This window comes from Thalassotalea sp. PS06 (genome assembly GCF_007197775.1).
Lineage (GTDB): Bacteria > Pseudomonadota > Gammaproteobacteria > Enterobacterales > Alteromonadaceae > Thalassotalea_A.
The window spans coordinates 1,557,129-1,614,799 of record NZ_CP041638.1 but is presented as its reverse complement, the minus strand read 5'-3'; the positions used below and the strand labels follow the sequence as shown (position 1 = coordinate 1,614,799).

At 43.9% G+C, this 57,671-nt stretch carries 52 protein-coding genes and 6 tRNA genes (2 of these 58 cut by a window edge); 21 read left to right on the top strand and 37 right to left on the bottom strand.

Features of this window, described 5'->3' with window-relative positions; all coding sequences use genetic code 11:
* A protein-coding gene (locus FNC98_RS07130) for a Maf family protein (RefSeq protein WP_143580589.1) crosses the window boundary here: on the top strand, positions 1 to 19 show its end. Its footprint begins 572 nt before the window's first position; the window shows 19 of its 591 coding nt (coding positions 573-591); its start codon lies off the left edge, out of view; the stop codon is at positions 17 to 19.
* Positions 20 to 78: 59 nt separating this feature from the next.
* Here FNC98_RS07130 and rluC read toward each other — a convergent pair whose 3' ends face one another.
* Positions 79 to 1,071: a 23S rRNA pseudouridine(955/2504/2580) synthase RluC gene (gene rluC, locus FNC98_RS07125; RefSeq protein WP_143580588.1), complete on the bottom strand. Its 993-nt coding sequence runs from the start codon at positions 1,069 to 1,071 to the stop codon at positions 79 to 81.
* A gap of 717 nt (positions 1,072 to 1,788) precedes the next feature.
* Here rluC and rne point away from each other — a divergent pair.
* Positions 1,789 to 4,848, top strand: a complete 3,060-nt coding sequence (gene rne / locus FNC98_RS07120) for a ribonuclease E (RefSeq protein WP_143580587.1) — start codon at positions 1,789 to 1,791, stop codon at positions 4,846 to 4,848.
* 332 nt (positions 4,849 to 5,180) lie between these two features.
* Here the strand turns inward: rne and FNC98_RS07115 are convergent, their stop codons facing one another.
* From FNC98_RS07115 to gyrA, 10 genes are all read right to left on the bottom strand, one after another.
* Complete coding sequence (locus tag FNC98_RS07115; protein WP_143580586.1) at positions 5,181 to 5,474, bottom strand: ComEA family DNA-binding protein; 294 nt, start codon at positions 5,472 to 5,474, stop codon at positions 5,181 to 5,183.
* A 452-nt stretch (positions 5,475 to 5,926) separates the two neighbouring features.
* Complete coding sequence (pyrF, locus tag FNC98_RS07110; protein ID WP_143580585.1) at positions 5,927 to 6,628, bottom strand: orotidine-5'-phosphate decarboxylase; 702 nt, start codon at positions 6,626 to 6,628, stop codon at positions 5,927 to 5,929.
* A 4-nt stretch (positions 6,629 to 6,632) separates the two neighbouring features.
* A complete protein-coding gene (gene lapB / locus FNC98_RS07105) occupies positions 6,633 to 7,802 on the bottom strand; it encodes a lipopolysaccharide assembly protein LapB (protein WP_143580584.1) in 1,170 nt (389 codons plus the stop codon).
* A 21-nt stretch (positions 7,803 to 7,823) separates the two neighbouring features.
* Positions 7,824 to 8,051, bottom strand: a complete 228-nt coding sequence (locus FNC98_RS07100) for a lipopolysaccharide assembly protein LapA domain-containing protein (protein WP_143580583.1) — start codon at positions 8,049 to 8,051, stop codon at positions 7,824 to 7,826.
* 120 nt (positions 8,052 to 8,171) lie between these two features.
* Entirely contained in the window at positions 8,172 to 8,459 is a 288-nt protein-coding gene (ihfB, locus tag FNC98_RS07095) for an integration host factor subunit beta (protein WP_143580582.1), read from the bottom strand.
* An 84-nt stretch (positions 8,460 to 8,543) separates the two neighbouring features.
* On the bottom strand, positions 8,544 to 10,205 hold the full coding sequence (rpsA, locus tag FNC98_RS07090) for a 30S ribosomal protein S1 (RefSeq protein ID WP_143580581.1): 1,662 nt from the start codon (positions 10,203 to 10,205) through the stop codon (positions 8,544 to 8,546).
* 99 nt (positions 10,206 to 10,304) lie between these two features.
* Positions 10,305 to 10,994: a (d)CMP kinase gene (gene cmk, locus FNC98_RS07085; RefSeq protein WP_143580580.1), complete on the bottom strand. Its 690-nt coding sequence runs from the start codon at positions 10,992 to 10,994 to the stop codon at positions 10,305 to 10,307.
* Complete coding sequence (aroA, locus tag FNC98_RS07080; RefSeq protein WP_143580579.1) at positions 10,987 to 12,321, bottom strand: 3-phosphoshikimate 1-carboxyvinyltransferase; 1,335 nt, start codon at positions 12,319 to 12,321, stop codon at positions 10,987 to 10,989. Before aroA ends, cmk begins: the two co-directional genes overlap by 8 nt.
* 43 nt (positions 12,322 to 12,364) lie before the next feature.
* Positions 12,365 to 13,453, bottom strand: coding sequence for a 3-phosphoserine/phosphohydroxythreonine transaminase (gene serC, locus FNC98_RS07075; RefSeq protein ID WP_143580578.1), 1,089 nt, complete (start codon positions 13,451 to 13,453; stop codon positions 12,365 to 12,367).
* A gap of 125 nt (positions 13,454 to 13,578) precedes the next feature.
* Positions 13,579 to 16,209 carry a DNA topoisomerase (ATP-hydrolyzing) subunit A gene (gene gyrA / locus FNC98_RS07070; protein WP_143580577.1) on the bottom strand — a complete coding sequence of 877 codons (2,631 nt, stop codon included), beginning with the start codon at positions 16,207 to 16,209 and terminating at the stop codon, positions 13,579 to 13,581.
* A 342-nt stretch (positions 16,210 to 16,551) separates the two neighbouring features.
* Between gyrA and FNC98_RS07065 the strand changes: the two genes are divergently transcribed.
* The 10 genes from FNC98_RS07065 (at position 16,552) to FNC98_RS07020 (ending at position 25,679) form a co-directional block, all read left to right on the top strand.
* Positions 16,552 to 16,764, top strand: a complete 213-nt coding sequence (locus FNC98_RS07065; protein WP_143580576.1) for a TIGR02922 family protein — start codon at positions 16,552 to 16,554, stop codon at positions 16,762 to 16,764.
* 89 nt (positions 16,765 to 16,853) lie between these two features.
* Positions 16,854 to 17,567 (top strand): bifunctional 2-polyprenyl-6-hydroxyphenol methylase/3-demethylubiquinol 3-O-methyltransferase UbiG, encoded by a 714-nt coding sequence (gene ubiG, locus FNC98_RS07060; RefSeq protein ID WP_143580575.1) that lies wholly within the window; start codon positions 16,854 to 16,856, stop codon positions 17,565 to 17,567.
* An 87-nt stretch (positions 17,568 to 17,654) separates the two neighbouring features.
* Complete coding sequence (locus FNC98_RS07055) at positions 17,655 to 18,320, top strand: HAD family hydrolase (protein WP_143580574.1); 666 nt, start codon at positions 17,655 to 17,657, stop codon at positions 18,318 to 18,320.
* Between the two features lie 424 nt (positions 18,321 to 18,744).
* A complete protein-coding gene (gene nrdA / locus FNC98_RS07050) occupies positions 18,745 to 21,018 on the top strand; it encodes a class 1a ribonucleoside-diphosphate reductase subunit alpha (RefSeq protein ID WP_143580573.1) in 2,274 nt (757 codons plus the stop codon).
* Between the two features lie 134 nt (positions 21,019 to 21,152).
* Positions 21,153 to 22,283, top strand: coding sequence for a class Ia ribonucleoside-diphosphate reductase subunit beta (nrdB, locus tag FNC98_RS07045; RefSeq protein ID WP_143580572.1), 1,131 nt, complete (start codon positions 21,153 to 21,155; stop codon positions 22,281 to 22,283).
* 27 nt (positions 22,284 to 22,310) lie between these two features.
* Positions 22,311 to 22,559, top strand: a complete 249-nt coding sequence (gene yfaE, locus FNC98_RS07040; RefSeq protein WP_313904123.1) for a class I ribonucleotide reductase maintenance protein YfaE — start codon at positions 22,311 to 22,313, stop codon at positions 22,557 to 22,559.
* A gap of 189 nt (positions 22,560 to 22,748) precedes the next feature.
* Positions 22,749 to 23,975 (top strand): M24 family metallopeptidase, encoded by a 1,227-nt coding sequence (locus FNC98_RS07035; RefSeq protein WP_143580570.1) that lies wholly within the window; start codon positions 22,749 to 22,751, stop codon positions 23,973 to 23,975.
* A gap of 25 nt (positions 23,976 to 24,000) precedes the next feature.
* Positions 24,001 to 24,654: a sulfotransferase gene (locus FNC98_RS07030; protein WP_143580569.1), complete on the top strand. Its 654-nt coding sequence runs from the start codon at positions 24,001 to 24,003 to the stop codon at positions 24,652 to 24,654.
* Positions 24,655 to 24,777: 123 nt separating this feature from the next.
* Complete coding sequence (locus FNC98_RS07025; protein ID WP_143580568.1) at positions 24,778 to 25,380, top strand: septation protein A; 603 nt, start codon at positions 24,778 to 24,780, stop codon at positions 25,378 to 25,380.
* A 2-nt stretch (positions 25,381 to 25,382) separates the two neighbouring features.
* On the top strand, positions 25,383 to 25,679 hold the full coding sequence (locus tag FNC98_RS07020) for a YciI family protein (RefSeq protein ID WP_143580567.1): 297 nt from the start codon (positions 25,383 to 25,385) through the stop codon (positions 25,677 to 25,679).
* A 24-nt stretch (positions 25,680 to 25,703) separates the two neighbouring features.
* On the opposite strand, the gene FNC98_RS07015 is transcribed toward FNC98_RS07020, so the two are convergent.
* Positions 25,704 to 26,597: a polysaccharide deacetylase family protein gene (locus FNC98_RS07015; RefSeq protein WP_143580566.1), complete on the bottom strand. Its 894-nt coding sequence runs from the start codon at positions 26,595 to 26,597 to the stop codon at positions 25,704 to 25,706.
* Positions 26,597 to 27,694 carry an AI-2E family transporter gene (locus tag FNC98_RS07010; protein ID WP_143580565.1) on the bottom strand — a complete coding sequence of 366 codons (1,098 nt, stop codon included), beginning with the start codon at positions 27,692 to 27,694 and terminating at the stop codon, positions 26,597 to 26,599. Before FNC98_RS07010 ends, FNC98_RS07015 begins: the two co-directional genes overlap by 1 nt.
* A 172-nt stretch (positions 27,695 to 27,866) precedes the next feature.
* Between FNC98_RS07010 and FNC98_RS07005 the strand changes: the two genes are divergently transcribed.
* Positions 27,867 to 28,769, top strand: a complete 903-nt coding sequence (locus FNC98_RS07005) for a TIGR01777 family oxidoreductase (protein ID WP_313904122.1) — start codon at positions 27,867 to 27,869, stop codon at positions 28,767 to 28,769.
* Between the two features lie 97 nt (positions 28,770 to 28,866).
* On the opposite strand, the gene FNC98_RS07000 is transcribed toward FNC98_RS07005, so the two are convergent.
* Positions 28,867 to 31,374, bottom strand: a complete 2,508-nt coding sequence (locus FNC98_RS07000; RefSeq protein ID WP_143580564.1) for an ABC transporter permease — start codon at positions 31,372 to 31,374, stop codon at positions 28,867 to 28,869.
* Between the two features lie 2 nt (positions 31,375 to 31,376).
* Complete coding sequence (locus tag FNC98_RS06995; RefSeq protein WP_143580563.1) at positions 31,377 to 32,084, bottom strand: ABC transporter ATP-binding protein; 708 nt, start codon at positions 32,082 to 32,084, stop codon at positions 31,377 to 31,379.
* On the opposite strand from FNC98_RS06995, the gene FNC98_RS06990 reads away from it, so the two are divergent.
* Positions 32,083 to 32,709, top strand: a complete 627-nt coding sequence (locus tag FNC98_RS06990; protein WP_143580562.1) for an arylesterase — start codon at positions 32,083 to 32,085, stop codon at positions 32,707 to 32,709. The genes FNC98_RS06995 and FNC98_RS06990 overlap by 2 nt on opposite strands.
* A 50-nt stretch (positions 32,710 to 32,759) precedes the next feature.
* Here the strand turns inward: FNC98_RS06990 and FNC98_RS06985 are convergent, their stop codons facing one another.
* From FNC98_RS06985 to FNC98_RS06955, 7 genes are all read right to left on the bottom strand, one after another.
* Positions 32,760 to 33,005, bottom strand: coding sequence for a DUF6868 family protein (locus FNC98_RS06985; RefSeq protein ID WP_143580561.1), 246 nt, complete (start codon positions 33,003 to 33,005; stop codon positions 32,760 to 32,762).
* A 432-nt stretch (positions 33,006 to 33,437) separates the two neighbouring features.
* A tRNA-Glu gene (locus FNC98_RS06980) sits at positions 33,438 to 33,513 on the bottom strand.
* A gap of 77 nt (positions 33,514 to 33,590) precedes the next feature.
* Positions 33,591 to 33,666, bottom strand: a tRNA-Glu gene (locus tag FNC98_RS06975).
* A gap of 113 nt (positions 33,667 to 33,779) precedes the next feature.
* A tRNA-Glu gene (locus FNC98_RS06970) sits at positions 33,780 to 33,855 on the bottom strand.
* A gap of 105 nt (positions 33,856 to 33,960) precedes the next feature.
* Positions 33,961 to 34,036: transfer RNA gene (locus tag FNC98_RS06965), tRNA-Glu, on the bottom strand.
* 112 nt (positions 34,037 to 34,148) lie between these two features.
* Positions 34,149 to 34,224 (bottom strand) — tRNA-Glu (locus FNC98_RS06960).
* 158 nt (positions 34,225 to 34,382) lie between these two features.
* A tRNA-Ala gene (locus tag FNC98_RS06955) sits at positions 34,383 to 34,458 on the bottom strand.
* Positions 34,459 to 34,956: 498 nt separating this feature from the next.
* Here FNC98_RS06955 and yvcK point away from each other — a divergent pair.
* Complete coding sequence (gene yvcK / locus FNC98_RS06950) at positions 34,957 to 35,868, top strand: uridine diphosphate-N-acetylglucosamine-binding protein YvcK (RefSeq protein WP_143580560.1); 912 nt, start codon at positions 34,957 to 34,959, stop codon at positions 35,866 to 35,868.
* Positions 35,869 to 35,974: 106 nt separating this feature from the next.
* Here the strand turns inward: yvcK and dcd are convergent, their stop codons facing one another.
* Complete coding sequence (gene dcd, locus FNC98_RS06945) at positions 35,975 to 36,562, bottom strand: dCTP deaminase (protein WP_143580559.1); 588 nt, start codon at positions 36,560 to 36,562, stop codon at positions 35,975 to 35,977.
* A 3-nt stretch (positions 36,563 to 36,565) separates the two neighbouring features.
* Positions 36,566 to 37,621, bottom strand: coding sequence for an iron-sulfur cluster carrier protein ApbC (gene apbC / locus FNC98_RS06940; protein WP_143580558.1), 1,056 nt, complete (start codon positions 37,619 to 37,621; stop codon positions 36,566 to 36,568).
* Positions 37,622 to 37,834: 213 nt separating this feature from the next.
* On the opposite strand from apbC, the gene metG reads away from it, so the two are divergent.
* Complete coding sequence (gene metG, locus FNC98_RS06935) at positions 37,835 to 39,865, top strand: methionine--tRNA ligase (RefSeq protein WP_143580557.1); 2,031 nt, start codon at positions 37,835 to 37,837, stop codon at positions 39,863 to 39,865.
* A gap of 355 nt (positions 39,866 to 40,220) precedes the next feature.
* Here the strand turns inward: metG and FNC98_RS06930 are convergent, their stop codons facing one another.
* From FNC98_RS06930 to seqA, 12 genes are all read right to left on the bottom strand, one after another.
* The gene (locus tag FNC98_RS06930) at positions 40,221 to 41,195 is read right to left on the bottom strand and encodes a transposase (protein ID WP_143580556.1); all 975 of its coding nucleotides are present in this window, start codon (positions 41,193 to 41,195) and stop codon (positions 40,221 to 40,223) included.
* A 221-nt stretch (positions 41,196 to 41,416) separates the two neighbouring features.
* Positions 41,417 to 43,018 (bottom strand): dihydrolipoyllysine-residue acetyltransferase, encoded by a 1,602-nt coding sequence (locus FNC98_RS06925; RefSeq protein ID WP_143580555.1) that lies wholly within the window; start codon positions 43,016 to 43,018, stop codon positions 41,417 to 41,419.
* Between the two features lie 9 nt (positions 43,019 to 43,027).
* On the bottom strand, positions 43,028 to 44,005 hold the full coding sequence (locus tag FNC98_RS06920) for an alpha-ketoacid dehydrogenase subunit beta (protein WP_143580554.1): 978 nt from the start codon (positions 44,003 to 44,005) through the stop codon (positions 43,028 to 43,030).
* 3 nt (positions 44,006 to 44,008) lie between these two features.
* Positions 44,009 to 45,190: a thiamine pyrophosphate-dependent dehydrogenase E1 component subunit alpha gene (locus FNC98_RS06915; RefSeq protein ID WP_143580553.1), complete on the bottom strand. Its 1,182-nt coding sequence runs from the start codon at positions 45,188 to 45,190 to the stop codon at positions 44,009 to 44,011.
* 395 nt (positions 45,191 to 45,585) lie between these two features.
* The gene (gene astE / locus FNC98_RS06910) at positions 45,586 to 46,641 is read right to left on the bottom strand and encodes a succinylglutamate desuccinylase (RefSeq protein ID WP_260680541.1); all 1,056 of its coding nucleotides are present in this window, start codon (positions 46,639 to 46,641) and stop codon (positions 45,586 to 45,588) included.
* Positions 46,642 to 46,759: 118 nt separating this feature from the next.
* Entirely contained in the window at positions 46,760 to 48,904 is a 2,145-nt protein-coding gene (locus FNC98_RS06905; protein ID WP_143580552.1) for a peptidase domain-containing ABC transporter, read from the bottom strand.
* Positions 48,905 to 49,008: 104 nt separating this feature from the next.
* Positions 49,009 to 49,329: a hypothetical protein gene (locus FNC98_RS06900; RefSeq protein ID WP_143580551.1), complete on the bottom strand. Its 321-nt coding sequence runs from the start codon at positions 49,327 to 49,329 to the stop codon at positions 49,009 to 49,011.
* A gap of 72 nt (positions 49,330 to 49,401) precedes the next feature.
* On the bottom strand, positions 49,402 to 49,578 hold the full coding sequence (locus FNC98_RS16785; RefSeq protein ID WP_185968087.1) for a hypothetical protein: 177 nt from the start codon (positions 49,576 to 49,578) through the stop codon (positions 49,402 to 49,404).
* A gap of 154 nt (positions 49,579 to 49,732) precedes the next feature.
* Entirely contained in the window at positions 49,733 to 51,001 is a 1,269-nt protein-coding gene (locus FNC98_RS06895) for an HlyD family secretion protein (RefSeq protein WP_143580550.1), read from the bottom strand.
* A 236-nt stretch (positions 51,002 to 51,237) separates the two neighbouring features.
* Entirely contained in the window at positions 51,238 to 52,035 is a 798-nt protein-coding gene (gene murI, locus FNC98_RS06890; RefSeq protein ID WP_143580549.1) for a glutamate racemase, read from the bottom strand.
* Positions 52,036 to 52,124: 89 nt separating this feature from the next.
* The gene (gene pgm, locus FNC98_RS06885) at positions 52,125 to 53,771 is read right to left on the bottom strand and encodes a phosphoglucomutase (alpha-D-glucose-1,6-bisphosphate-dependent) (protein ID WP_143580548.1); all 1,647 of its coding nucleotides are present in this window, start codon (positions 53,769 to 53,771) and stop codon (positions 52,125 to 52,127) included.
* A 58-nt stretch (positions 53,772 to 53,829) separates the two neighbouring features.
* Positions 53,830 to 54,432: a replication initiation negative regulator SeqA gene (gene seqA, locus FNC98_RS06880; RefSeq protein ID WP_143580547.1), complete on the bottom strand. Its 603-nt coding sequence runs from the start codon at positions 54,430 to 54,432 to the stop codon at positions 53,830 to 53,832.
* 216 nt (positions 54,433 to 54,648) lie between these two features.
* On the opposite strand from seqA, the gene FNC98_RS06875 reads away from it, so the two are divergent.
* The 5 genes from FNC98_RS06875 to fur all read left to right on the top strand — a co-directional run bounded on the left by FNC98_RS06875 (position 54,649) and on the right by fur (position 57,198).
* Entirely contained in the window at positions 54,649 to 55,425 is a 777-nt protein-coding gene (locus FNC98_RS06875) for an alpha/beta fold hydrolase (RefSeq protein WP_143580546.1), read from the top strand.
* 85 nt (positions 55,426 to 55,510) lie between these two features.
* Entirely contained in the window at positions 55,511 to 55,732 is a 222-nt protein-coding gene (locus tag FNC98_RS06870) for a DUF2788 domain-containing protein (protein ID WP_143580545.1), read from the top strand.
* Positions 55,733 to 55,738: 6 nt separating this feature from the next.
* Positions 55,739 to 56,017: a LexA regulated protein gene (gene ybfE, locus FNC98_RS06865; protein ID WP_143580544.1), complete on the top strand. Its 279-nt coding sequence runs from the start codon at positions 55,739 to 55,741 to the stop codon at positions 56,015 to 56,017.
* 37 nt (positions 56,018 to 56,054) lie between these two features.
* Positions 56,055 to 56,582, top strand: a complete 528-nt coding sequence (gene fldA, locus FNC98_RS06860; protein ID WP_143580543.1) for a flavodoxin FldA — start codon at positions 56,055 to 56,057, stop codon at positions 56,580 to 56,582.
* Positions 56,583 to 56,754: 172 nt separating this feature from the next.
* A complete protein-coding gene (fur, locus tag FNC98_RS06855; protein ID WP_143580542.1) occupies positions 56,755 to 57,198 on the top strand; it encodes a ferric iron uptake transcriptional regulator in 444 nt (147 codons plus the stop codon).
* Between the two features lie 461 nt (positions 57,199 to 57,659).
* On the opposite strand, the gene FNC98_RS06845 is transcribed toward fur, so the two are convergent.
* On the bottom strand, positions 57,660 to 57,671 hold the final stretch of the coding sequence (locus tag FNC98_RS06845) for a GNAT family N-acetyltransferase (RefSeq protein ID WP_260680540.1). 138 nt of this gene lie beyond the right edge of the window; only the last 12 of its 150 coding nucleotides appear in the window; the start codon falls outside the window, past its right edge — the gene reads right to left on this strand; the stop codon is at positions 57,660 to 57,662.

Below are 57,671 nucleotides of genomic sequence, written 5' to 3'. Positions count from 1 at the left end.
CCTGGCATCTCAGCCTTAATCAAGCTCGCGGGTGCCCGTTATCAACGGGCATCTAATTTCTGTAAATAGGAATCGTTATTAAAACGTCTTCACTTCCATTTTTTTCAGCACATTTGCCAATTGTGGATCATATGGCGCTTCAAACTTAACCCGTTTGTCGTCTTTCGGATGATTAAACTCAATGCTGGCAGCGTGCAAAAATAATCGCTTTAATCCTTTCCCTTGCATATCGGCAGTAAAATCTTCAGCGCCGTATTTGTTATCACAGGCAATTGGATGACCTTTACACTGGCAGTGAACTCGGATCTGATGAGTTCTGCCAGTCACCGGAAATGCCCGTACTAATGTCGCGCCGATATAATGGGTCAATACTTTATAACGAGTTTCTGACTCTTTGCCTTGCAGGTTATCAACCACTACCACACGTTCGCCGGATTTAAGTTCATTCTTTTTCAGGCCTTCGGTAACGCGCGTCAACTTTGCTGACCAGTGCCCCTTCACCAGCGCATGGTAAAACTTCTGCACTTTTTTATGGCGCAGTTGCTCATGCAGATTCCTCAACGCCGACCGCTTCTTAGCGACCACCAGACAACCTGAAGTATCCCGGTCAAGTCGATGCACCAGCTCGAGCATTTTCGCTTTTGGTCTTAAGGCACGAAGTGCTTCTATCAGGCCGAAGCTCAATCCACTGCCACCATGAACCGCCATCCCCGATGGTTTGTTAATCACAATCAGACAATCGTCCTCAAAGAGGATTTGCTTTTCCAGGGACGCAACTTTGTTTAACTGCGGTGATACTTTTTCAGGATTGTCAGGCATGCGAATCGGTGCGATGCGAACCACATCTTCGAGCTGTAATCGATACTCAGGCTTGATACGTTTCTTATTGACGCGAATCTCCCCCTTGCGCAGCAAGCGGTAGATCATGCTCTTTGGCACCCCTTTCAAGGTTTTTAACAGGAAATTATCAATGCGTTGACCATCACTGGCTTCATCGATTTCGTGGTACTGAACTTTAGGTTTTGATGCGCTTGACGATTGCTCGTTTGTCGCCGAAGAATGGTTACTCACTAACTTTTCACACAGATTTAATGACAATGCTTATCTGAGCTCGATTCTAACACAGGAACTTAGATTATGCTCCGCAATCTCAGTAGTTTATACCATTCATTAATATAGAATGACTATATCAATAAAATCTATGTTGTAAATGAACCTCTGCCCTAACTCGCAGTTGTGCACTAACTTAGTGTGATTGGTATTATTTCCAATTAGGAATAATTAAAGTCAATTTATCGAGCCTTTATTGTTGCCTTAATCTACACTTTAGTGGGATAATGAATCGGTTATTGATGATTTTTCCAATAACCTGAAGAAAACGAAGCTCTTTATGAATTGTAAGAGGTTCGATGCGGCAACGTCCTTGTACAACTTATTGCAGGCCCTAATTTCGGCTTGCCCGATACATGGATAGCATTGCCCCTTGCTGACTCTGATGTGTGTAACTTATCAAAGGTCGTAGCATAAACATTGAATCCAGCATTAATGAGCAAAACTGAAGATAAGCACAACACTGCTTTGAGTGTGAATAGTTAAAAAACCTTGTTGCCAAATTGCTGTATTTGTTTGCAACAAAGTAAGAAAAAAACAATCAGATAGATAACAGACCCAGAATAACTGGCGTTGACATCCGTGAGGCTGACAACCCTCTGTTTGCACAACTATAATTGTGCAACGATTGCCTGCACTCTCGCATGTGTTGTGACAAAAAATAGAGTCACACAATCAATGAAACGCATGTTAATTAATGCTACTCAGTCAGAAGAACTGCGAGTAGCACTCGTTGACGGCCAAAGCCTTTATGATCTTGATATCGAAAGTCCTGGCCACGAACAAAAAAAAGCCAACATTTATAAGGGTAAAATTACCCGAGTAGAACCCTCCCTAGAAGCCGCATTTGTCGATTATGGTGCCGAGCGCCACGGTTTCCTTCCCATGAAAGAGATTGCCAAAAGCTATTTTCCACAAGGATATAGTTTCCAGGGCCGTCCAAATATCAAAGATGTTTTAAGTGAAGGACAAGAAGTAATTGTACAAATCGATAAAGAAGAACGAGGCCAGAAAGGCGCTGCGTTAACTACCTTTATCAGTCTTGCCGGAAGCTACCTGGTGTTGATGCCAAACAACCCTCGTGCAGGCGGTATTTCCCGTCGTATCGAAGGTGATGAGCGCACCGAATTAAAAGAATCATTAAGCAAACTAGACCTGCCCAAAGGCATGGGTTTAATTGTTCGCACCGCAGGTGTTGGCAAAGATTATGAAGAGCTTGCTCACGATTTAAATGTCTTGTTGCACTACTGGCGCTCTATCGAAAACGTGGCAAGTTCAAAACCTGCGCCGTTTTTAATTCACCAGGAAAGTAATGTCATTTTACGCGCTATCCGCGATTACCTGCGCCGCGACATTGGTGAGATCGTTATCGATCGTCCGAAAACTTATGACAACATCAAAGAACATATTCAATTGGTTCGTCCGGATTTTATCAACAAGGTAAAACTCTACAAAGGCGACGTACCACTGTTTACTCATTATCAAATTGAGTCGCAAATCGAATCTGCTTTCCAACGTGAAGTCCGCTTACCTTCTGGTGGTTCAATCGTTATCGACCCAACGGAAGCATTGACGTCAATCGATATCAACTCTGCCCGTGCAACTAAGGGTAGCGATATCGAAGAGACGGCATTTAACACCAACCTGGAAGCAGCTGAAGAAATTGCCCGCCAGCTTCGCCTGCGAGACCTTGGTGGTCTTGTGGTTATTGACTTTATCGACATGACGCCAGTTCGCCACCAGCGCGAAGTAGAAAACCGCATGCGTGAAGCTGTTCGTTCCGACCGTGCGCGCATCCAGTTAAGCCGTATCTCCCGCTTTGGTCTTCTGGAGATGTCACGTCAGCGTCTTCGTCCGTCCATTGGTGAAACCAGCCAGGGCACCTGCCCTCGTTGTAACGGTACCGGCCATGTTCGTGGCGTTGAGTCACTGGCATTGTCGGTATTGCGTTTGATGGAAGAGGAAGCAATCAAGGATAAAACCAGTCAGGTTCATGCCCAGGTACCAGTACCTGTTGGTACCTACCTGCTAAACGAAAAGCGTAATGCCGTAGGCCATATTGAAAAGCGTCATAACGTAAAAGTGTTGATTCTTCCGAATCAAAACATGGATACCCCACAGTATGAGGTTATTCGTGTTCGTGATGATGAAACTACTTTTGAGGCCAGTTATGAAATGAAAGTCGCTGAGCCTGTTGCTGAAGAAGCAGTAATGCCGAAGTTCCAGAAAGATGCGGTAAAACGTGACGAACCTGTTCTCCAAGGCATGACGGCACCGAAAGCTGCGCCCACGCAGAAAAAAGTGGTTGAAGACAAGAAGCCACAACGATCTACTGGCATTTTCGCAGCGATTGCAGCATTCTTCGCTTCCTTGTTTGGTAGCGAAGAAAAGCCGAAGCCAAAAGGTAAGCAACAGCATCGTAAAGGTTCTGGTCAGGATCAGCGTGATCGCCGACAACGCAAGCCACGTCAGCAACAGCGCCGTAACCGTAATCAGGACAAGCGCGATACAAATCGTGATACAAGCAAAGACAATAAGGTTGCGGATAAAGAGCAAAATAAATCGCCAAACCGTAACGCCAAGAAACCAGCCAAACGTCCTGCTGAAAAACAGGAAAAGGTAGTTAAGGAAGAGAAAATTGCTGAGCGTCGTCAACGTCGTAATACTCGTAAGAAAGTGCGAATCAACGACAACAAGATCGAGCAGTCACAAGTAGCTCAGGAAGAGCAAAAGCAAGAGTCAAAACCGGCTAAAGAAAAAACAGTTCGTGGTAATCGCAAGCCTCGCTCTAAGAAGCCGACGACCGATGAAGCGGCATTAACAAATACTACCGAAGAGAATGTTGTTACCGAAGCGGAGCCAATCGAAACTGAAGGTAAGCGTGATAAAGAAGGTAAAAACCGTACACGTCGTTCACCGAGACATTTACGCTCTCACGGTCAACGTCGTCGCAAGGATAAAGAGCAAACAGCTGAAACTGAGAATTCCGTTGAAGCAGACGCTGAAGCGAAATCTAAAGTGACAGAAAACGTTGTTGATGATGCAGTTGTCGCCCGTTATCCGTCCGTAGCGGAGGGCGAAGATGCCGTGCAAACATCTCTGGATTTATCCGATGATAATGAAGCACCGGTTAAACAACCAGATACAGCAGCCGTTGTTGAGACTGCAGAAGATACCCCAGTGAAAGTTGAGAATAACTCGCAGCTAGAGTTAGAAGTTACTGCAGAAGAGCCGACAAAGGCAGTAAACGAACCTGAAGTCGAGACTGTTGAAGGTAAAGCTAATACCCTGGTATCAGAAGATAGCGCCGAAGAGGAATCTAAAGCCGTTGCAAAGGCTGAGATTGTAAACGAAGAGCCTGTGGTTGAAGAAACTGTTGTTGAAGAGACCATCTCCCCTGTTCCGGCAGCTGATTCCGCTGAGGAACAGACAGAAGAAGCCATCGTTGCTGATGAGACATCGACAGAAGAACCAGAAACTGAGGTTGAAGTCGCTGCTGGCGAAGGACAATCTGAAACTGTTATTGAGAAGCCGGCTATTGCAGCCAAGCTTCGTCAATTGAGCGGTAAGGCCAACGCGCCTATGACTAAGCCTGAAGCCATTGCTGTTGACACTAACATTGAGTTACCGACATCTGCTTTACAAACAAATGAAAGAGCAGACTTTATACGCTCTGAAAAGGTTGCCGCTCAGGCCTCCGCAACAAACCATAGTTCGGCAGGACCTACTAAACCGTAAACGTCTGCATTGAGCTAATAAAAAAACGCCAGTTAACAAACTGGCGTTTTTTTTGGCCCCCGATGATACCAATCCTCATTAAAGAGTGATCATTCCGCGAATATTCATAAACCGTAAATGCCACGAATATATCAAGCAAGAATGTCAATATAAAATAGAGTGAATCTATTAAACATTTTTCATATTCGCCCGTACGGGAATGCCCGAGAGGAATTTCTACTGCGTTATTGCCATTTGAAATGGAATGCCATTCCTAAATAGCAATGCCTTGTATAACTTCCTCCTGCTGACCTTCTGAAAAGATCACAGTTCAACGAGAACTGGTATTAGCATTAAATACTTAAAAGTTTGGCGTTCTTCGCTAAAAACTTCTCGCCAATACCTTTAACATTCAATAGCTGTTTTACATCCGTAAACGGGCCATTAGCTTTGCGATAATCAATAATCGCCTGCGCTTTAGTCGCTCCTAAGCCACGAATTTTGCGCAACTCATCTATCCCAGCTTTGTTTAGGTTAACCGACTCGACAATCGTCGTTTTTTCAACTTTGGTTGCCGCATTAACTGGTGCTGTGTAAGCAGTAAAAAGAGAACTACCTAATACTAAAACAAGTAATAATTTGTACATGTGTTATTTCCTTAACGTTGAATAATCAGGCTGAAAATTGGATTAATTCAATCGGCCCGATAAAACCACCCCATGTGGTCTTTATACCAATCACACTAAGTTTGTGCACAACTCAGAGTTAGGGCCGAGGTTCAGTTACAACATAGATTTTATTGATATAGTCATTCTATATTAATGAAATATAGGGCAGTAAATGAGCCTCTCACTAACTCACTACGGGTGAGTTTTAAAGGCGTTTGGACTACGTTACTGATTTTGGCTCATTTTAAGAGCGGAATAACCATTCTCTGCAATCAAAGCCTTGCCTAAAAGCCTTTAAATTCTCACTGAGTGAGCAATAATTTAATGTGATTGGTATTATCTATCTTAGAAAAATTTGAGGAATTTTGATTCGGGATCAAAAAAGCCACCGGTTAACGGTGGCTTTTTTATTTATCTAGGCTTTTAACGATTTAAGCTTGCAGCGATTGGTTTATGCTTTTTAATACTGCGGCAGGGTTCTCTGCTTTGGTTATCGGGCGACCGATCACCAAATAGTCAACGCCAACAGAAATCGCTTCAGGCGGCGTCATTACACGCTTCTGGTCATCGACACTAGCACCAACCGGACGAATACCTGGGGTAACCAATCTAAACGATTCACCCAGGGTTTGTTTTAATGTCTCAGCTTCCTGAGCCGAACAAACGACCCCGTCCAGACCAGAATCTTTTGCTAATTTTGCCAAGGCTAATACCTGTTGCTCCGGAGTCAACTGAATACCTAGTTCGGCTAAATCGTCACTGCCCATGCTGGTCAGTACGGTTACGGCAATTAATAATGGCGCTTTGTCACCATAGTGCTCCAGTTCCTGCTTAGCACGTTTCATCATCGCGCTGCCGCCACTAGCGTGGACATTTACCATCCAGACACCAAGATCGGCTGCGGCTGCAACGGCCTTTGCTACGGTATTGGGAATATCATGAAACTTTAAATCAAGAAACACGTCAAAACCGCGTGAGGTAAGGTCTTTAACAAACTCAGGGCCAAAATGGGTAAACATTTCCTTACCAACTTTTAACCGACAATCCGATGGTTCAATTTTATCGACAAAGGATAATGCTTCGGCTTTGTTTGCGAAATCCAGGGCGACAACAACCTTTGGATCGAATGACATAAAATTATTCTCCTTCCAAACCTCTGACCGGTTTGATTTGTTCCCAATCATGGCATGACGGGCAGGACCAGTAATGGACCGTACTATTAAAACCACAATTACGACAACTGTATCTGGGCCGTAACTTCAAATATGCGGTGACCAACTCTTTTATCACATCCAGAGATTCTTGCTGTGTCTGCGGGTTGTCCTCGTTGATTTGCATTTTTACAAAATGCTTAAAGCCGCGGATAGTTGGCCGACGATGCAAAGCCGATAATAAGTACTCGACAGCTTTCTCTGGTGAATGCTGTTGCTGCAGATATTCCAGGTAGGTTATCAATGCCGTACTGCTACCGGTTTTCTCAAAAACCTCTTTAATGAACGGGTAAAACTCGTCCTGATGATCACTGTTCATATAACAGGCGCGCATTTTATCAATTACATCAGGAAAAAACTCCTGATCCTGTAAAAATATTTCCTGATAACAGCGACACGCCTCATTGTATTGCTCTGAGTTTTCATAAACCTTTGCCATTGTTACCTTGGCCCGGCTGGAATTTGGATTCAATACTAAAGCGTGTTCAAGCAATTCTAACTCTTTAATATATTCATCGTCCTGCATCGCCAATTCCGCAAGTTCACAATAAAAGTTCGCTAAAGAATGATTGAGTTTTTTATCTTTGGATTTACGAATCACTTTCTCGAGCTTTATGCCCTTTTTCCAATCTTTGGTCGACAGATAAATTTGCAATAAATAAGACAAAGATTTATTGCCATAGGTAGGGGTTTTGGTGAGCTTTAAAAACATCTTCTCAGCCCGGTCGAATAATCCGGCACTATGAAAATCCCGTCCCAATTCAAATGCTGCCTGCTGTTTTTCTTGATCGGAAAGCATGGGTTGTCGTACCAGGTATTCATGTACTTTAAGGGCTCTGTCGAGCTCACCACGGCGTCGAAACAGATTTGCCATGGCGAAGTGTGCCTCAACGGTATCGTCTTCGTGCTTTAACGCTTCAAGTAGGTAATCGATGGCTTTATCCTGCTGATTGGAAAGCAGGTAGTTCAAACCGGTTGAATATTTTATAGAGAGGGATTCTTTGGCGTTATGATCTTTTTGTTTGATGCTATTTCTTCCCATAAACCAGCCGTATCCTACGGCGACAGGGAGTAATAAAAATAACAGTTCAAACATGGCAATAATTTCTTAACGGTTTTAATCAGATTTTCTGCGTTTAAAGCGACGCGTTAACGAAAATAAGCTCGACATAACAAAACCAATCAAAAAACCGATAAAAGTAAACAGGCTCACCGCTTGTGATACGCTAATTTCCGTTTTAGCGACTATGTAATTTAGTTCTATCAATTGTTCGTTTTGACTACCGAAGACAAACGCGACGGCGAGCAGTATAAAAAGAAATACAACCGAAATAAATAATTTCAAGGGAAACTCCTCGGTTTAATACCAAATCTCATAATAATTTAACCCATCCTGATTAATGAGACTTGGTAGAATTAAAAAAGGCATGCTTTATAGCATGCCTTTTTCTTTAAATTTCTGCAATTAAGCTAATGAAAGATTTACTCTTTCTCTTAACTCTTTACCCGGTTTAAAATGCGGAACATATTTCCCTGTTAGGTCAACAGATTCCCCAGTTTTGGGATTGCGTCCAACCCGAGGTGCGCGATAATGTAGTGAAAAACTACCAAATCCGCGAATTTCAATACGGTCACCACCTTCCAGGGTTTCCGCCATCATTTCCAGAATTTCCTTGGTGGCTGCTTCTACATCCTTAGCTGACAAGTGATCCATCTTATCAATTAACTTTTCAATGAGTTCTGACTTGGTCATTTGACCTCCAGTTCATTTTGGCGCTAGCCGATGGATTAGAGATAGAGGAGATAAAATGCTATCTCCTCTCCTTAAAGCTAAAAATTAGCCTTTAGCGTTTTTGAATGCTTCTGCCATCGCGCTCAAACCAGTGTCTTCTGCTTGGTTCAAGTTTTCCATCGCTGAACGTTCTTCAGCTTGGTCTTTCGCTTTGATAGATAGGCTGATTACGCGGTTCTTACGGTCAACACCAACGAACTTAGCTTCAACACTGTCACCCACTGATAATTCAGTCGATGCATCTTCAACGCGGTCACGAGAGATGTCAGATACACGGATGTAACCTTCAACGCCTTCAGTAAGAGATACCTTTGCACCCTTAGCGTCAACTTCAGCTACAGTACCAGTAACAATAGCACCTTTTTTGTTGTCTGTCAGATACATATTGAACGGATCGTCTTCTGTTTGCTTAACGCCTAGAGAGATACGCTCACGCTCTGGATCAACTTGTAGGACAACAGCTGAGATCTCATCGCCTTTCTTGTATTCACGAACAACTTCTTCACCGCCATTCCAAGAAATATCAGATAGGTGAACAAGACCGTCGATACCACCGTCAAGACCGATGAAGATACCAAAGTCAGTGATTGACTTGATCTTACCACTTACTTTGTCACCCTTGTTGAAGTTCTTAGCGAACTCTTCCCATGGGTTCGGGATACATTGCTTAAGACCAAGAGAAATACGACGACGCTCTTCGTCAATTTCAAGAACCATAACTTCAACTTCGTCACCTAGGTTAACAACCTTAGATGGGTGGATGTTTTTGTTAGTCCAATCCATTTCAGAAACGTGAACAAGACCTTCAACGCCTTCCTGGATTTCAACAAAACAACCGTAGTCAGTTAGGTTCGTTACGCGACCAGAAAGTTTAGAACCTTCTGGGAAGCGGTTAGCAATAGCTGCCCATGGATCTTCACCCAACTGCTTCATACCTAGTGATACACGGGTACGCTCGCGGTCGAACTTAAGAACTTTAACTGGGATTTCATCACCAACGTTAACGATTTCACTTGGGTGCTTAACACGCTTCCAAGCCATATCAGTGATGTGTAATAGACCATCGATGCCGCCAAGATCAACGAACGCACCGTAGTCAGTAAGGTTCTTAACGATACCTTTAACTTCTTGGCCTTCCTGTAGAGACTCAAGTAGTTGATCACGTTCAACGCTGCTTTCTGATTCGATAACAGCACGACGAGAAACAACAACGTTATTACGCTTCTGATCAAGCTTAATAACTTTGAATTCTAGATCTTTACCTTCAAGGTGCGCAGTGTCGCGTACTGGACGTACGTCAACTAGTGAACCTGGTAAGAACGCACGAATGTTGCTAACTTCAACAGTGAAGCCGCCTTTAACTTTACCGTTGATAACACCGATAACAGTTTCTTTTTCTTCGTAAGCTTTTTCAAGGAACTGCCAAGCTTCGAAGCGCTTCGCTTTTTCACGAGAAAGGATAGTTTCACCGAAACCGTCATCTGTAGCGTCTAGAGCTACGTCAACTGCATCGCCAACGTTGATTTCAACTTCGCCTGAGCTGTTCTTGAACTGATCGATAGAGATAACACTCTCAGATTTCAGGCCAGCGTCAACTAGAACGTTGTCTTTGTTGATTGCAACTACGGTACCTTTGATGATGGAACCAGGACGAGTTTCGATTTCTTTTAAGCTTTCTTCAAAAAGCTGTGCAAAATTTTCAGTCATAACTTGTAAGTTAACTCAGTTATTAATCCACTCAACATACATGTTTTGTGGGGTTGTTAAAAAAGTTCGTTTTCTTCCATGCAACGAACTACCTTGGAATTAATAAAATTCCGACAATTTTTCATTAGCAAAAGCCAGTATCTTTTCTACCACCTGAGGGATACTCAGTTCGGTAGAATCAACCAGCAAAGCACCTTCGGCAGGCAACAACGGCGCTACGGAACGGTTTTGATCTCGCTCATCTCGCTGCTTGATGTCCGCCAAAAGGCGCCCGATGTTAACATCAATACCCTTCTCTTGCAACTGCAGCATGCGGCGCTTGGCACGTTCTTCGGCACTTGCCGTTAAAAACACCTTCACCGGTGCGTCTGGGAAAACTACGGTTCCCATGTCGCGACCATCGGCCAAAAGCCCTGGCATTTGTTTAAACGCTCGTTGGCGTCGCAATAATGCTTCACGAACACGAGGAAACGCCGCTACTTTCGAAGCGATTGCACCTATCTCTTCGGTGCGAATCGAATTGGTGACATCTTCACCTTCAAGAAGTACTCGCGATTCGCCTCTTTCCTGAATTTCAAATTCCACATCTAAGTGGGATGCCAAAGGGATCAGCGCTTCTTCACTTTCAATATCGATATCATGGTGATTAGTCGCTACTGCAAGCACACGGTAAATAGCACCACTATCTAATAAGTTCCATCCCAATTGTTCCGCTACAATCCTGGCAACGGTACCCTTTCCAGCTCCGCTGGGTCCATCAATGGTGATTAAAGGGATTTGTTCATTCATTTACTATTTCCTGAGTAATATTTAATCCCACTTCATTGGCGAGTTTTACAAACACCGGGAATGAAGTGGCGACGTTATCGCAATCCAATATGTGAATTGTACCACTAGAGCGTAAAGAACTGATAGCAAAAGCCATAGCGATTCTGTGATCGTGCTGGCTATCAACCGTACCTGTTGTTAGTTGACCACCGGTGATATCAATACCGTCGTCGAATACGGTACAATCGATACCCAGGATCTCAAGGCCATCGGCCATCGCCTGAATACGGTCACTTTCTTTGACTCTGAGTTCTTCGGCATTTCGGAGACGGGTTACGCCTTTGGCACAGGCGGCGGCAATAAATATAGCGGGGAATTCATCAATAGCAAGAGGAACATCCGCATCATCAATATCGCAGCCCTTAAGCTGTGTGGCATGAACGACTAAGTCTGCTACTGGTTCATCGCCAGCTTTACGCTCATTGATGATTTCAATGTTAGCACCCATTTTACGAACAATGTTTAAAACCCCAATACGAGTCGGGTTCATACCAACATTGCGTAGAGTTAGAGAACCTTGTTCGGCAATCAATCCAGCAATGATAAAAAACGTTGCCGACGATATATCGCCTGGTACAGTGATATCGCAAGCCGTTAATTTACCACCGCCTTGTAGTGTCACTTTATTACCATCCACTGCAACCGGATAACCAAAAGCTTTTAACATACGCTCGGTATGATCGCGGGTAATGCCCGGTTCGGTTACAACGGTTGTACCTTCGGCGTACATACCAGCAAGTAGTACACAGGATTTCACCTGAGCCGAAGCCATAGGTAATGGATAGTTGATCGCTTTTAATTGACTCGCCGCGTCGATTGTAAGTGGAGGTGTGCCACCATCGGCGGCGCTGATATTAGCGCCCATTTGTTGCAATGGTGTGACCACCCGCATCATTGGGCGTTTATTCAATGATTCATCACCAATCATTTCGCTGGCAAATGACTGTCCAGCTAAAATACCGGATAGCAGTCGAATCGAAGTCCCTGAGTTACCCACATCCAGCGCTTGTGTCGGTGCCGTTAATCCATGCATACCCACACCATTGACCACAACATTATTGTTTTCATCCGGTCCCTGAATTTCAACACCCATGGCCTTAAACGCATTCATAGTAGCTAAGCAATCCTGGCCGGGTAAAAAGCCACGGATATGACTGGTACCTTCCGCCAACGAGGCAAACATAATGGAGCGATGGGAAATCGATTTATCACCTGGAATGGTAATATCTCCGTTTACCGGGCCTGCAGGCTTAGCGTGAAACGTTAACGATGAGGATTGCTGGGTCATGGGTACTTCCTTTTTACTTGGTGTTTATAACTGAAATGATAAATTATTGATTGTGGGTTTCGGCGAATTGCTGCATAAACGCGACCAACGCTTCTACGCCTTCTAATGGCATCGCATTATAGATACTCGCACGCATGCCGCCGACAGAGCGATGGCCTTTAAGTGCCAGTAAACCAGCATCTTTAGCCTGAGCTAAAAATTCACTGTTTAAACTTTCATCTTTTAAATAAAATGGCACGTTCATCATGCTGCGGTTTTGCTCACTAACGCGGCTTTCATAAAACCCGCTTTGCTCAATGTACTGATAAAGAAAATCCGCTTTGGTGCGATTTTTCTTAGCCATTTGCTCCAAGCCACCAAGTTCCTTCAACCAGGAAAACACCATACTTGCCAGATACCAGGCATAAGTTGGCGGCGTGTTGTACATCGAATCATTATCGGCCAAGGTCTGGTAGTTAAAAATGCCAGGGACAGATTTCATCGCCCGACCTAAAAGATCATCACGAACAATCACAATCGTTAAACCTGAAGGTCCAATATTTTTCTGGGCACCAGCATAGATAAGACCAAACTTGCTAACGTCTATTGGACGGGAAAGAATTGTCGATGACATATCCGCCACTAAAGGCACGTTACCGGTTTCCGGTATTTCAAAAATCTCGATACCATCGACGGTTTCATTTGGACAGTAATGCACATAATCGGCACCTTCAGAGATGCCCCACTCACTTGCTGGCAATACCTGCTTCTTTCCAATAACGTCCACAACCGGCTCAATGACCCGAATCTCACCGTAGTTTTTCGCTTCTGCCACTGCGCTTTTCGACCAGGAGCCGGTAACCACGTAATCGGCCTTACCAGTTTTGGTCAACAGGTTTTGCGGAACGGCTGAGAATTGACCACGACCGCCGCCATGGCAAAACAGTACTTTGTAGTTATCAGGAATATTAAGAATATCGCGAAGGTCTTGTTCTGCTTTTGCTGCAAGCGCCATAAATTCCGGACCGCGATGGCTCAATTCCATCACCGAACAACCGGTATCATTCCAATTTAAAAACTCTTGCTGGGCTTGTTCCATAACCGGCTTAGGTAACATTGCCGGACCAGCACAAAAATTAAAAATCTGCTTCATGATTCACTACTTTATCGGATTTTACTAAAACATTACTGAAGCCAATTCCCCGGCTCCAAAAACTAATTGACCAGAAAAAAAATGAGCGGTAAAAACCGCCCATTTAAGATTTAACACTGCTCGCGTTATTCGCTATCACCTTCCGGTGCTTGCTCTTGCTCAGCCGCGCCCTGCTCTTCGCCTGGCTCAACTTCTGAGGTTTCACCCTCTAACAATGTTTCATCTTCTTCGATTTCATCGATGCGTTGCAGACCAACCACGTGTTCATCATCAGCGGTTCTTATCAAACGCACACCCTGGGTGTTACGACCAATAACGCTAACTTCATTAACCCGGGTACGAACCAAGGTTCCGTTGTCGGTGATCAACATGATTTCATCGGCATCTTCTACCTGAACCGCACCTACAACTGCGCCGTTTCGCTCGCTCACTTTGATTGAAACAACACCTTTGGTTGCACGACTCTTCGCTGGGTATTCCTCTAAGTCAGTACGCTTACCATAACCATTTTCGGTCACGGTCAAAATCGGACCTTCGTTTTTCGGAACAATCAAAGAAACCACTTTTTGCGTTTCGTCAAGTTTCATACCACGAACACCGGTTGCAGTACGACCAACGGTACGAACACCCTGCTCATGGAAACGAACCACTTTACCTTCATCAGAGAACAACATGATTTCACTGTCACCGTTGGTGATATCAACACCAATTAGGGTGTCATCATCACGAAGGTTCAGGGCAATAATACCGTTCGCACGAGGGCGAGAGTATGCGGTCAGAGGTGTTTTCTTAACCGTACCAGAAGCGGTTGCCATAAAGATAAACTTATCTTCTTCGTATTCACGAACCGGAAGGATAGCAGTAATACGCTCATCACTTTCCAGTGGTAATAAGTTAACGATTGGACGACCACGTGCGGTACGAGTTGCCAATGGCAACTGATAAACCTTCAGCCAGTACATACGACCGCGGTTTGAGAAACACAAAATCGTATCATGGGTATTGGCAACCAACAGACGTTCAATGAAGTCTTCTTCCTTCATCTTAGTTGCAGCTTTACCTTTACCACCGCGACGCTGAGATTCGTACTCAGATAGCGGTTGATACTTAACGTAACCTTCATGGGATAAGGTTACAACGACATCTTCTTCATTGATCAAGTCTTCTAGAGACAGGTCATGGGATGCCGCAGAAATTTCGGTGCGACGCTCATCGCCAAACTCTTCACGGATAGCTTCAAGCTCTTCACGAATCACTTCCATCAAACGCTCTGGGCTTGCAAGAATATGCAATAGTTCAGCAATGATGTCTAATAACTCTTTGTACTCGTTTAGAATTTTTTCATGTTCTAAACCAGTAAGCTTGTGTAGGCGAAGGTCCAGAATTGCCTGTGCCTGTTGTACCGTCAGATAATACTGACCATCGCGAATACCGAACTCTGGCTCTAACCATTCTGGACGCGCGGCATCGTTACCAGCACGCTCAAGCATTTCCGAAACATTACCCAGATTCCAGCCAGTGCTGACAAGCGCTTCTTTAGCTTGTGCAGGTGTTGGAGAGTTTTTAATTAACTCGATGATAGGGTCGATATTGCTAAGTGCTACCGCTAAACCTTCAAGGATATGAGCTCGCTCACGTGCTTTGCGAAGTTCGAAGATAGTACGACGAGTTACCACTTCACGACGGTGAAGGATAAAGGCTTCCAGCATTTCTTTGAGGTTGAACAATTTTGGCTGACCGTCAGTCAGGGCAACCATATTGATACCAAAAGAAACCTGCATCTGGGTTAGTTTGTAAAGATTGTTTAGTACAACTTCACCGACTTCACCGCGCTTGATTTCGATAACCATGCGCATACCATCTTTATCAGACTCATCGCGCAGGGCTGAAATACCTTCAATGCGTTTATCTTTAACCAGCTCGGCCATTTTTTCAATTAGACGAGCTTTGTTCACCTGGTACGGAAGTTCGTGAACAACAATGGTTTCTTTACCAGTTTTGTCATCAACTTCAATTTCAGCACGGGCGCGGATATTTAATTTACCACGACCGGTACGATAGGCTTCTTCGATTCCCGCTTTGCCACTGATAATACCGGCGGTCGGAAAGTCAGGGCCGGGGATATATTCGATCAGTTCTTCCATGGTGATATCGCTATTGTCGATCATAGCGATACAGCCATTTACCACTTCCGTTAAATTATGTGGTGGAATATTGGTTGCCATACCAACGGCAATACCTGAGGAACCATTGATTAGGAGATTCGGTACCCGGGTTGGTAAAACCGCTGGCATTTTTTCCTGACCATCGTAGTTAGGAACAAAATCTACGGTTTCTTTTTCTAAATCCGCAAGCAAAGCATGGGAAATTTTTTGCATACGTATTTCGGTATAACGCATGGCGGCTGCAGAGTCGCCATCAACGGAACCGAAGTTACCCTGGCCGTCGACCAGCATATAACGTAAGGAGAATGGCTGAGCCATACGAACGATAGTGTCATAAACCGCAGTATCACCATGCGGGTGATATTTACCGATTACGTCACCAACGACACGGGCCGACTTCTTGTAGCCCTTATTCCAATCGTTGCCCAAATCGTGCATTGCGTACAAGACACGGCGATGAACCGGTTTCAGGCCATCGCGAACATCGGGTAAGGCACGACCTACGATTACACTCATCGCGTAATCAAGGTAAGACGTTTTTAATTCGTCTTCGATGTTTACTGGAATGATTTCTTTTGCCAGATCGGTCATAAAATGATGCTTTCCCTAAATCAGCAAGTTGCTTTATATAGTTTTTTTATTGGTGCGGAATAATAGCATAGAATGCGAATCTTCTGCACGGCTTTATTAAGCTTCTGACGTTAACAAACTTCCTACAAAATTAGTAGCATTAATTACCCTTACTGAAAAATATTACAGAAATAAGTTTCTGCTCAACAAAGCAACAATCTCGCATCTGTTGGTTTACATCCCTACCGGGGTTAGATATATAATGGCGACAGCACAATAACAATAAAGTGCAGCTTGTTTGGATTTCCTTTGTTGGCATATTCTAAGGCTGAACTTTCACAAGATTAGGATTACTGTTTAGCTATGAGCAGCAATGAGACCCAGCTGACCACCGTGACCGTGCTCTACTATGATATCCACACGTTGGAGTTCAATTATCAGGTTGGTCAATTTCCCCAGGCTGAAAAAGGCCGCGTCATTATTGACGATGAATTCAAGCGTGATAAGTCAATCATTGCTGTTTGCCGCGGCGAAGTGAAAATCCTCAATAAAATTGGCGACCGAATCAACGAATAACAGCAACGCATTTTTCCGCGATTAACCAATTAACTACAATATAAGGAAATGGTACGCCATTTCATCGAAACAAATCGGATCTACGAATTATGAGTCAAGGCGTCAATGTCAACCCTGAAGAAATCGAAAAGTTTGAAAAGGTAGCTAGTCAGTGGTGGGACACTGAGGGGGATTTTAAACCTCTTCACCAGATAAACCCATTGCGCCTGAGCTTCGTGCAGTCTCATTGTGGTTCGCTTTTTGACCTCAATGCCATTGACGTTGGTTGTGGTGGTGGCATCCTAGCCGAAAGCATGGCTCGTATTGGTGCTAAGGTTACTGGTATCGATTTAGGCGAAGAACCGCTTAATGTTGCAACATTGCATGCCTTAGAAGCCGGCGTAGACATCCGTTATGAAAAAATCCCAGTGGAAGAAAAAGCCAAAGACATGCCAGCTCAATTTGATCTGGTTACTTGTATGGAAATGCTTGAGCATGTTCCCGATCCAGAATCGGTCATAAAAGCATGTGCAGCTATGGTAAAACCTGGTGGTAAAGCATTTTTCTCTACTCTTAATAAAACCACCAAATCCTATTTGCTTGCCATCGTGGCGGCAGAGAAAGTATTGAAGTTAGTACCAAACGGCACCCATGACTGGAATAAGTTTATTCGCCCATCGCAATTGATAGGCTGGGCCGAATCAGCGGGTCTTCGTTGTATTGATGCCACAGGCATTCATTACAACCCAATCAACGAAAACCATAAACTGGCACCAGGTCTTGATGTTAACTATTTATTGGCCTTTGAAAAACCACCAAAGTAGTTATCGATAGCAATATTCTCAATACTGATACGAATCAGAACATTCGCCGTATAGGTTTTCACGATACGTAAAAAGCTGCGGGTTTTTATGCAACATTGGCAACGCAAAGGCGTTTTGTTTGATTTAGACGGTACCTTAGTGGATACCGCCGCTGATTTGCACGCGGTGTTAAATCAACTGCTGGCACGTTATCAGCTACCAAAGATCTCCTTAGAGCAGGTGTTCCCTATCGGCTCTGATGGTATTTATCCATTATTATCACTCGGGTTTAATCATTCTTTATCGACTCAAGAAAAGCAGGATTTAAGGGCTGAATTTATTGATATCTATCAACGCTTCCCGACTCGCTATTGTCAGTTATTTGATGGTATTGAAGAGACACTTACGACATTAACCGACGGCAACATCCCTTGGGGGATCGTCACCAATAAACCGACCAATCTGACTTTGCCGTTAATGGATAAATTCTCGATTTTTGCGGCCTCAAGCGTTCTCGTCTGCGGTGACACCCTAGCGCAACGTAAGCCAGATCCGGCGCCTATGCACCATGCAAAAAAGGCTCTGGATATCGAAAAAAGTGAAAATATCCTCTATGTCGGTGATGCAAAGCGCGATATCGATGCGGGAAATGCGGCTGATATGCATACTGCTATTGCCGAGTGGGGTTATATCAGCGAGCAGAGTAACACTCAAGATTGGGGGGCCAGGTACTTGTTGACTGATCCCAGAGAGCTTTTGGCGCTTAGTATTTAAACGAATCGAACAAACAATAACCAGAGCCTTAAAACCCTGTTTTGAATGGGTATTTTTAATGTCAATTATTAGTGTTTAAGAACCGCAAAAAATAATCCGGTGACAATGCAAAATAATTAAAATTTCAAAATTAGGCCTTGCATTTTCATTAGTGTCTTTTTTATCGGAGCTACTAAGTTAGTCACCACTAACCAAATTTGACTAACTAAATTCATCGTAAATAAATGCCAGTTTTCAGGGGTTGCATTAACAGCTAAACCTCATTATCTTGTGACTATATCTTGTAATACCCCCTAGATATTGTGCATTTATTTTCAACAGCCACTAGATGGCGGTTGACTTGGTTTAAACAGATCATCAAGTTTCATTGGTGATTATCAATAAATAAAAAAAATAAATATAAAACATTAATTACAGGTTTTTCATGAACAGCAACCTCTTTGTAACCAAACGGAACGGACAAAAAGAACCCATCGACCTGGATAAGATCCATAAAGTAATCGACTGGGCAGCTGAGGGACTGGATTCAGTATCCGTGTCTCAAGTAGAGCTAAAATCACACATTCAATTTTATGATGGCATCAAAACGGAAGATATACATGAAACCATCATAAAAGCCGCAGCAGACCTTATTAGTGAAGAAGCACCAGACTACCAATATCTGGCAGCTCGTCTTGCTATTTTCCACCTGCGCAAAAAAGCCTATGGCAAATACGAGCCACCTGCCCTGCACGAACACGTGTTGAAGTTGGTTGAGTCTGGTAAATATGACAAGCATTTAATTGAAGATTACAGCGCCGAAGATTTTGCTGCTATGGACAGCTTTATCGACCATGAGCGCGATAAAACCTTCAGTTACGCAGCGGTTAAGCAGTTAGAGGGTAAATACCTGGTTCAAAACCGTGTAAACGGTGAAATCTACGAAAGTGCACAATTTCTGTATGTGCTTGTAGCTGCATGCTTGTTCGCGAAATATCCAAAAGATACTCGTCTTGACTACATCAAAGGTTTCTATGATGCCATTTCGATGTTCAAGATTTCGTTACCTACACCGATTATGGCCGGTGTTCGTACACCAACCCGTCAATTCTCTTCTTGTGTATTGATTGAAGCGGGTGACAGCTTAGATTCTATTAATGCCTCGACCAGTGCTATCGTGAAATACGTTTCACAACGTGCCGGTATCGGTATTAATGCTGGTCGCATTCGTGCTCTGGGTAGCTCAATTCGCAATGGCGAAGCGTTCCACACCGGTTGTATCCCATTCTACAAACACTTCCAGACAGCGGTAAAAAGCTGTTCACAAGGTGGTGTACGTGGCGGTGCAGCAACGCTGTTTTACCCACTATGGCATTTGGAAGTTGAGAGCTTATTAGTTCTTAAGAACAACCGTGGTGTTGAAGAGAACCGTGTACGCCACTTAGATTACGGTGTGCAGTTCAACAAACTCATGTATCAACGTTTGATAAAAGGCGATTACATCACATTGTTCAGCCCGTCAGACGTGCCTGGTTTGTATGATGCGTTCTTTGAAGATCAGGATAAGTTTGAAGAGCTATATGTGAAATACGAAGCCGATGCTTCGATTCGTAAAAAACGTATCAAAGCTATCGAACTATTCACCTTATTTGCACAAGAGCGTGCAAGTACCGGTCGTATTTATTTGCAAAACGTCGATCACTGTAATACTCACAGCCCGTTCGACCCAAGTGTTGCGCCGGTTCGTCAATCTAACCTGTGTTTAGAAATTGCCTTACCGACCAAGCCATTTGAAGATGTAAACGATCCAAACGGTGAGATTGCACTTTGTACGCTGTCGGCATTCAACCTTGGTAAGATTGACAGCCTGGATGAGCTAGAAGGTCTGGCTGATCTAGCGGTTCGTGCCCTGGATAGCCTGTTGGATTATCAGGATTACCCGGTACCTGCAGCACTTTCTGCAACCATGGGCCGTCGTACGCTAGGTATAGGTGTCATCAACTACGCATATTATCTAGCGAAAAATGGAGTGTTCTACTCAAACGGTAGTGCCAATAACTTAACGCACCGTACGTTTGAAGCGATTCAGTATTACTTATTGAAAGCATCAAATCAGTTAGCGCAAGAGCAAGGCGCATGTCCGAAATTTAACGAGACACGCTTAGCACAAGGCATCCTACCTATCGATACCTATAAGCGTGAAATCGATAAGGTAACCAATGAGCCATTACACCTCGATTGGGAAGCGTTACGTGAGAACATCAAGAAGTATGGTGTACGTAACTCAACGGTATCAGCCTTGATGCCATCGGAAACGTCTTCGCAGATTTCCAATGCAACTAACGGTATTGAGCCTCCTCGCGGTCTTATCAGCATAAAAGCCAGTAAAGACGGCGTACTAAAGCAAGTTGTACCGGAATATGAGCGCTTAAAAGATAGCTATGAATTGCTGTGGAATATTCCAAGCAATGAAGGTTACCTGGAGCTGGTTGGTATCATGCAAAAATTCGTTGACCAGACAATTTCAGCCAACACTAACTACGACCCGTCGAAGTTTGAAAATGGCAAGGTACCTGTCAAGCAAATCCTCAAAGATCTGCTGTTAGCATACAAGCTAGGTGTGAAAACCATGTACTACCATAATACCCGCGATGGTGCTGATGACAGCATGGGTGACATGGAAGATGATGGCTGTGCCGGCGGTGCTTGTAAGATATAATTCATCGATCAATTAGATCGGATAACCATTACAGAGACCCCAGTGCACTTTCCCCTTTAAGTCACTGAGGTTTCTTTCGTTTTAAATTAGCGAATTTTTAGCAAGTTCCAATGACTGGAACTGCAGGAGCAAACATGACGTATTCAACGTTTAACCGAGTAAATAACGATCCATTACTCGAGCCAATGTTCATGGGTAACACGGTCAATGTTTCCCGTTATGATCAGCAAAAACACCCTATTTTTGAAAAATTAATCGAAAAGCAATTATCATTTTTCTGGCGTCCGGAAGAAGTCGATATTTCTAAAGACCGTGCCGACTGGCAGTCTCTGACTACATCTGAGAAACACATCTTTATCTCAAACCTGAAATATCAGACCCTACTGGATTCCATCGCTGCACGAAGCGTAAACGTATGCCTTTTACCTTTAGTATCGATTCCAGAGCTTGAAACCTGGATTGAAACCTGGGGCTTTTACGAGACCATCCATTCTCGTTCATACACCCATATTCTTCGCAACCTGTTCACCGACCCGAGTGAAGTATTCGACGATATCGTAATCAACGAAAACATCCTGAATCGTGCCAGTGCCATTTCCCACTACTTTGACCGTCTGATCCTGTTATCACAGTTGTATCAATCTCAAGGTGAAGGTACCTACGACATTGACGGCGAAGAGGTTGTGGTAAGCCAGCGCGAGATCAAAAAGGCGCTATACCTTTCCGTATGCTCAACCAATGCCTTAGAAGCAATCCGTTTCTATGTGTCATTTGCCTGTTCATTTGCATTTGCCGAACGCGAGCTTTTGGAAGGTAATGCAAAAATCATCAAGCTAATTGCTCGTGATGAAGCGGTACACTTAACCGCCACTCAACACATCCTAAACCTATGGGCGAGTGGTAAAGACGATCCAGAAATGACGGAGATCTCCAAAGAGCTTCATGAAGAAGGCCTAGCCTTGTTCTTAGACGTTATCGAGCAGGAAAAACAATGGGCAGATTATCTGTTCAAAGATGGCTCGATGATTGGTCTGAATGCGGAGATCCTAAAACAATATATCGAGTATCTATCAAACCAGCGTTTAACAGCGATTGGTTATGAGCCGCAATTTGCCGTGAAATCTAACCCTCTGCCATGGATTAATGCGTATTTATCCAGTGACAATGTGCAGGTAGCGCCTCAAGAAACCGAAATCTCTTCCTACCTGGTTGGTCAAACTGACAGCGCCGTTGATAGCAGCGATTTCGAAGACTTCGATCTGTAATTCAACGAAATGGGCAACAAGATTTGTGTGAATGAAAAGGTGGTCGAGTCTGAATTCGATCATCATACCCATAAAAATCTGCTCGAGTTTTTCGAGCAGCACAATATCGAAGCCCATTATCATTGCCGCGACGGGTTCTGTGGAGCCTGTCGTGTCGATTTACTCGAGGGCTCTACCGAATATACTAATGGCGAACCCCTGGCCTTCATTCGCGACGGCGAAATCCTGCTTTGCTGCTCCGTGCCCACTTCCGATATCAAAATTTCCTGCGATTAACAGCGCGAATTTACCATACTGATTTAACAAACTGATTTACCGTACTGATTTTAAAGAACTGTTTTCTGCGACGCCCAACCCCCCTTCCCCACACAACAACGAAACTTGTTAATACCAATTGCATTTTCTTCAGTAAAAAGAAGATAATCTGAATATTGTATTTAAATTTCGAAATAACCCGGGAAAATCATGATTAATAAGTATGGAATCGGCGGTTCAACGGCTGCGCAAGAGTTGGCAAACCTAACGGATATGTGTGCAGATCTGCAGGGCATCAGTGATGGCGAGTATGCTGCTCGGATAGAGCGCGCTCAAAAAATCATGCAAAACCACGGGATCCATGCGGTTTATCTCAATGCCGGCACCAATCTAACCTATTTTACCGGCACCAACTGGTATCCTTCGGAGCGAATGGTCGGAGCAATATTACCGGCTGTCGGCAAAGTTGAGTACATCGCCCCTTATTTTGAATACGATACGTTAAAACAATATATGGCGGTCGATGGCAAGGTACACACCTGGCACGAGCACGAGAGTCCATATCAGCTATTTGTGGATGTATTAACCGGGTTAAATATTGATTCCGGTAACATTGGTGTTGATGAACTAACGCCGTTTTTCATTGCCAACGGTATCAATCTGCTTACCGATAATTATCAATGGTTAGATGCAAAGGTTGTGACTGCCGGCTGTCGAATGCAAAAGTCTGAGCAGGAGATTGCCATCATGCAGCGAGCTAAAGATATCACTCTGGTTGCGCAACAGGCCGCCGCCAGAATTTTATACCCGGGTATCACGGTTAGTGAAGTCGAACAGTTTATTGATGCCGCCCACAAAAAGCTTGGCGCGAGTGCCGGTTCCTATTTTTGCATTGTCTTATTCGGCGAAGATACCGCGTATCCTCACGGCGTAGCCAAGCCTAAAACACTGGATATCAACGATATGGTACTTATTGATACCGGTTGTGAACTTTATGGCTATCACTCTGATATCACCCGCTCATATGTGTTTGGGGAAGCCAGTGAGCGCCAGCGCCAGGTGTGGGAACATGAAAAACAGGCACAATTAATCGCCTTTGCCGCCGCCAAACCGAATCACCCCTGCTCCGACGTTGATGATGCCGCGCGCGCTTATCTTGCATCAAAAGGCTATGGCCCAGAATACCAATTGCCAGGTTTGCCGCACCGAACCGGTCACGGTATCGGTCTGGATATTCATGAATGGCCCTATTTAGTTGGCAATGAGCAAACTCCGTTGGCCAAAGGTATGTGCTTTTCTAATGAGCCCATGCTTTGTATTCCGGGTGAATTTGGGGTCCGATTAGAAGACCATTTTTATATGACAGATACTGGTCCGAAATGGTTTACTGAACCCTCGCACAGCATTGATAACCCATTCGGTTACACCGTCGATTAATCAATTAGCCTTGAGCAATTTGTTTATGCAAATCAATAGCAATCAACCGAAACTGTTTGTGGTATCACTTCCCAGAACCGCCACAACCAGTTTTTGCCTGGCAATGCTTGAGCAGGGTCTGAAGGTCGCACATACAGCGTATACCTTGAAGACCTTTAACCAGGCTGACGTAATTGCCGATACACCGATATTTAACGATTACCGAAGGCTTGATAGTCTATTCCCAAACGCACGATTTATTTACTTAGAGCGAGATATTCAATCCTGGCTGCCGTCGATTCGTCAATTATTACAGAGAATGCAAACAAATTTACAGCGCACCGACGGCGGATTTAATCCGATATTAAAACGTTGTTATGCTGATGTATTTTCTCAGTACTCGTTGGAAATGCTGGCAGATGATGCGTTTCTAATCGAGAGTTTCAATGCCCATCAACAACAGGTTTTCGACTATTTTGCCGAACGGCCAACCGATTTCACTCGGTTATCGCCAGATCAGGCAAACTGGTGGCAGACCATAGAATCTTTACTCGACTGGCCATTGCAAGCGGCGCCATTCCCACATGTGAATAAGGGTGGCAAAGTGACCAAGTGGAATGAGCTTCGCCACCCGTTAAAAATTGAATCAACCCGTAATGGCCGAGTGGATGATCTCGACAAACTTCTTTATCGTTTATAACCCTATAAAATCTGAGGTTTACAAGGATTCAAACTCACTTACATTTTTATCAGAGTTTGCGGTAGTCTCCAGGCAGATGTTTCGCTAAAATGACAAATAACTACTGGTAAAAAATTAACTTCTATGACCGCTTTTTTCGAATTTATTCCACTCATCATCTTTTTTGTTGTCTACAAAACTGTCGACATTTATTGGGCAACAGGCGCCCTGATAATATCAGCGGCGATCCAGCTTATCGTCATGAAAATTCAAGGCAAAGAGATCCCGCAAAAGCAGTGGTGGTTATTTGGCTTGATCGCCGTTTTTGGAGCACTGACGTTATTTTTTCAAAACGACGCGTTTATTAAGTGGAAAGTCACGATTGTGAACGTATTTTTTGCGATTGGACTTTGGGTAAGCCACGCCTTTTTCAAGAAGAACCTGTTGCAGGCCATGTTAGGCGAATCCATTAACATGCCAAAGAAAATCTGGACTCGCTACAACTATGCCTGGGTCAGCTTTTTCCTGGTTTGTGGAGTATTAAACTTATATGTGGCGTTTAATTTCCCGCAGGAAACCTGGGTAAACTTTAAAGTCTTTGGTCTAACCATCTTAACCTTCGTGTTCGCGTTAAGTTCATTGTTGCTGATTTATAAGCATATCGAGCCGGAACCGGAGCAAGCGGAAGCAGATGCTGACGTTGCCGCAACCAATAACATCAATAACAACGAAGAATCAGGGAAATAACTATGTTGTACGCGATTATCAGCGAAGACGTTGAGAACAGTCTGCCGTTGCGCATGCAGGTTCGTGACAAACACCTTGCCAGACTAAAACAACTTAAAGATGAAGGACGCCTGGTTTTAGCCGGTCCTTGTCCAGCGATTGATGATGAGAACCCCGGCGACGCCGGTTTCACTGGCTCTTTATTAGTGTTGGAGTTTTCCAGCCTTAAAGAGGCCAAAACCTGGGCCGATGCTGACCCTTACATTGAAGCTGGGGTTTATAAATCTGTCACCGTAAAACCGTTTAAACAGGTTTTTTAACAATCCATTTAGTTTGACGAGCAATTAGCGCGGCGCTCTTTGCTCGTTTACCACCGCCATTATCGACCGATAATCGGCTACCCAATATTTATCCTTGTTAGCATCTAAATAACGCAATAACGCCTGGTGAGCGTCAATGTCTACGCTCAAGTGATCACCACCGATACCGTGAAACACGATTTGAATAACACTGGCCTCTTTTGCCTGCTCTTCAACGTAATCAATCAACGCTTGCCCAGTTATAGCAAACGCCGCCCACAAGCGATTATCCGCTTTAGATAAATTCCTTTCGTGGCCTTTGATACCGATAAAATCTCCTCGAATATCGTCGAGAAAGCTTTGTTCACCGGCGACTTTGGTTTCAAAACAGGGCGCGGTAAAAGTGCGGGTAGACTTACCATCGATAGCATACAAATAATCACTGGCTACCCTTATTTCAGCGACCACATCGGCAACGCTGCGTTTCGATAAATCTAAATGTTCGGCCACCCAATCACGATCTTCAGGCTCTTTTGAGCAGCCATGGAAAATACTATGATTGCCAAGTTCATGGCCTTGTTTAACGGCTTGGCGCCATTGTTCTATGCGCCCTGGCACTGCATCCGATGCGAGCGTCAGGTAAAAGCTTGCCGTAAAACCATATTGATTAAGCGCAGGAATAGCATTGTCCAGCTGACTGTTCAGTGCATCATCATAACTCAAGGAAACAGCCACTTGCCGATTATCGGGCCAGACAATTTTGTTTGCAAAGCTTGGTTCTGGTTCTGGATCAGGCTCTTGTTCTAAGTCCGGCGTTGCTATCGCCTGGCCAGAGTTAATTAATGCAGAGAGCATCACAATAGAGATTATCAGCCCCGTCAGGAATAAGCCTTGGCTTATTCCTTTAAAACCGTATAACCCGCTGCTAAGCGTTGACATTAAGCTTTTGATTCCTCTTCTTCGGACTGCTGTAATTGTTCAACTTCTGAATCCAGAGTTTGTGAGTCACTGAGTAATACCGAAAACCAATGCCCTTCGGCGGAGTTTTCCAAAGCAATTTTGATAATCATGGTAAGTGGCACCGACAACAACATGCCAACCGTGCCTAATAACCAGCCCCAGAATACCAACGACAGGAAAACCACTAAGGTTGATAACCCCAGACCTTTACCAAGATAACGAGGTTCAACGATATTGCCCATTACGGTGTTAATGAGAATATAGCCAAGACCAATGAAGCCAGCGATAGTCGGGCTAAGTTGCACCAGGGCCAACAGCACAGCAGGAACCGCAGCGATGATGGAACCAATGTTAGGAATAAAGTTAAACAGAAAGGCAACGACGCCCCACAACAGATAGAAATCTAGACCAAATGCCCAAAGCATGGTACTCACCAAAATACCGGTACCAATACTGACCACGGTTTTTATCGCCAGATATTGATTCACTGAGGACAAAAACTTATCAATCTGATCCATTTTCATCTGCGGATCCTGGAATGCAAGATGCAGCTTGGTTGGGATAGTCGAGGCTTCTAACAGCATGAATACCACGGTCAGAATAATGAAAAACAGGTTTGCCATAATATTGCCGAAGCTCGACAGCATATTGGCCGCAAATCCCATCGCCGCTCCTGGGTCGAGATACTGCATAAAGAAAGATTTTGACACCCGAACGTTATTGGCAGCGAGAAAATCGATGAGCCCCGCAAACTTTTCGGTAACCTGAGCTTTATAGGTTGGCATTTGTGTCGATAGCTCGTTTAACGAATTACCAAGTAAACCGGCGATTAAAAAGCCCGCGCCAAAAAACATACCGATAACAACTAATACCGCCAGAGTTTTCGGCACCTTATATTCAACGGCCTTATTGACCAACGGATTACAGGCGATAGCGATAAAAATGGATAATAAAAACGGAACGAGAAGATTGTTGGCCTCTTTAATACCAGCCATAATAATCACCAGTAGTGCCACGATAAGGATTACCCTTACCACCCCACTTTCCTTGGTTTGTCCCTGATTAACCTGAGTCATTAATATTCCAACTAATTGATTTTCAAATACCTTAGCAAAAAATGATCGGTAAGGTAAGCAATCAGGTATTACAATTATTATTGGTAGCGAATTTTGTTTTCTATCTAATGTGGCAGACACGATAGCTAAAATAGCTACGCTAACATTAGCAATTGCCTTTTGATGTGGGTTTATGATGAATGTATTAATTACGGGTGGCACAGGGCTGATAGGTAGCCACTTTATTCAGCGCTTTCAGGATAAATATCAATTTACCGTATTGTCACGGCAACACACACCGATTATGCCCAGCGACATTAATCCTGCAGTGATGACCTTTATTGACACCTTGGATAAGCTGGACAATCTCAATGACTTTGACATCGTCATTAATCTTGCGGGGCAACCCTTAGTCGATAAGCGTTGGAATCGAACCCAAAAACAAAAAATCTGCCAGAGTCGCTGGCAAATCACCGAACAGCTAAGCAAGCTAATCAACGACAGTGATAACCCTCCTGCTGTTTTCTTATCTGGCTCCGCCATTGGGTATTATGGTCGCCAGGGCGAACAAGATATTGATGAGACTTTCAAAGATTGTTACCCCGAATTTAGTCATCAGGTGTGTAAAGTCTGGGAAGATAAAGCAAGATTATGTAAAAACAAGACTCGGTTATGCCTGTTAAGAACAGGTATTGTGTTAGAACGAAATCGCGGCGCACTGGCGAAAATGATCCCGGCCTATCGACTCGGTATGGGCGGACAATTGTCTCATGGTAAACAAATCATGTCCTGGATCCATATTGACGATATGGTCAATGCCATACAGTTTATTATCGAAAATGACACTCTGCGCGGCCCGGTGAATATGACAGCACCAAACCCAGTGCCTAACCGTGAATTTAGCGAAGCGCTGGCTGACGCGTTAAACCGACCAAATTTTGCCACCATGCCGGCATTTGTGCTGCGCGCTCTTTTCGGGGAAATGTCTGATTTACTGCTGTTCGGTCAACGAGTTTTGCCGATAGCATTGATAAGCGCCGGCTATAGCTTCGAGCACGCTGACATCAAAGACGCGTTTGCCCAGCTCCTAAAATAAAGAGTCTAAAACAAAGAGCTTAAACTAAGGATTCCAAAATAACAGAGCCAGCGATTTCGCTGGCTCTTACATTGAATGGATGAATGCTAACTCGGCGTTACAAGGTACGTCGAATCAAGGTCAAGCTGGAAAGCTTTAATAATCGATAGCAGGATGCCATTCCTAGGAAACCAACCACGGTTGCTCCTATCACAGTCCCTAATATCCAATATTGCCAATGAATACTCGCGCTCATATCAAACACTTGCGTTTGCAGGATAAGAACACCAAGCTCCATCGATAAACTGCCAAGCAATCCGGCGATAGAGCCGAGAATAATGAACTCAAGTAACACGCTATTGGTAAGCAAGCTGCCTTTGGCTCCTAAGGTACGAAGTATCGCTAGTTCCCTTTCACGCTCTTCCATGCTCGCCTGGACCTGAGCCACCAATACCAGAGCTCCGGCAATTAACACCAGGATTAAGATAAACTCTACCGCCAGTGAAACCTGAGAGATCACCGTTCTTAACTGCGAGATGATCGCATCCACATCGATAATGCTAATGGTTGGGTAGTTTTTCAAAAAGTCCTGGAATTCTGATTTTTGCATGGCCGGCACGTAAATGGCGGCAATATAGGTTGCAGGGAAATCTGCCAGTACCGACTCAGAAAAAATCATATAGAAGTTTGGCTGCATCGATTGCCAGTTTACGGTACGTATGCTGGTAACTGGCATAGACACCACTTCACTACCGATTTGGAAAGTTAGCTCATCACCAACGCCAATCTGCAGGCGTTCAGCCAATCGCTGCTCCACTGAAACTTCCGGCTTCGGGTTTTCTTTGCTGAACCATTCACCTTCAATGACCTCATTTTCTTTAGGAAGATTTTGATGCCAGGTTAAATTCAACTCGCGGCCAATGCCACGGCGTCCCTGTTCACTAGCGTTTTCCTCTTCCTTAGAAACCCGGCGACGGACCTGCTCTTCATTGATCGCAGAAAGACGGCCGCGAACAATAGGATACAAATCACTGGCTGCCAGCCCTTGTTGCTCGAGAAAGCCTTCTACCGCAGGAACCTGAGTTTTACTGACATTCACCAGAAACTGATTTGGCGTATTTTGTGGTAACTGCGCCTGCCATTCGTTGATTAAATCATTGCGTACCACCAGCATCAACAATAACAACTGGATGGCAATGGTGAAGCTGACAAGCTGCACCTGATTGGCTTTTGCCCGACGTTTAAGATTGGCCATCGACAAATGAAACGCCTGACCAGCCTGACTGCCAACCGAGCGCCCGGCGTTAATCAGCACATGCCCTAACACCAGAATCACAAAAATGATGGCTCCGGCACCTAGAATAAGGGCTGTCGTTAACACTAGATCCTGACTAAATATCCATAACAGCAACACCACTGCTAATAATGGTGGCGTTCTTTCTAACCAGGTTAATGCACGTTCAAAGCCGCTAAAGCCGCGAATAACCGATATTGCGGGTGTTGCCACTAGCTGTCGCATCGGCGTAATCGCAAACGCAATCGCACAAATAACTCCAGTGAAAACCGCAACCATTACCGGGAAAGCGGTTATTGTTAACGATACATCTGGCACTACATCCGCCATGAATTTAATACCCAAATATTGGATACCATAACCGATTACCAGACCCGCTATGATCGAAAAGCCTGCCAATGCGGTCCAGTGCAGGAGATACAATTTAGAAATAAACGACGACGATGCACCGATAGATTTGTAAACGGCAACCATAGGTTGATGGCGTTGGCCATAACGTCTCGAAGCCACCGACACCGCCACCGCTGCAAGAATAATTCCCAACATGCTAGCCAGAGATAAATAACTTTCCGCACGATTCAACGCCCTTGCAAGTGGGCTTTGTTGGTCCTTGATATCACGAAAACGCTGGGTATCGAGAATTTGTGGTTTTACCCACTTTGAAAACTCTTCAATCCCTTCGCCTGCGAATAGATATTTATAAGTCAGGCGACTTCCCGGTTGCACCACGCCAGTTGCAGGCACATCTTTGATGTTGATAAGCACTCGTGGACCTGAAGTAAAAACGCTAAATGATGCATCGGGTTCTTTGTCAATAACGCCAGATATCTTGAATTGACTGTTTCCAAGCTCAAAGGTATCACCCGGTTTTAGATTCAGGTTGTTTAACAACGATTGCCCGACAAAGGCATTGCCCGGTTGTGGCGGTTGACTGGCACCTACATCAGCCAAATCGTTGCCTTCGACCTTAGCGATCATTAAATTGCCACGCAGAGGATAACCCTCGCTAACCGATTTTACGGACGCTAGAACCATCTCCTCTTCGCCAAAAACCATAGAAGAAAATTCAAGCAATTCAGCGTTAGCGATGCCCATCTCGTTGGCCTTGTCTACGTACTTTTCGTCAATCGGACGTGGCGATTGCAAAATACGATCACTGGCAATAAAACTATTACTTTGTTGGATAAGAGCAGATTTAATCTGCGCGGAAAAGCCCGATAAGCTGAACACACTGGCAACGGCGATAATCAATGCCAATGCAACTATGGTCAGCTCTCCACGCTTTAATTCATGGCGAAATAACCGCCAGGATTGAGTGGCCCAAACCGACATCGTTAAACCACCTCAGCCATCTTCTTTACGGATTCGGTCAGCTCTCCGGCGTGCATCACTAACTGGCGCTGACATTGGGCTGCAAGGCCGTTGTCATGGGTAACTAATACTAACGTCGTGCCTTGTTGTTGATTCAGCTCGAACAATAAGTCGCTGACGGTATCACCGGTTTTGCTATCCAGGTTACCGGTTGGCTCATCGGCAAAAAGGATATCTGGAGAGCTAATAAATGCTCGGGCGATAGCAACACGTTGTTGCTCTCCACCAGATAATTGCGATGGGAAATGGTCGGCTCGGTCTTTCAAACCTACTTTTTCGAGCATATCCAGAGCGTCTTGCTCAGCCTTGTCGCTGCCTGCAAGTTCCGCTGGTAACATGACATTTTCCAAAGCGGTTAAACTGTTGATTAAGAGAAACGATTGGAAGATAAAACCGACGTGTTTTGCTCGTACCGCAGAGCGTTGTTCTTCATCGAACTTGTGCAAAGGCGCCTGTTTGAGGTAAATTTCCCCTTGCGTTGGAGTGTCCAACCCGGCTAGCAGAGATAAAAGCGTGGTTTTACCAGAGCCAGAAGCCCCGATAATCGCCACGGTTTCACCCGGTCGAACCTGAAGGTCGATTGGTTGTAAAATATCCAGTGTTTTCTCGCCGGTAGTCACCTGTTTGGTCACTTGTCGACATTGTAAAATTAAATCAGGATCCTGAAGCATGATGAAAAAATTTTTCCCTTGGTTGTTGCTAGTATGTTGTACGTTCGCCAACCCGGTTTTGGCTCAATACTCTATTTTACTACTAGGTGATAGCCTGAGTGCAAGTTACGGGATGCAGGAAAACGAAGGATGGGTGACGATTTTAAACGAAAATCTTGAACAGGATCAGGCAAATTATCGCATTATCAACGCCAGTATTAGTGGCGAAACAACCGATGGTGGCCTCGCCCGACTCCCGAAAATACTGGAGCAGCAAAAGATTGATTACTTACTTATTGAACTTGGCGGCAATGACGGCTTACGAGGTTTCCCACCGAAATTAATTAAAAATAATTTGTTACAAATGATCGAGCTGGCTCAAAACGAAAACATCAAAGTTATCGTCAGCGACGTAAAAATCCCGCCAAATTACGGTCAGCGTTATAACAAAATGTTCAATGACGTATTCAAAGATGTGACCGAACAGACCGGTAGTACGCTAATCCCATTTTTTATTGAGGACGTTGCCGTTAACGCCGAACTTATGCAGGCCGATGGTATTCATCCAACCAAAGAAGCACAACCTCAATTGGCCAAGCGGATGCGCGAATTGTTAGAACCTGTGGTTACGCAAGCCGCTAAATAATTAGCAGGCACAGAAGTTTTGGTATTGCGGGTTGAGTTTAATCGACCCACCTACCCCATCAATGTCAATGCCAGCCATGGCGTGAAACTAAATACCACCGAGACAATCTTAAAATTCGCCACGTATTTAAAGTACATGCCTGGCAATTGCGCCTTATCAATATTGAACATTTTACTGTGGATCTCCATCGCCCAATCCTGAGCAAAGCGGATCATAAAGGTCGCAAACAATAAAATGACAAAGTTGATCACGGTGCACCAGCCAAAGAAACTTGTCCAAACCGATAAATCACCCATCTGAAACTCCTTACAGACTAACAAGCTATACCAATGCACGTTGAAAAGTGAGCTATTCAGAATGTCAGCCGAGGGATTTATACAAGGCGTCGTTATTTAGGAATGGTCATTCCATTTCAAATAGCGAGTACGCAGTAGAAATGCCTCTCGGGCATTCCCGCCAGGGCAAATTTGAATATCTGACCATTAAATATAGCTTGCTTAACTCTGATGAGATTCTTTGGGCTCGTCAGTCAAATTTACCATTTCAAAAATTTGCTGAATGATCAGTAATTAATGTGCATTGGTATTAACTACAAGTATAGAAGAATCGCGATTAAAAAAGATAGAGCACTGACGAACAGACTGACGGTCGTGCGAGTAGAGTAATATTTACCGCTGAGCAGAAACAAAAAAGCCGACTTGCGTCGGCTATTTTGTACTTCAAAGAAGTGGCGTCCCCTAGGGGATTCGAACCCCTGTTACCGCCGTGAAAGGGCGGTGTCCTAGGCCTCTAGACGAAGGGGACGCGAAATTTGTTGGTTTATCAAAAACCGCGAACATGTCACCTGTTACCAGATGAGACCTTGGATAATTGCAATTAAGTGGCGTCCCCTAGGGGATTCGAACCCCTGTTACCGCCGTGAAAGGGCGGTGTCCTAGGCCTCTAGACGAAGGGGACGCAAAAATCTTTCTTTATAAACTCAAATGAGCCGATAATGAACTTGATGATTTTGCGAAATGAGTCAACCTCACCGGCACCAGAACAAGTCACCTAATTGTATGTAAATAAGTTGGCGTCCCCTAGGGGATTCGAACCCCTGTTACCGCCGTGAAAGGGCGGTGTCCTAGGCCTCTAGACGAAGGGGACGCAGATTTCCCGAATCTTTCACGTATTCAGAAAATGTTGCGCATGACAAGAAACCTTGTCGGCACTAGAACTTTTTGACCTTGATAACAGAATATTATGACGAAATGGCGTCCCCTAGGGGATTCGAACCCCTGTTACCGCCGTGAAAGGGCGGTGTCCTAGGCCTCTAGACGAAGGGGACGCAGAATTCCTGAAAAACACTGAGTATTTTAAAGAATTTGCGCTTGGTAAAAATATTTTACCAGCACTAGAACTAACATAAACCTGTCAGGTACAACTTATTTTAAATGAAGTGGCGTCCCCTAGGGGATTCGAACCCCTGTTACCGCCGTGAAAGGGCGGTGTCCTAGGCCTCTAGACGAAGGGGACGCAATGTATATCTAACAAATCTAATCAACCTGTTAAGTATATCTGCATAAGAAAATAAGACACTTCAAATCTTAAATTCACCTTCGGCAGACTGACACCTCAGCCTGCGTTGACTTTTGCCAAAGTCGAGGCTCGATATTATCAAACCTGAAGAATTCTGGTGGAGCTATGCGGGATCGAACCGCAGACCTCTTCGCTGCCAGCGAAGCGCTCTCCCAGCTGAGCTATAGCCCCAGAACCTGCTCTCTTGAGCGACCTTACTCGTTGAAAGCGAGGCGAATTCTAAGCAGGGTGCTGAAAAGAGTCAACAGTTTTTTTGCATAAAATCGTAAAAATCGGGAAAAACAGGTTTAAGCGTTTATTAATTCATCGCTTTGCCGTTTTTTTATCTGAAAGCTGCTGCAAACTGCAGGTTTTAACACCTTTTTAAACAAATATTTGATAGCGTTTTAGCAAATTCCCGTGAATGAACATCGAGAATTACACAGTCATTAGACGCAGCAATAAATAAAGCATATGAAAATAAAAATGACGATTACAATCGGATACGGTATAGGTGTAGCAATTATGTAACGATTGTCGCTACAATAAAGTTGCGTGAACAAATGAGACTAATTTCTTGAGAAGCGTAGTAATAGCTCCTATAACTATCTATGAAATTTCCTAATTATTATTTTCTGAGCCAGTCTTATTTTGCGCAGTATTCATGGTTAATGAGGTAACAGAACAAATATGCGCTTACAAAAACTCAATGTAGTCGCCATTGGCGGCGGCCATGGTTTAGGACGTGTCCTCTCCACCCTTTCCTTTTTGGGAGATCAACTTACTGGTATTGTTGCTACCACAGATAATGGTGGCTCTACGGGTAAACTCAGAAAGCGAACCAGCTCGATTGCCTGGGGCGATTTACGTAATTGCCTGACGCAATTGGTCGAGCCCGAATCCGTAGGTAACCAGCTGTTTAATTTTCGCTTTGACGGCAACGATGAGTTATCGGGACATAACCTCGGAAACTTGATCCTGTTTGGACTGAATGAAATACAAAGCCGTCCGCTTGATTCGATCAATCTTATCTCTAGCTTGCTGAGAGTGAAAACCAAAGTCTACCCTATGTCGGAAACACCAACGGATTTATTGGCGTTCTATGAGCACGGCCGTTGTAAAGTTGGTGAGATATCCGTTGATGACATGCCAACGATGCCTCACAAGCTAATGTTAGCGCCTCTGGTAAAATCCATCCCAGAATGTTTAATTGCCATTGAAAATGCCGATTTGATCATTCTTGGCCCGGGCAGCTTTCTTACCAGTGTCGTCCCTCCCCTGTTAGTTAATGACTTACGCAATGCCATCGAAAAACGAACTGGCCAATGCGTATTTATCGACAACATCAACCAAGAAGATAGTCCGGCAGGAAAATTACCTTTGGACGACAAATTAAACTGGCTGGAAAACAATATTGGTTGCTTGCCTATTGATACTGTGATTACTCAGGATAAATCGGCGAAATCCGAAAGGGTTAACGTATTGTGCCGACCACTGAGCGATGCCGACAACGGTGATTACCATAATAAGCAACGCTTACTGGAAGCTCTTGAGGCATGCGCAATCAACATTACTTATAATGATGATGTCGTTAATGGCTAGCTAGCTAACACGACAACTCATTTAAATTAGAAAGCCCTGACCATTGCTGGCCAGGGCTTTTCTTTTGGTATCAATACACACTTAATTCACGAGCATTAATTTAGCTTTAGCTTTCGTCTTCACTAATGCGGCTGGCAACAGCGCCTTTTTGATCTTTGTATTTGGCATCATCACGCTTGTTGTATGGACGAATCGCTTCCCCTGACATGGTTTCAAAGTTTAACGCAGCGATTTTCATCTTCGGACGCAAGGCAAGCGGCAGTTTTCCAGAGTTGAAGAATTCAAGAACAATTTGTCCAGACCAACCTGGATCAATTCTATGCGCGGTAACATGAACCATTAACCCTAAGCGAGCCAGCGACGAGCGACCGTCTAACCAACCAACAATATCGGCTGGCAATGTTACTGACTCGTGAGTTACTGCAAGCGCCAGTTCACCTGGATGGAGGAAGAAGGCTTCGCCATCCTCGATGTGAATTTCATCACTCATCAAGGTGTTCATCGCCTCCTGGACTTCCGCTTTCGGTCCGCTCAAATCAATATACGGCGCAGTGTGGTCTTCAAACACGCGAAACTTATTGCCCAGGCAAATATCCACACTGACCCCAGAAATCATACTAGATTCAGGGCGTGGCTCAATACAAATTTTTCCAGCCTCAATCAGGGCTTCAATATCTTTATCACAAAGTCTCATCGGTTATTCTTCTGTTATGCTCAGCGTTGCCGTCGCAGGACTGCGCCAGTCAAGCTGGTAATATAAATCACTCACAATATTGGTGGCTATTCTACGGTAGATTTGGCTAATGTCACTATCTATATTGGACAATATCGGAGAATTACCGCTGTCCGCGCCTTGACGAATATCAAGATTAAGTGGAATTTGCCCCAGTAAATCGATGTCTTGCTCAGAAGCCAGATGCTGTGCACCACCTTCACCAAAAATATGGGATTCATGCCCACAGTTAGGACACAGATGATAACTCATATTTTCTATCACACCTAGCACCGGCACCTGCACTTTATCAAACATGCTGATGCCTTTGCGGACATCGATGAGGGCGATATCCTGTGGCGTTGTTACCATACAGGCGGCTGCAACAGGCACCTTTTGCGCCAGTGTTAACTGAATATCACCAGTACCAGGCGGCATATCGACGATAAGATAATCCAGATCATCCCAGGCAGTCTCATTCAATAGCTGGGTAAAAGCGGTGCTCGCCATCGGCCCCCGCCAAATACTGGCTTGAGAATCCGGGACTAAAAAGCCAATCGACATTGCCGACAAGCCCTGACCATTTAAAGGCAACATACGTTTGCCATCTTCAGAACCTGGTTTTTCATCAGCGATGCCCAACATTGTGGGAATCGATGGACCATAAATATCGGCATCAAGGATACCAACCCGCGCCCCTTCCTCTTGTAGTGCCAAGGCAATATTTACTGCGGTTGTTGATTTACCAACACCACCCTTTCCAGAGGCCACAGCAATAATATTTTTAACACCGGCAATATTGTGCTCACGCACCGCTTCCACCTGAACCTGAGCTTTTAAGTCCATATTAACGTCCAGGGTTTCTGCCATGGTTTCAATGGCGGTTTGTAATGCCGTAAAACAAGGAAATGCCAGACTGACCGTTAGCAGGTAACCTTGATCGTTGCTGGTAATTGTGTAGTCTGCGAACACCTGTTCGAGGCCATAAGGAAAACAGTCAGAGCGGTATTGCTGTATGTAACTGCGGATTTTATCTTCCATTATTCCACCATAAATTGCGCAAGGTTACGCATTAATTATCTTGTATAGTTTCTATTCACTTATGAAAACGAGCAACCCGCATTTTTCATTAAATGCGCGCTTTGCTTCATAATAAGTGGGTTTTTCATCAATATCGATAATTATTAATGAAAAAAATTCGCAAATTTTGTACTATCGCTGCCACGATTACTATTAAGAATTTATTTTCGAACAATGTCGACCAATAAACGTAAAATCCTTGTCACCAGTGCACTTCCATATGCCAACGGACCTATCCACTTAGGTCACCTTCTCGAGTACATCCAAACGGATATCTGGGTACGTTTCCAAAAAATGCGCGGCCACGAAACCTATTATGTCTGTGCCGATGACGCCCACGGTACACCAATCATGCTGAAAGCTCAGCAGTTAGGTATGGCACCAGAGGAAATGATCGAGCAGGTTCGTCAGGAGCACATGGCGGATTTTGCCGGCTTCCATATCAAGTTTGATAATTACCATTCGACTCATAGTGATGAAAACCGAGCATTTGCTGAGGAAATTTATCGCCGCCTTGATGCGAATGGCCACATCAAGCGTCGCACAATTTCACAACTTTTCGATCCGGAGAAAGAAATGTTCTTACCGGATCGTTTTGTAAAAGGCACTTGCCCTAAGTGTAAGAGCGAAGATCAAAATGGTGATAACTGTGATAACTGTGGTGCTACGTATTCACCAACGGATCTGATCAATCCGATCAGTGTGGTTTCCGGTGCAACACCTGTACTGAAGGATTCCGAGCACTACTTCTTCGATTTGCCAGCGTTTGAGCAAATGCTGAAAGACTGGACTCGCAGCGGTTCATTGCAGGAAGAAATGGCAAACAAACTTGCTGAGTGGTTTGAACAAGGTTTGCAGCAGTGGGATATTTCCCGTGATGCACCATATTTTGGATTCGAAATTCCAGACGCACCGGGCAAGTTTTTCTACGTTTGGCTAGACGCGCCAATTGGTTACATGGGTAGTTTTAAAAACCTATGTGACAAGCAAGGCATTAACTTTGACGAGTTTTGGAGAAAAGATTCCGATGCCGAGCTTTATCACTTTATTGGTAAGGACATCATCTATTTCCACAGCTTATTCTGGCCAGCTATGCTTGATGGCTCTGGTTATCGTCAACCGACGTCTGTTTACGCTCATGGTTTTGTGACGGTAAATGGTACTAAGATGTCGAAATCTAAAGGTACTTTCATTAAAGGTCGCACCTATTTAGATCATTTGAATCCGGAATACCTGCGTTATTACTTTGCGGCAAAACTTACCAGCCGTATTGATGACCTGGATTTGAATCTGGAGGATTTCGCCCAGCGCGTTAACTCTGACCTGGTTGGTAAACTGGTAAATATCGCATCTCGCTGTGCCAGCTTCATCAGTAAAAAGTTTGATGGTGTATTGGTAGCAAACCCAGCAGATCAAGCACTGGCCGATGAAGTGATGAGCGCAGGTGATAGCATTGCGGCTCACTACGAGAACCGTGAATTTGGTCGGGCGATGCGTGAAATCATGGCTCTTGCCGACAAGGTTAACGAGTACATCGCCGTTAAAGAGCCGTGGCAGTTAATTAAAGAAGAAGGCAAGCAACAGGAAGTACACGAAATCTGTTCGTTAGGGATTAACCTGTTCCGTGTGCTGATGATTTATTTAAAGCCTGTGCTCCCTTCCCTTGCCGATAAATCGGCGGCTTTCCTTAATGATGAGCTTGAGTGGGATGGTCACAAGGCATTGTTAACCGACCACAAGATCAACAAATTTAAAGCGTTATTACAGCGCGTTGAAATGGATAAAATTGTCGCTATGGTAGAAGATTCAAAAGAAAACCTGGAAGCTGCTCAGGCGCAGCAGCCAGTGACCGGCCCTCTGACCGATGACCCAATTGCTGATGAAATCACTTTTGATGATTTCGCCAAAGTAGATTTACGCGTGGCGAAAATCGTTAAAGCTGAGCATGTTGAAAAAGCTGATAAGCTACTTCGTATCGAAGTAGATTTAGGCGGCGAGACACGTCAAATTTTTGCTGGTATCAAGTCTGCGTACCAACCAGAAGACTTGATTGGCAAGTTAACTGTGGTTGTTGCAAACCTTGCACCGCGAAAAATGCGTTTCGGCATGTCCGAAGGCATGATCATCGCAGCAGGCCCGGGTGGCAAAGATATCTTTATCTTAAACCCGGACAACGGCGCCGAGCCGGGCATGCGCGTCATGTAACATTGCCGCACCTCCCCAAAAAGGGACCTACCGGTCCCTTTTTTGATCTCCCTCTCTTATCGAGACACCCACCGTAACTCCCAAACCTCTTCCTTCACAATTAAGACACCCACCGCAAGTCATAGCTATTGGAGCCATAATCAAGACAGGCATCGCAAAAATGTTAAATCAGTGCGCTATCAAAACACCCACAATATTAGTTCAACCACAACCTACCAAATAAACATTTGAAATGTTTATCAACTGTCTGAATTTTAAATAATTTAATTTGCCAAATTGAGGTAGAAATCAGTTCGATTAATACAGTAATTGAGGGGAGGTTTGGAATAAAGAAATTGAGGATTAAGTATCGCGACTAACCGAATAGCCGTTTACTGATATGAAAATGAGTTCGTCGATGTTTGTCGATGATTCCGCAAAACTCAGAAATCGACTGACATTGGCCTATCGCTCCTGAAAAGTAATATTCAAGCTTAGTTACCAATATAAGCCAACTATTTTCGTTTAAATTAACTTGGGAAAGTATTGAATTTTGGTAATCTTGTATAAATCCTGAGCAATTATCTTTAATAGCTCTTCCAGTCATATCGACCAACTCGAGGTAATCATTCACTCTAAAGGGTAAATAGTTGAGTTTCTCATTATCATCGCCTTCAGAAAATTTCATTAGAGAGTCCGGTTGCTTTCTCGATATCGCGGCTTTCACCCTCAAATGGATGCTAGTGTGGATAGATTCTTGCAGTGTATCAGCTTTTCCAGCTCGGATTGGATTTAAATCTACGTAAGCCATGCATGCGGCTAACGCTGCGTCATCTAAAAGTGCTTGGCTACGAAATCTACTCTCCCAAAATTTACCGGTACATTCATCTTCCTCATTGGCCATTCTTGCGATAGGCTCGTTCAAAAGGCGCATAAACCAACTAATATCGAAGAGTCTCTTCCTATAAACCTTAACTGTATTTGCCAAGGTAGGCTGAATAAATTCTCTTACTGTTCCAGCAGATACAAACTCTTTAGTGATTAGAGTGCCCTTACATACTTTATGCCATCGTTCGACAACTTCAATATCAGATAAGGTTAATGCTTTCTCTTTATCAATATGTAAAACGACGTGGCAGTGATTTGACATCACCGCGTAAGCGCAAACATCTATACAAAATACTTGAGCTAGAAACAGCAAACGTTGCTCAATCCATTCTCGTCGATGGTCAAAGTTTTTCTTTGAGTAATGATCCCAACCACACAAAAAAGCGCGCCTTACGCATCTGCTGACGCAGTGATAGTAAGGCGTAGCGTGTAAGCTAATTTGCTGACATCTGGGTGTGGGCATATTCCGTTTTCCTGGGAATCCATGGGCATTACTATTTTAGTCTAAGTACTTAAGAATTTATGGGGTTAACAGTGTTTGCATTCCTTTAAGCTGAGGAATCATCAATGGTGGGTGTCTTAATTAAGAGGAGATATTGAGGTGAGTGTCTTAACTAAGAAAAAATTAGATTTTTGGAATAGGCACTAAAAAGCCCGCTGTAACGGGCTTTTCAAGGGAAATTCTTAGCTCATGTGCATCAGCATGAGGTTTGGATTTTCCAGGAAGGATTTCCATAAATTATTGAATCGGGCAATTGTACCACCGTCAATAATTCGGTGGTCTCCGGACCAACTTACCTGCATTATTGAGCGTGCTTGCACGTCACCATTGTCATCAAATCGAGGTAATGTCTGAACTTTACCTAACGCGACGATAGCAACTTCTGGTTTATTTATGATCGGTGTCGCAACTGTTCCGCCAAGCGCGCCGATATTTGAAATGCTGATTGTGCCGCCCTTCAAATCCGTAGTTGTCACACGGCCATCGCGCGCATCTTTGGTTAGACGCATCACATCTTTAGCCACATCAACGATAGACTTGGATTGAACCTGCTTTACGTTTGGTACTAAAAGACCAACTTTCGAGTCAACGGCCATACCAATGTTGTGGTCATCGAAGTAACTCAGCTCGGTGCAATCATCATTTGGCTGTGAATTCATTACAGGGAATTCTTTTAAAGCCAGAGACATTGCTTTGATGAAAAAGGGCATCATCGTCAGCTTGATATCTTGCTTCGCATACTCATCTTTGACGGATTTTCGCAATGCAATTAGATCCGTAAGATCGATTTCCTCGCAGTAAGTAAAGTGAGGAATAGTCGATACCGATGCAGTCATGGCTTTAGCCATTGCCGCTTTCACGCCTCGGATAGGCTCAACTCTTGTGTTGCCCGAAGCAGAAACTGGCGCAGATTCAACCGCCGGTTCAGTAGACGGCTGCACAGGTGAACCGCCTTGAGCAAATCTCACGACATCTTCTTTGTAGACTCGACCTTTCGGGCCACTACCGGGAACCAGATGAATATCGACGGACATTTCTCGGGCCACTCGACGAACGGCTGGGCTTGCTAAAGCTTTACCACTGGCAACTTTACCGTTTACTGGCTGAGAAACATGGGTGTCTTGTTTAACAGATTGCGAAACGTGGGTGTCTTGATTAACCTCTTGTTGAGGTTCTGCAGTTAAACTTGCGGTAACGCTTACGTCCGCAGCGCCCTGGTGCTCAATAGCGAACAGAGGCTCATGAACCTTAGCAATATCGCCTTTTGCATAATGAAGTTTGACAACTTTACCTGCGTATTTTGCAGGGATCTGAACAAGCGCCTTGTCTGTCATTACATCGACAACCGCTTGATCTTCTTCAATAATATCGCCTTCATTCACTAGCCACTCAACGATTTCGCACTCGACAATACCTTCGCCAATGTCCGGCAGAATGAAATCTTCAATCTGCGATACTGAACTACTTTCACTGGCAATCACAGTTTCAACCGCCGGCACGTCACTGATATTCTCAGAAGGTGCAGTTACATCTGCTGATTCTTCACCTTCTTTAGTCATCGCAAACAACGGAGAATGAACTTTAGCAATGTCGCCTTGCTTGTAGTAAAGCTTATCGACAACACCTGAATACATGGCAGGAATCTGTACCAGGGCTTTGTCCGTCATAACGTCAGCAACCGGCTGATCTTCTTCAATACGGTCGCCCTCTTTTACCAGCCATTCAACCAGCTCACATTCAACGATGCCTTCGCCAATATCCGGTAGAATAAAATCTATGCTCATCATAATCCCCTAGTAATTTACTGAGGCCATAATGGCTTCAAAAGTTTTCAATTCATCTGGCATGTATTCTTTTTCATGTGCCAGAGGGAACGGTGTATCTAAACCACAAACACGAGCAATTGGTGATTCCAAATGCAGGAAGCACTCAGACTGAATCGTTGCTGCAATCTCACCGGCGAAACCACCGGTTAGAGGCGCTTCATGGTTGATAAGCAAGCGTCCGGTTTTCATTACTGAGTTAGCAACGGTTTCAACATCCCATGGTAAGATAGAACGCAAATCGATAATTTCGCAGGAAACCCCTTTCTTTTCCGCCATCTTCGCGGCTTTTTCCAGAGTCTCCATCTGAGCGCCCCAACCCAACAAGGTAATGTCAGAACCTTGGGTTACAACTTCCGCTTTACCAAGAGGAATTTGATAATCTTCTTCAGGAACTTCACCAACCGATGCGCGGTAAAGCTTTTTCGGTTCAAAAAATACCACAGGGTTATCGTCACGAATTGATGCCAACAACAGACCTTTTGCCTGATATGGATTTCTTGGTACGACAATTTTCAAACCAGGCGTGTGAGCAAAGTAAGCTTCAGGAGATTGGCTGTGATACAAACCGCCGGCAATACCGCCACCATAAGGGGTACGGATCGTTAACTTACCAACATCGAATTCGTTGCCGCTGCGATATCGGAACTTTGCACTTTCATTGACGATTTGATCGAACGCCGGAAAAATGTAGTCGGCGAACTGGATTTCAGCAATTGGCAAACTGCCCTGCGCCGCTAAACCATTGGCAAAACCAATGATACCCTGCTCGGTTAATGGCGTATTAAAACAACGATCCTTGCCGTATTTTTCCTGCAAATTACTGGTTGCACGGAATACCCCACCAAAATGACCTACGTCCTCGCCAAAGCACACCGCTGAATCGTTTTCAGCCATGGCAATATCCAGCGCATTATTGATCGCTTGTAATAAATTCATTTGCGCCATGGATTAAAATCTCCCTGCAGTATTTGGATAGGCGTCCGGGTATTTGCGGATATGCTCTTTGAGTTCATCAAGTTGCTTTTCCAGCGCCGGCGTTGGTTTGTCATAAACATCCGTGACAACCTCTTCGATACCAGGCTTAGCGATTTTCTCAGCGACTTTCACCGCATTTAACACATCTTCACGAAGTTGTTCGAACAATTGCGTTTCCTGCTCTTCATCCCACCATTTCTGCTTCAGCATCCAGTTTTTCATACGCAAAATTGGATCATGATCAGCCCATTTAGCCTCTTCTTCACGGGTACGATAACCACTTGGGTCATCCGACGTGGAGTGCGCTCCCAGGCGATAAGACATGGCTTCAATTAACACTGGCTGATCATTCTCTAAAGCATATCCACGGGCAAGCTGTGTAGCTTTTAGTACGGCAAGAATGTCATTGCCATCGATGCGAATGGTTTTAATACCATAACCGACACCGCGCGAGGCAATACCGTTACCGGCATATTGCTCATTCGAAGGTGTAGAAATAGCGTAACCGTTGTTGCGGCAGAAAAAGATTACCGGCGCACGATGAACCGCAGCCATATTTAAACCTGCGTGGAAGTCGCCCTCTGAAGCCGCACCCTCACCAAAGTAACAAATGGTGCAACGCTCTTTACCTTGTAGTTTTTGACCATAAGCGTAGCCAGCGGCTTGAGGGATCTGCGTTCCCAAAGGAGAAGAGATGGTCATATAGTGCAATTCATTAGAACCATAGTGAATTGGCATTTGACGGCCTTTACCCAGCTCAAGTTCATTGGAGAACATTTGGTTCATGAATTGTTCAAGACGGAAGCCACGGAACATCAAAGCACCTTGCTCACGATACTGAGCCATGATCATATCTTCATCATGTAACCCTGCAGCGCTACCAACACTGGCAGCTTCTTCGCCAAGTGCGGCCATGTAAAAACTCACACGTCCTTGACGTTGAGCAGCTATCATCCGCTCATCTAAAACGCGATGAAAAGCTAAGGTTTTGTATATCTTGGTTGCCAATTCCTGATCGATTTCAGGTAAATCGGCACCTTTGTGAACACTACCGTCTTGTCTGAGAATTTTGAGAATAGGGATATCAACGGAGTGACCGTCAATAAAATCAGCCGTGTGAACGTCCCGGCTTGATTTATAGATTTCTGAATCCATAAGCGTCTCTTGTTGTATGACTTTATACACTGCTTAGTTTTTGTCGGCTAACGAGCGTGCAATACACCCACATCCCCGTAGTGATTAAGCAATGGCTTTTTGTATTTTTAACAGTAATTCTTGGCTACGTTTTTTCTGTTTTTAAGCCTGAAAGAAGCATTCTGTTTTTTATTCGCTTCAATAAAACTTCTGGCGAAATTAGAGTCTTTATTCGACTGCAGGCCGCGTAGCTCCACCCTTTAAGGATTGCCAGAACTTTACAATCCGCCAATTTTACTTGCAATAAAGTGACTGAATTAGCCTTGGAAAGAGTCCGTCAAGTGGCAATTTTGGTTTACAGAGGAGGAAGATAGTTAGAGGCTGCCGAGCCGGTAGGCTCAGCAGCCACAAGAGCGTCAGGCCGTTAACTTGGCAGGTATAACGGTTAACAGTGCCCGTTGACCGAGCGCAACCTCAGCGTTAGGAAAGATGATAGCTTCGCCAGGCTGGGTAATTTCATGGACAATTTCGCCATCGTTAGCCAGCACATAGCCCACTGGGAAATCGGTGAAATTTTCCACATCGTCAGCAAAATTGAGGACAAAGTTCTCTTCCGTACGATTTATGGTTTTGTAGATTTCGAACAGGTTTAAATTATCTTCAGAAAATTCACCAAAATCTGGTTCATTTTCACTGATCAATGCTCTTAGCGTTTGGTTAATTTGAATGAAATCTTCGGGATTATTTTCCCCAAATGGTTTGACTTTACCAAGTTCAACCGTGAACGCGTGTGCACAACATTCATTAACCGAAAAATAGCTAAATGTTGTGGTCGGGCTATTTGAAAGCAAAATAGTATTGACGCCACTCGCATACAGGAACTGCAGCTGGTGCTTATCTCTGGCCTTGCCATGATTGAACGGATAGACGGCAAATTTGTCATTTTTTGAACCACGAATGGCTGTGTGCAAGTCGTAGTGCAAGCGTTCGCGATCATCATCGATTGTGCCGCCTTGATCAAAAAAGTCGCGGACATAATCTTCCAATGCTTTGGCACGACGTCGCTCCTGATTAGCCAGGCCAATATCATCGCTGTGAGCGCCGCTGAATAAGCGGTTTAGATTTTCTTCAACAAAGCGACTACCCAAATTCATTGCCGGAGGGTTACCGAACAAAAATAAGACTCGTTGTTCGAGCAACAGTTTGTCCGATAACAACTCTTTTACCAACTGCTGGCATATCTCGATCGGAGCGGTCTCATTACCATGCACTCCACAAGACAAAACAATGTCCTTGTTAGTTGCCCTGCCGACAGGCTCAAAACAGATAACGCCAGTATCAAGCACGCTAACCTGAATTTGCCTGTCTCCGCTATTCAGATAAAAGTTAAATGCTTGCGCAATCGAGTCAGGATTTTCACGCGTTAAACTAAGAAAATCTCCGGTTTCTAAGAGTTGTTTTGCAATGTCCACCACAATACTTCTGGTCGTCAAAAAAATGTTAATGGCATTTTAGGTGAAAATTACCGGGGTTGCACCTTTTTGGAGCGCAGTATTTGGTTATAAGATAAAATCCTTCTCTAGTCTATGGTTAACAGCCCACCTGTTTTTGCTCTACTCGATTTTTCTTAATCAAAGCACCATGATGCAAGTCAAAGATAGTCTCGACAGAATTTAACGTTTCCTGACGATGGGCAATGATTATTCGAGTCATATTGAGTTCGGCTACTTGCTGTGAAATTAAGCGCTCATTTCTTGCGTCGAGGTGGCTGGTAGCTTCATCCATAAACAAAATCGAAGGTTGTTGGTAAAGAGCACGGGCCATTAACAATCGTTGAATTTGTCCCCCCGATAAACTTGACCCCAAATCTCCAACCGGAGTCTGGTATGCCATTGGCATTTCGGTAATTTCCTGATGAACCGCGGCCAAACGACAGCACTGCTCGATTTTAAGAAAGTTGGGGCTCGCATCGAAGAAACATACATTATCCGCTATCGAGCCAGCCAATAAGCTATCTCCCTGTAATACGCCAGCAATGCTTTTGCGATAATTAACCAAGCCTAATTTTTGAATATCCTGTCCATCCAACAAAACCTGGCCACTCGTTGGTTGCAGCAAGCCAAGCATTATTTTCATCAAGGTTGATTTTCCGGCCCCTGAGGGACCAGTAATAGCAATGCATTGTCCAGCATCCAATGCCAGGTTGATATTACTTAATAACGACGTTGAGCGATTTTCCTGGGTTTGATAATCAAAGCTGACGTTTATCAACTCAAGCTTGCCTTTAGGTTTATTCAACTTGCAAGTACCCTGGCGATGCTCTTCTTTGGGGTGCAAAGCAATATCTGCGATACGATCTAGGTGTAAGCGCATCATTTTAAATTGAATCATTTGCTCAATAAGATTGATCATCCGTGTCGTAAACTGGTTTTTATAAGCAATAAACGCCAACAGCATGCCTATCGTTAATGTGTTGGACATAACTTGAGTAGCAGCAAGATAAATTACCAATATATTTTCAAGACCAAAAATTATCTTGTTGCCCGTTTCGAAACCAATCTTTAGCCGCCCTATTTTGATTTCCTGATTAATCACGTCAACATATCGTGTCTGCCAAATATTTTGCCTCTCTGGCTCCTGAGCGAATAGCTTAACGGATTGCATGTTCCTGGCTGTTTCTAAAAAGTGACTTTGTTCTTTGGCGGAACTTTGAATGAGTTCCTCGGTATTTCGACTAAGTGGTCGATACAACGCCAGCCTTAACATCGTGAATATCAGCACCGCAATAATCACGACTAAGGCCAGAACTTTTGAATACACAAACATCATCACTAAAAGCGCCACAGACATGACACCATCCACCAGGGTTTCAATCAGTCCGGTAGTGATACGCTCTCGAATCTGGGCGAGACTTCCAAAGCGTGAAACCAAATCGCCGATATGCCGCGATTCAAAAAAACGCATATCCAACTGAAGCAAATGGCTCATTAAATTGCTCCCCATTTGCAAATTCAGTGCACTAGATAAACGCAAAATTAACCAGGTTCGAACCGCATTGGTAAAGCAAGTGATAAACAGGAGTAAAGTAAATCCCAATGCCAAAACCGTTAGCAGTGATTCATCAAATCTAATTAAGACCTCGTCGACCACCCATTGCATATAATAGGGAGCGAGCAATGCGGCAAACTGCAGCAATAAAGAAAGCGCCAGAAGTTTTACCAGACCAGCATATAGCCCACGACTCTCGGACCAAAGCTGGTGGAATTTTAATTGCGATTTTTCTAGTTTTGGTTTGAAGTCAGAGGTGGGCGTCATTTCAAGACAAATTCCGGTGAAATGATCACTAAATTCTTTTCGTGTTAAACAGCGCTTACCTTTACCGGGGTCGTTAACGGTAAATTTCTTTTGCCTCGAACCGGAAACTTTTGTCAGCACAACAAAGTGATTCATGTCCCAGTGCAAAATACAAGGAAGCTTGAGCTTTTCAACATCCTCTAAAGGGCATTGCAATGCTCTGGTTGAAAACTGTAATTGTTCAGACAATGCCATCATCTGCGGCAATGTCATTCCCGATGAACCAGCCTGCAGGCGTTGCCGCATGGAGGTCATGTCAACTGAGTGACCAAAATAATTAGCCACCATAGCGATACAGGCCAGCCCACACTCAGCAATTTCCGTTTGCATGATTAGTGGTACTTGCCGTCGCCAGGAAAAGTTTAAAGCTGCTGCAGTCATCTGACTCTCCTTAGTCAATTAGACTGTTTTTAAACTAGCGGAGCATCAACTCCTTTTGATTCCGCCGAAAGATAAGTTTTATCGAAATAGATATAGAAAACTTACTATTTGCTAGTCGACATTACGATAAAGCTGGACAAGATAACGTTTAACGATGAGGTAATTATGGTGATTCTGATTGACTGAACATAACTGTATAGCCCAAGCGTTGATATCAAGCCAGATGCCCAAACATTTCCATTCATGAAAACAAAGAGCAAAGTTAACACTAAAGCCAACAACAAATGCCTTACTACACCGTTTTTGATCACAAATTGTCCATTGTGCTGTTCTAACCAAATATACTCCCTGGGAAAGTGTTTTATTCTGACATTGCCTGCTGAATCTTCAGTACAATCAAATCCGGATTCCTTGAGCATACTCATTAAAGGTTTCATTTTTATTTGTCCTTAAAAAAAGGCATGAATCATGCCTTTAAAACTATAAAAAATAATAAGTTAGACTTCACTAATATTATTTACAATAAAACCACCAAGGATCAAGAAGGCTCCAATCGTTGGACCAGCGACGATCACTGCGGCCGTTGCTAAAATAGCTTCCCCAACAATCTGCCCTTCGCTTTTAGTATGGCCACCACTGACTTCCTGAATTTCGGTAATATTTAATTCTTTCATAATTAACCTCTCCTTTTGTTTAAAAAAAATTTAAAAGTAATACTGCTCCGGCTCCTCAGAGCCGCCAACAACCCCATGTATTCAACCCCAGGGGCTGCTTTCTGCACCTTTCCATGTTTTATGCAGAGAAGTCGTAAAAATAACATTCGGTAAATTAAAGCTTTTTAGTCGCAGCAATCAGTGGCTCAAACAGCCAGGCCAAGATACTTCGTTCTTCAAGAACAATATCGGCTTGAAACAACATTCCGCTGCGTAACGGCAAGTGCTTGCCCTTTGAGGCAATATATTGGCGGTTTAAATTGCCTTTGATTCGATATACGGGCTCTTGAATAGCAAATGGCCCTGACAATTCAGCTGGCTCGATAATGGTCTGATGAATTTCCACAATTTGCCCTTCTACTACACCGAATTTTTGATAAGGAAATGCATCAAATCGTAACTTCGTTAATTGCCCTTTGCCGATGAATCCCACACTTTTTGTTGGCAAAAATAGTTCAGCATTTAGTAACGTATCTTCTGGCAATAAGGAAAACAGCAATGTTGACGGATTGATTGTTTCGCCTTCAATAACCTGTATACCGGTTACGACTCCGTTACGGTTAGCGGTTATGGTATGTTGATGATTGGAAATAGACTGATTCAAACGATTCATCAACTCAGATTTTTGCCGCTCAAGGGTATTTATCTTTAACTGATTTTGCTCCGGAATGACTTGCAGCGCATAGTCCAGTCGCTCTATTTCCCGGCGCTGTTGCAATTTACCGCGTTGAAGCATCTGCTGTTCGAGTTGCAAGTCCAGTAACTGTTGGCTGTGATTTTCTATTTCCCTATCCGACACAAAGCCTTGTTTTAACAGTCCTTTCATTTTCTCGAATCTTGATTTGAGCATGTAAACCTTTCGTTCAAGCAGCTCTGATTGACGAACCGAGGTCTGGTATTCACTCTTAGCGACTCCCAACCTAGTCGTCACATTCATAATTTCTTTATCCTTTAAGCTTTGATGTTGAGCAATTTCATCGGTTAACAATTGCAGTTGTATCGTGATTTGCTGTTTTAATTGCTCATTAACAGACTCGGAATGCACCTTAGAATAATCCTCATCATCTAAGCCAAACTGTCCGCGCGAAGCCAAAGTTACTAATGCCTGCCCTTTCGTAACCTGCTCTCCTTCGCGAACATGTAGCCTTTTTATATAGCCGTGCGACTGACCATAGGTTTTAACGATGCCTTTATCAGGTTTTAAATAACCTCTCACCGTTTCTTTTCGAGAATAGCTGGCCGTGGCTAGAAATGAGATCAGCAGAGTAAATATCAGTACGACACTTATGATCACTAAATTTATCGAAAAAGGCTGTGCGAGCAACACCGCCCCTTGTAATCGTTGATTCTGACTTGCCAAAACTTCCTTGCGAAACAATCCCATCACTTTTCGTCTATCAAATGAGTCATGATTTAAGGATGTGGCAGATATCCGAGAAGTGAAAAAATTATCACAACTAGATGGGGAAGTTTTTGAAACAGCCTGGTTTTAAAGGCTCGAAAAGGATTTTAAGATTTTGCTTTTGTACGTCACCGGATACTTGAATGTGGGAATTTTTAGCAAAACTCACTAAAGCATCACTAAGACCAATAGATAATAATAAAGGTGATTCAACTCTGTTAAAGGGCAATTTGTTGCAACGTACCCGTGTATTTTGGCCAACAACTGGCAATTGCTAATTCAGAGGATTCCACCTTACCACTCGTGAAAAGCGATAAGCTTGGCCGTTCGCTTATTTCTTTCTCAAGTTTCGCATAAATCAGCCGACGCCTTACCTGTTGTGCAACAGCCAAAGCTGTATCTACAATACTCGCCTGATTTCCTACCAGGTTTTTTATAGGCTCCGAGAGAAAGGAAAAGTGTGTGCACCCCAATACCAGTTGATCACATTGTTGTTCCAACAATGGTTGTACGTATCTTTTTACTGCATCCGCTGCTCTGGCATCGTTAATAACGCCTTGTTCAACCAAACTAACGAAATCGGGACAAGCCTGGCCAACAACGTCAACCCCAGAACACTCTTCATGTTGCAGCCTGGTAAATGACTCACTTTGCAATGTTTGCTGGGTGGCCAACACCCCTATCCTCCCCGTTTTGGTCGCTTTTGCTGCCGGCTTAATTCCCGGCTCAACACCTATCAGGGGAATAGCAAACCGAGAACGCAGTTTGGCAATCGTGTGAACGGTCGCAGTATTACAGGCGACAACAATGGCCTTACAATTGTGTTGCTGGAAAAACTCGACAATTTGCTCACAACGTTGAAGTAGAAAGTCATCGGGTTTATTGCCATACGGATTATTGGCTGTATCGGCAAAATACAATATATCTTCATCTGGCATCAGATCGCGTATTGCCCTGCAAATGGATAAACCACCGAGTCCCGAATCAAAAATACCTATTGGAGAAGACTTATTCATGATGATTATGGCGTTGTACGAAAGAGAATGTTGAAAGACACTGAGATGCTAACCATGCGGCCAACGATTCTCAGTGCCTGTGCTGGCGATTATAAACCAGCTTTGGTAAATGCAGCGCTAACTAAGACCTGAGCCTCGGCAATAATAGACTGCAAATGCTCTTCGGAAATAAAGCTTTCCGCATAGATTTTATAGATTTCTTCGGTTCCAGACGGACGAGCAGCGAACCAACCATTTTCGGTAACCACTTTCAACCCGCCAATCGCAGCACCATTACCTGGAGCATGAGAAAGAATATCGGTAATTGGCTCACCGGCTAATTCCGTTTGGTCGATATCGTCTGGGCTTAACGAAGTTAACACTGCTTTTTGTGCCGTGCTTGCGACGGCTTCCACGCGGCCGTAACACGGAGTACCCAGTTCGTCAGCCAACTGTAAGTACCATTGATAAGGATCTTTTCCGGTAACCGCTAATATCTCTGCCGCTAACAAGGCTAATATGAAACCATCTTTATCTGTGGTCCAGCAACTTCCGTCCAATGCCAAAAATGATGCGCCGGCGCTTTCTTCACCACCAAAACCGTAACTGCTGTCGCTAAGACCATCTACAAACCATTTGAAACCTACTGGGACTTCAGATAGTGGGCGTTGCAGTTTTTCTGCCAGGCGATCAATCAATGAACTGGAAACCAGAGTTTTGCCAATTCTTGCGGTTGCCGGCCATTGACGGTGGGTAAGTAGGTAGTTTATCGAAACAGCCAGGTAATGATTTGGATTCATCAATCCACCGGACTTGGTTACGATACCGTGGCGGTCAAAATCAGGATCATTACCTACCGCAATATCGAAATCATCCTTCATCGCGATTAAACCAGCCATTGCGTAAGGCGAGGAACAATCCATGCGAATTTTACCGTCTTTATCCAGTGGCATAAATGCAAAACTGGCATCAACAACTGGATTAACTACGGTAATATCCAATCCATACTGCTCCGCGATTTTCGGCCAATACGCAATGCCAGAACCACCTAAAGGATCAACGCCAATCTTAACCCCAGCATCGGCGATAGCTTGTAGATTGATAACTTTCGCCAGCTCATTAACATAAAAGCCGATGAAGTCCTGGCGTAGCAGTAACGATGAGTTCATTGCTTGAGTTAACGGCAGCTGTTTTACGTCTTTGAGATCGTTAGCCAGAATTTCATTCGCACGTTGCTCAATCAGCTTGGTAATTTCACCTTCTGCAGGACCACCATGTGGAGGATTGTATTTAATACCACCATCGGCGGGAGGATTGTGTGAAGGTGTGATAATCAGACCATCAGCTCTGGTATCAGTGGTATCGTTGTGAGCGATAATCAATCTGGAAATAACCGGTGTTGGCGTAAAACCCTCATCCTGTTGAATAACCACCGGAACCTTGTTCGCAATCAAGACGCTGATAGCATTTGCAAATGCTGGCTCAGATAACGCATGGGTGTCTTTCCCCAGATAAAGAGGACCGGTAAAACCCTGTTGATTTCGATACTCAGCTACCGCCTGGCTTATCGCCAGAATATGGGGTTCGTTAAAGCTAACTTTAGCGGCACTGCCACGGTGACCTGAGGTACCAAAGCTGACGCGCTGTTCAGCGACACTAACGTCAGGCTTCAACATAAAGTAATCGCTGGTCAATCGACCAATATTGATCCTATCTTCAGGTCGGGCCAGTTTTCCTGCATGGGGATGAGGGCTCATGGTATTTCCTTATTAACGATTTTTCGGTTATCTCGATATGCTCAATGCAGACAATTAATTATAAAAAGTCGCGAATACTTTCCGCTTGCTCGTTGTTGTAACCCAATACCTGGGCAACATCGGTTAGCATCAGCTTTTTCTTAGTCGTATTGGAATTAGTAATAACCCAATAATCAGAATCAGGAATTTGCTTAGGTTTTGAGGAGCTTCCTGTCGCCAACAATTCCTCTTCACTTTGTGCAAAATACAAACGGTCACGACCACGAATATCAAGCACTGCAGAAAACTGTTTTGGGTGCACTCTGTGCAAATTGCCAAGAATATTAAGGAAACGACCTACTGCACCGCGCTCCATTGCTAATTCTTCTTTGTTAATTAAATCAAAGATATTCTGACAACTGGTTAAGGTTTTTTGTTCTGCAACGTCTTCTACAAGCAGGGTTTCTTCCTGAACTTCGTCGGCAATTTCAACGTCAGTTGTTTCCGCTTCGGTTTGTGCCGCCACAGTCGATTCAACAATTTTTGATTTAACAGCCGCAGCAGACAGTTCAGAATTTGCAGCCAAAAGACGGCGAAGGATATCGGAGGCACTCTCGCCAATAAATTCCGTTTTACTTGCTATGTACTGATATAGTTCGTCATCAATCTCAATTGTTTTCATTTTAATACCACTGTTAAAGATTAGTGAGCTTCAGTTTCACAAATGTGCAATGAATGAACAATGCGCTCAATTTTTCCACGTTGAATCACTGAAGTCCGATGAATAATTCTTATAATTTCAAAGATTATACTTGGCTTATAATCAACTCTCTACCCTAAAGATACCGAATTAGTGTAAATTATCGGGATTATTTTTAACGCAGAATTTATCCAAATTATGACAGCTCTTTTAAATTATCAGCGCAACGGAAATGGCCCTACCATTATTCTTATTCATGGCCTGTTTGGCGCCATGGATAACCTTAATGTCCTGGCCAAATCTTTAATTGAAAACTTTGATGTCATTCAGGTTGATGTGCGTAATCATGGCGACTCATTTCATCACGTGTCTATGGATTACGCCGATCTGGCTAATGACGTGCTCACTTTACTGGATCATTTACAAATTGCTAAGTGTCACCTCTTTGGTCATTCCATGGGGGGGAAAATTGCCATGCAATGTGCGTTAACCGCCCCCAACCGATGCAAAAGCCTGATTGTCGCTGATATTGCACCGGTGGATTACCCGCCGCATCACAATGATATTATAAGAGGATTAAAGGCGATTAATCCTGAACAGATTAGTAAGCGTAATGAAGCTGACAAGATACTTGCTGAATTTGAGCCGAACCTGGGGGTACGTCAATTTCTTCTGAAAAACCTGGTTAAATCAGAACGGGGATACAAATGGCGAGCCAGTATCGATAATATTGCCGCCAGTTATTACCAAATTGGCAAAACGGTGAAGCAAGATGGTCAATATCTCGGTCCTGTATTATTCATTAAAGGAGAAAATTCCGACTACATTCTTAACGAATATCGCGACGCTATTGGCAAATTATTTCCTAAAGCAAAAGCCAGGGTAATTGCTGACACAGGACACTGGTTACATGCCGAAAAACCACAGGAATTTAATCGTATTGTTCAGCAATTTATTGAAACAAATAACGATTAGTCATTGTTGATAATTTTACGCCGACACTAATGTAATTTGTAGAAGGCATATGCTATAGTGCCGCTCTGATTTTTAAGGGCGAATTATGCTAGCAGAAAATTTAGAGTTAATTGAAACCATAGGTTTGAATTTATTTTTTCTCGTTATTTTTTTCTTTATTGGGATGTCGATTCACGACGTGATGAAAAAGAACAATGTCCCCAAGAAAGGTCAATTTGTGGTGTATTTTGTATTATTCCTGGGGTGTGCTGGATTTATTGCTAAGGGCATTATCCAGTTCGTTTGGGAAAGTAGAGGGATCGGCTAGAATAATATGGCAAAAGAAGCATCGGATCTGACCACCATTGATTTGTTTGTTGACGAAAAACGCCCTGGACGCCCCCGAACCAACCCTTTTCCTCGGGAAGTGCAGGTCAAAATCAATAAACGCAACCAGGTCAAGCGTGATAAGAATAAAGGTCTGAAACGTGTGGAATTCAAAATCCATCACCAGCTTTTTGAACAGCTGGATGAGATGGCAAAGGATCAAGGCATTAGCCGCAGTGAGTTAATCGAAAAACTATTAACTCAAGCGTTGCAAGTCAACGCATAAGCGTATTCAAATTTAAGTTATAAAGGGTTTAGAAAACATGGCAACTGTTGGACTATTTTTCGGTAGTGATACAGGTAATACCGAAGCTGTCGCCAAAATGATCCAGAAGAAACTGGGTAAAAAGAATGTCGATGTTCGTGACATTGCGAAAAGTAGCAAAGAAGACATCGCAGCATTCGATTTATTGATTTTAGGTATCCCTACCTGGTACTACGGTGAGAACCAATGTGACTGGGATGACTTCTTACCTGAGCTGGAAGAAATTGATTTCACCGATAAGCTAGTAGCTATTTTCGGATTGGGCGATCAGGAAGACTATGCAGAATACTTCGTTGACGCTATGGGACCACTTCGCGATATCGTTGAAGCTAAAGGTGCAATTTTAGTCGGTCACTGGCCAACTGAAGGCTATGAATTCGAAGCATCTAAAGGCTTAATCGACGATGATAATTTTATCGGCTTAGCTATTGACGAAGACCGCCAACCTGAGCTAACTGAAGAACGAGTCGATGGCTGGATTGAACAGTTAAACGACGAAATGGCATTGTCTGAATTACTTGATTAATCAAGTAATCGATTTGAAGTAATTCTAAGCCCTGCTTTGGCGGGGCTTTTCTTTGTCTGATCCGAACTTAACGAACATAAGTGTCGTTAAATATTTAACAATTAGGGGTTTTAACCTAACGTTAATCACCCTATAATTTCCTATTAATTATTGTTTAACAAAGCAGGTTTCCATGCCAGATCAAAATGAAGAACTAAAAAGGGCTGGATTAAAAGTAACGCTTCCTCGAGTCAAAATTCTCGATATTTTACAAAAGCCAGATAACCAACATATTAGTGCTGAAGACGTTTACAAAATCCTCCTCGAGCAACACGAAGAAATTGGCCTGGCAACAGTTTACCGGGTATTAAACCAGTTTGATGATGCCGGTATTGTAACCCGCCATCATTTTGAGGGCGGCAAATCAGTATTCGAACTATCCCACAAAGCGCATCACGATCACTTGGTATGTCTGAAATGTGGAAAAGTAGTTGAGTTCGAGGATAATGTCATCGAACAACGTCAAATCGATATCGCCAACAAAAATAAGATAAAGCTGACCAACCATAGCTTGTATCTTTACGGCGAATGTGAAGATGAAGAGGCCTGTGAGGAATACCGGAAATCTCACCAGTAACCGATCATATGATTGATGATAAAGGACCGGAAGGTCCTTTTTTATTGCCATTAATTATTAGCGCTTAGCACGGCCCTGTTACATGAAAAATCGCTACAGGATTTGCGAAAAGTGATGGCTGGCAATGTTATAGCCTTGATTAAGATATAACTTATGAGCGGCAAACCTCTGAACCCCGGAATCTAAATGGATTTGTTCACAACCATTGTCTAATACCAATCACACTAAGTTTGTGCACAACTCAGAGTTAGGGCCGAGGTTCAGTTACAACATAGATTTTATTGATATAGTCATTCTATATTAATGAAATATAGGGCCGTAAATGGGCCTCTCACTAACTCCCTACGGGTGAGTTTTAAAGGCGTTTATCCTGCGTTACTGATTTTGACAATGGAACGACCATTCTCTGCAATCAAAGCCTTGTCTAAAAGCCTTTAAATTCTCACTGAGTGAGCAATAATTTAATGTGATTG

Excerpts from the sequence above, each read along its gene's own strand:
- rne (WP_143580587.1), top strand. The coding sequence starts at position 1,789 with ATGAAACGCATGTTAATTAATGCTACTCAGTCAGAAGAACTGCGAGTA.
- FNC98_RS07115 (WP_143580586.1), bottom strand. The coding sequence starts at position 5,474 with ATGTACAAATTATTACTTGTTTTAGTATTAGGTAGTTCTCTTTTTACT.
- pyrF (WP_143580585.1), bottom strand. The coding sequence starts at position 6,628 with ATGTCATTCGATCCAAAGGTTGTTGTCGCCCTGGATTTCGCAAACAAA.
- lapB (WP_143580584.1), bottom strand. The coding sequence starts at position 7,802 with ATGTTTGAACTGTTATTTTTATTACTCCCTGTCGCCGTAGGATACGGC.
- ihfB (WP_143580582.1), bottom strand. The coding sequence starts at position 8,459 with ATGACCAAGTCAGAACTCATTGAAAAGTTAATTGATAAGATGGATCAC.
- rpsA (WP_143580581.1), bottom strand. The coding sequence starts at position 10,205 with ATGACTGAAAATTTTGCACAGCTTTTTGAAGAAAGCTTAAAAGAAATC.
- cmk (WP_143580580.1), bottom strand. The coding sequence starts at position 10,994 with ATGAATGAACAAATCCCTTTAATCACCATTGATGGACCCAGCGGAGCT.
- aroA (WP_143580579.1), bottom strand. The coding sequence starts at position 12,321 with ATGACCCAGCAATCCTCATCGTTAACGTTTCACGCTAAGCCTGCAGGC.
- serC (WP_143580578.1), bottom strand. The coding sequence starts at position 13,453 with ATGAAGCAGATTTTTAATTTTTGTGCTGGTCCGGCAATGTTACCTAAG.
- gyrA (WP_143580577.1), bottom strand. The coding sequence starts at position 16,209 with ATGACCGATCTGGCAAAAGAAATCATTCCAGTAAACATCGAAGACGAA.
- FNC98_RS07065 (WP_143580576.1), top strand. The coding sequence starts at position 16,552 with ATGAGCAGCAATGAGACCCAGCTGACCACCGTGACCGTGCTCTACTAT.
- ubiG (WP_143580575.1), top strand. The coding sequence starts at position 16,854 with ATGAGTCAAGGCGTCAATGTCAACCCTGAAGAAATCGAAAAGTTTGAA.
- FNC98_RS07055 (WP_143580574.1), top strand. The coding sequence starts at position 17,655 with ATGCAACATTGGCAACGCAAAGGCGTTTTGTTTGATTTAGACGGTACC.
- nrdA (WP_143580573.1), top strand. The coding sequence starts at position 18,745 with ATGAACAGCAACCTCTTTGTAACCAAACGGAACGGACAAAAAGAACCC.
- nrdB (WP_143580572.1), top strand. The coding sequence starts at position 21,153 with ATGACGTATTCAACGTTTAACCGAGTAAATAACGATCCATTACTCGAG.
- FNC98_RS07035 (WP_143580570.1), top strand. The coding sequence starts at position 22,749 with ATGATTAATAAGTATGGAATCGGCGGTTCAACGGCTGCGCAAGAGTTG.
- FNC98_RS07030 (WP_143580569.1), top strand. The coding sequence starts at position 24,001 with ATGCAAATCAATAGCAATCAACCGAAACTGTTTGTGGTATCACTTCCC.
- FNC98_RS07025 (WP_143580568.1), top strand. The coding sequence starts at position 24,778 with ATGACCGCTTTTTTCGAATTTATTCCACTCATCATCTTTTTTGTTGTC.
- FNC98_RS07020 (WP_143580567.1), top strand. The coding sequence starts at position 25,383 with ATGTTGTACGCGATTATCAGCGAAGACGTTGAGAACAGTCTGCCGTTG.
- FNC98_RS07015 (WP_143580566.1), bottom strand. The coding sequence starts at position 26,597 with ATGTCAACGCTTAGCAGCGGGTTATACGGTTTTAAAGGAATAAGCCAA.
- FNC98_RS07010 (WP_143580565.1), bottom strand. The coding sequence starts at position 27,694 with ATGACTCAGGTTAATCAGGGACAAACCAAGGAAAGTGGGGTGGTAAGG.
- FNC98_RS07005 (WP_313904122.1), top strand. The coding sequence starts at position 27,867 with ATGATGAATGTATTAATTACGGGTGGCACAGGGCTGATAGGTAGCCAC.
- FNC98_RS07000 (WP_143580564.1), bottom strand. The coding sequence starts at position 31,374 with ATGTCGGTTTGGGCCACTCAATCCTGGCGGTTATTTCGCCATGAATTA.
- FNC98_RS06990 (WP_143580562.1), top strand. The coding sequence starts at position 32,083 with ATGATGAAAAAATTTTTCCCTTGGTTGTTGCTAGTATGTTGTACGTTC.
- FNC98_RS06995 (WP_143580563.1), bottom strand. The coding sequence starts at position 32,084 with ATGCTTCAGGATCCTGATTTAATTTTACAATGTCGACAAGTGACCAAA.
- FNC98_RS06985 (WP_143580561.1), bottom strand. The coding sequence starts at position 33,005 with ATGGGTGATTTATCGGTTTGGACAAGTTTCTTTGGCTGGTGCACCGTG.
- yvcK (WP_143580560.1), top strand. The coding sequence starts at position 34,957 with ATGCGCTTACAAAAACTCAATGTAGTCGCCATTGGCGGCGGCCATGGT.
- dcd (WP_143580559.1), bottom strand. The coding sequence starts at position 36,562 with ATGAGACTTTGTGATAAAGATATTGAAGCCCTGATTGAGGCTGGAAAA.
- apbC (WP_143580558.1), bottom strand. The coding sequence starts at position 37,621 with ATGGAAGATAAAATCCGCAGTTACATACAGCAATACCGCTCTGACTGT.
- metG (WP_143580557.1), top strand. The coding sequence starts at position 37,835 with ATGTCGACCAATAAACGTAAAATCCTTGTCACCAGTGCACTTCCATAT.
- FNC98_RS06930 (WP_143580556.1), bottom strand. The coding sequence starts at position 41,195 with ATGCCCACACCCAGATGTCAGCAAATTAGCTTACACGCTACGCCTTAC.
- FNC98_RS06925 (WP_143580555.1), bottom strand. The coding sequence starts at position 43,018 with ATGAGCATAGATTTTATTCTACCGGATATTGGCGAAGGCATCGTTGAA.
- FNC98_RS06920 (WP_143580554.1), bottom strand. The coding sequence starts at position 44,005 with ATGGCGCAAATGAATTTATTACAAGCGATCAATAATGCGCTGGATATT.
- FNC98_RS06915 (WP_143580553.1), bottom strand. The coding sequence starts at position 45,190 with ATGGATTCAGAAATCTATAAATCAAGCCGGGACGTTCACACGGCTGAT.
- FNC98_RS06905 (WP_143580552.1), bottom strand. The coding sequence starts at position 48,904 with ATGACTGCAGCAGCTTTAAACTTTTCCTGGCGACGGCAAGTACCACTA.
- FNC98_RS06900 (WP_143580551.1), bottom strand. The coding sequence starts at position 49,329 with ATGAGTATGCTCAAGGAATCCGGATTTGATTGTACTGAAGATTCAGCA.
- FNC98_RS16785 (WP_185968087.1), bottom strand. The coding sequence starts at position 49,578 with ATGAAAGAATTAAATATTACCGAAATTCAGGAAGTCAGTGGTGGCCAT.
- FNC98_RS06895 (WP_143580550.1), bottom strand. The coding sequence starts at position 51,001 with ATGGGATTGTTTCGCAAGGAAGTTTTGGCAAGTCAGAATCAACGATTA.
- murI (WP_143580549.1), bottom strand. The coding sequence starts at position 52,035 with ATGAATAAGTCTTCTCCAATAGGTATTTTTGATTCGGGACTCGGTGGT.
- pgm (WP_143580548.1), bottom strand. The coding sequence starts at position 53,771 with ATGAGCCCTCATCCCCATGCAGGAAAACTGGCCCGACCTGAAGATAGG.
- seqA (WP_143580547.1), bottom strand. The coding sequence starts at position 54,432 with ATGAAAACAATTGAGATTGATGACGAACTATATCAGTACATAGCAAGT.
- FNC98_RS06875 (WP_143580546.1), top strand. The coding sequence starts at position 54,649 with ATGACAGCTCTTTTAAATTATCAGCGCAACGGAAATGGCCCTACCATT.
- FNC98_RS06870 (WP_143580545.1), top strand. The coding sequence starts at position 55,511 with ATGCTAGCAGAAAATTTAGAGTTAATTGAAACCATAGGTTTGAATTTA.
- ybfE (WP_143580544.1), top strand. The coding sequence starts at position 55,739 with ATGGCAAAAGAAGCATCGGATCTGACCACCATTGATTTGTTTGTTGAC.
- fldA (WP_143580543.1), top strand. The coding sequence starts at position 56,055 with ATGGCAACTGTTGGACTATTTTTCGGTAGTGATACAGGTAATACCGAA.
- fur (WP_143580542.1), top strand. The coding sequence starts at position 56,755 with ATGCCAGATCAAAATGAAGAACTAAAAAGGGCTGGATTAAAAGTAACG.